The sequence below is a fragment of the Solihabitans fulvus genome (assembly GCF_008386585.1).
In the GTDB taxonomy this organism is placed as follows: domain Bacteria; phylum Actinomycetota; class Actinomycetes; order Mycobacteriales; family Pseudonocardiaceae; genus Solihabitans; species Solihabitans fulvus.
Window position 1 is genome coordinate 1 of sequence record NZ_VUOB01000055.1, and the last position, 48,161, is coordinate 48,161.

At 71.1% G+C, this 48,161-nt stretch carries 41 protein-coding genes and 1 tRNA gene; 28 read left to right on the forward strand and 14 right to left on the reverse strand.

Features of this window, described 5'->3' with window-relative positions; all coding sequences use genetic code 11:
• From F0L68_RS27925 to F0L68_RS27945, 5 genes are all read right to left on the reverse strand, one after another.
• A partial coding sequence (locus tag F0L68_RS27925) for a ribose-phosphate pyrophosphokinase-like domain-containing protein (protein ID WP_188316876.1) occupies positions 1 to 205 on the reverse strand: 205 nt, incomplete at its 3' end.
• Positions 206 to 208: 3 nt separating this feature from the next.
• Positions 209 to 1,750 carry a bifunctional UDP-N-acetylglucosamine diphosphorylase/glucosamine-1-phosphate N-acetyltransferase GlmU gene (gene glmU / locus F0L68_RS27930; RefSeq protein WP_149852811.1) on the reverse strand — a complete coding sequence of 514 codons (1,542 nt, stop codon included), beginning with the start codon at positions 1,748 to 1,750 and terminating at the stop codon, positions 209 to 211.
• A 167-nt stretch (positions 1,751 to 1,917) separates the two neighbouring features.
• Complete coding sequence (locus tag F0L68_RS27935) at positions 1,918 to 3,555, reverse strand: GGDEF domain-containing protein (RefSeq protein ID WP_149852841.1); 1,638 nt, start codon at positions 3,553 to 3,555, stop codon at positions 1,918 to 1,920.
• Between the two features lie 153 nt (positions 3,556 to 3,708).
• A tRNA-Gln gene (locus F0L68_RS27940) sits at positions 3,709 to 3,779 on the reverse strand.
• A gap of 139 nt (positions 3,780 to 3,918) precedes the next feature.
• Complete coding sequence (locus F0L68_RS27945; RefSeq protein ID WP_149852812.1) at positions 3,919 to 5,097, reverse strand: alpha/beta hydrolase family protein; 1,179 nt, start codon at positions 5,095 to 5,097, stop codon at positions 3,919 to 3,921.
• Positions 5,098 to 5,290: 193 nt separating this feature from the next.
• Here F0L68_RS27945 and F0L68_RS27950 point away from each other — a divergent pair, with 193 nt between their 5' ends.
• The 4 genes from F0L68_RS27950 to F0L68_RS27965 all read left to right on the forward strand — a co-directional run bounded on the left by F0L68_RS27950 (position 5,291) and on the right by F0L68_RS27965 (position 7,724).
• Positions 5,291 to 6,244, forward strand: a complete 954-nt coding sequence (locus F0L68_RS27950; protein ID WP_149852813.1) for an acyl-CoA desaturase — start codon at positions 5,291 to 5,293, stop codon at positions 6,242 to 6,244.
• A 173-nt stretch (positions 6,245 to 6,417) separates the two neighbouring features.
• Positions 6,418 to 7,014 (forward strand): TetR/AcrR family transcriptional regulator, encoded by a 597-nt coding sequence (locus F0L68_RS27955; protein ID WP_149852814.1) that lies wholly within the window; start codon positions 6,418 to 6,420, stop codon positions 7,012 to 7,014.
• 47 nt (positions 7,015 to 7,061) lie between these two features.
• On the forward strand, positions 7,062 to 7,205 hold the full coding sequence (locus F0L68_RS27960; protein WP_223199188.1) for a hypothetical protein: 144 nt from the start codon (positions 7,062 to 7,064) through the stop codon (positions 7,203 to 7,205).
• Positions 7,206 to 7,277: 72 nt separating this feature from the next.
• Positions 7,278 to 7,724: an ester cyclase gene (locus F0L68_RS27965; RefSeq protein WP_149852815.1), complete on the forward strand. Its 447-nt coding sequence runs from the start codon at positions 7,278 to 7,280 to the stop codon at positions 7,722 to 7,724.
• Between the two features lie 20 nt (positions 7,725 to 7,744).
• Here the strand turns inward: F0L68_RS27965 and F0L68_RS27970 are convergent, their stop codons facing one another.
• Together F0L68_RS27970 and F0L68_RS27975 are read right to left on the reverse strand one after the other, a co-directional pair.
• Positions 7,745 to 8,299 (reverse strand): PIN domain-containing protein, encoded by a 555-nt coding sequence (locus tag F0L68_RS27970; protein WP_149852816.1) that lies wholly within the window; start codon positions 8,297 to 8,299, stop codon positions 7,745 to 7,747.
• 8 nt (positions 8,300 to 8,307) lie between these two features.
• Positions 8,308 to 8,772, reverse strand: coding sequence for a helix-turn-helix domain-containing protein (locus F0L68_RS27975; protein ID WP_149852817.1), 465 nt, complete (start codon positions 8,770 to 8,772; stop codon positions 8,308 to 8,310).
• Between the two features lie 222 nt (positions 8,773 to 8,994).
• Between F0L68_RS27975 and mfd the strand changes: the two genes are divergently transcribed.
• The 5 genes from mfd (at position 8,995) to F0L68_RS28000 (ending at position 18,398) form a co-directional block, all read left to right on the forward strand.
• Positions 8,995 to 12,588, forward strand: a complete 3,594-nt coding sequence (mfd, locus tag F0L68_RS27980; protein WP_149852818.1) for a transcription-repair coupling factor — start codon at positions 8,995 to 8,997, stop codon at positions 12,586 to 12,588.
• A 14-nt stretch (positions 12,589 to 12,602) separates the two neighbouring features.
• Entirely contained in the window at positions 12,603 to 13,625 is a 1,023-nt protein-coding gene (locus tag F0L68_RS42710; RefSeq protein WP_188316877.1) for a hypothetical protein, read from the forward strand.
• Entirely contained in the window at positions 13,622 to 14,656 is a 1,035-nt protein-coding gene (locus tag F0L68_RS27990; protein ID WP_497857328.1) for a nucleoside triphosphate pyrophosphohydrolase, read from the forward strand. The genes F0L68_RS42710 and F0L68_RS27990 overlap by 4 nt, the downstream gene beginning before the upstream one ends.
• 96 nt (positions 14,657 to 14,752) lie before the next feature.
• Positions 14,753 to 18,001 carry a S41 family peptidase gene (locus tag F0L68_RS27995; protein ID WP_149852819.1) on the forward strand — a complete coding sequence of 1,083 codons (3,249 nt, stop codon included), beginning with the start codon at positions 14,753 to 14,755 and terminating at the stop codon, positions 17,999 to 18,001.
• 109 nt (positions 18,002 to 18,110) lie between these two features.
• The gene (locus tag F0L68_RS28000) at positions 18,111 to 18,398 is read left to right on the forward strand and encodes a hypothetical protein (protein WP_223199189.1); all 288 of its coding nucleotides are present in this window, start codon (positions 18,111 to 18,113) and stop codon (positions 18,396 to 18,398) included.
• A gap of 88 nt (positions 18,399 to 18,486) precedes the next feature.
• On the opposite strand, the gene efeB is transcribed toward F0L68_RS28000, so the two are convergent.
• The 3 genes from efeB to efeU are packed head-to-tail and all read right to left on the reverse strand — an operon-like array spanning position 18,487 to position 21,782.
• Positions 18,487 to 19,782, reverse strand: a complete 1,296-nt coding sequence (gene efeB / locus F0L68_RS28005) for an iron uptake transporter deferrochelatase/peroxidase subunit (protein ID WP_223199190.1) — start codon at positions 19,780 to 19,782, stop codon at positions 18,487 to 18,489.
• The gene (efeO, locus tag F0L68_RS28010; RefSeq protein WP_149852820.1) at positions 19,779 to 20,918 is read right to left on the reverse strand and encodes an iron uptake system protein EfeO; all 1,140 of its coding nucleotides are present in this window, start codon (positions 20,916 to 20,918) and stop codon (positions 19,779 to 19,781) included. The genes efeB and efeO overlap by 4 nt, the downstream gene beginning before the upstream one ends.
• A 27-nt stretch (positions 20,919 to 20,945) precedes the next feature.
• Positions 20,946 to 21,782: an iron uptake transporter permease EfeU gene (gene efeU / locus F0L68_RS28015; protein WP_149852821.1), complete on the reverse strand. Its 837-nt coding sequence runs from the start codon at positions 21,780 to 21,782 to the stop codon at positions 20,946 to 20,948.
• 247 nt (positions 21,783 to 22,029) lie between these two features.
• Between efeU and F0L68_RS28020 the strand changes: the two genes are divergently transcribed.
• The 8 genes from F0L68_RS28020 (at position 22,030) to F0L68_RS28055 (ending at position 32,004) form a co-directional block, all read left to right on the forward strand.
• Positions 22,030 to 22,944, forward strand: a complete 915-nt coding sequence (locus F0L68_RS28020) for a lytic transglycosylase domain-containing protein (RefSeq protein WP_223199191.1) — start codon at positions 22,030 to 22,032, stop codon at positions 22,942 to 22,944.
• A gap of 422 nt (positions 22,945 to 23,366) precedes the next feature.
• Positions 23,367 to 23,753, forward strand: a complete 387-nt coding sequence (locus F0L68_RS28025) for a YegP family protein (protein WP_149852822.1) — start codon at positions 23,367 to 23,369, stop codon at positions 23,751 to 23,753.
• 122 nt (positions 23,754 to 23,875) lie between these two features.
• Positions 23,876 to 24,913 (forward strand): phosphate ABC transporter permease subunit PstC, encoded by a 1,038-nt coding sequence (pstC, locus tag F0L68_RS28030; protein ID WP_149852823.1) that lies wholly within the window; start codon positions 23,876 to 23,878, stop codon positions 24,911 to 24,913.
• A gap of 12 nt (positions 24,914 to 24,925) precedes the next feature.
• Positions 24,926 to 26,014, forward strand: a complete 1,089-nt coding sequence (pstA, locus tag F0L68_RS28035; protein ID WP_223199192.1) for a phosphate ABC transporter permease PstA — start codon at positions 24,926 to 24,928, stop codon at positions 26,012 to 26,014.
• Positions 26,015 to 26,046: 32 nt separating this feature from the next.
• Positions 26,047 to 27,747, forward strand: a complete 1,701-nt coding sequence (locus F0L68_RS28040) for a phosphate ABC transporter substrate-binding protein PstS (RefSeq protein WP_223199193.1) — start codon at positions 26,047 to 26,049, stop codon at positions 27,745 to 27,747.
• A complete protein-coding gene (locus tag F0L68_RS28045) occupies positions 27,744 to 30,347 on the forward strand; it encodes a hypothetical protein (RefSeq protein WP_149852824.1) in 2,604 nt (867 codons plus the stop codon). The genes F0L68_RS28040 and F0L68_RS28045 overlap by 4 nt, the downstream gene beginning before the upstream one ends.
• Complete coding sequence (locus F0L68_RS28050) at positions 30,344 to 31,261, forward strand: sortase domain-containing protein (RefSeq protein ID WP_149852825.1); 918 nt, start codon at positions 30,344 to 30,346, stop codon at positions 31,259 to 31,261. Before F0L68_RS28045 ends, F0L68_RS28050 begins: the two co-directional genes overlap by 4 nt.
• An 86-nt stretch (positions 31,262 to 31,347) precedes the next feature.
• Positions 31,348 to 32,004: a hypothetical protein gene (locus F0L68_RS28055; protein ID WP_149852826.1), complete on the forward strand. Its 657-nt coding sequence runs from the start codon at positions 31,348 to 31,350 to the stop codon at positions 32,002 to 32,004.
• Here the strand turns inward: F0L68_RS28055 and F0L68_RS28060 are convergent.
• Together F0L68_RS28060 and F0L68_RS28065 are read right to left on the reverse strand one after the other, a co-directional pair.
• Positions 31,976 to 33,079, reverse strand: a complete 1,104-nt coding sequence (locus F0L68_RS28060) for an esterase-like activity of phytase family protein (protein WP_149852827.1) — start codon at positions 33,077 to 33,079, stop codon at positions 31,976 to 31,978. The genes F0L68_RS28055 and F0L68_RS28060 overlap by 29 nt on opposite strands.
• An 87-nt stretch (positions 33,080 to 33,166) precedes the next feature.
• Positions 33,167 to 34,138 carry a hypothetical protein gene (locus F0L68_RS28065; protein ID WP_149852828.1) on the reverse strand — a complete coding sequence of 324 codons (972 nt, stop codon included), beginning with the start codon at positions 34,136 to 34,138 and terminating at the stop codon, positions 33,167 to 33,169.
• A 299-nt stretch (positions 34,139 to 34,437) separates the two neighbouring features.
• On the opposite strand from F0L68_RS28065, the gene F0L68_RS28070 reads away from it, so the two are divergent.
• Positions 34,438 to 35,235 carry a phosphate ABC transporter ATP-binding protein gene (locus F0L68_RS28070; RefSeq protein WP_438672324.1) on the forward strand — a complete coding sequence of 266 codons (798 nt, stop codon included), beginning with the start codon at positions 34,438 to 34,440 and terminating at the stop codon, positions 35,233 to 35,235.
• Positions 35,236 to 35,313: 78 nt separating this feature from the next.
• Here F0L68_RS28070 and F0L68_RS28075 read toward each other — a convergent pair whose 3' ends face one another.
• Positions 35,314 to 36,462, reverse strand: a complete 1,149-nt coding sequence (locus tag F0L68_RS28075) for a phosphatidylinositol-specific phospholipase C1-like protein (RefSeq protein ID WP_149852830.1) — start codon at positions 36,460 to 36,462, stop codon at positions 35,314 to 35,316.
• A 159-nt stretch (positions 36,463 to 36,621) separates the two neighbouring features.
• Complete coding sequence (locus tag F0L68_RS28080; protein ID WP_149852831.1) at positions 36,622 to 37,002, reverse strand: tetratricopeptide repeat protein; 381 nt, start codon at positions 37,000 to 37,002, stop codon at positions 36,622 to 36,624.
• A 170-nt stretch (positions 37,003 to 37,172) separates the two neighbouring features.
• On the opposite strand from F0L68_RS28080, the gene eno reads away from it, so the two are divergent.
• From eno to F0L68_RS28130, 10 genes are all read left to right on the forward strand, one after another.
• Complete coding sequence (gene eno, locus F0L68_RS28085; protein ID WP_149852832.1) at positions 37,173 to 38,459, forward strand: phosphopyruvate hydratase; 1,287 nt, start codon at positions 37,173 to 37,175, stop codon at positions 38,457 to 38,459.
• Between the two features lie 5 nt (positions 38,460 to 38,464).
• Entirely contained in the window at positions 38,465 to 39,016 is a 552-nt protein-coding gene (locus tag F0L68_RS28090) for an FtsB family cell division protein (protein ID WP_149852833.1), read from the forward strand.
• Positions 39,013 to 39,498: a DUF501 domain-containing protein gene (locus F0L68_RS28095; RefSeq protein ID WP_149852834.1), complete on the forward strand. Its 486-nt coding sequence runs from the start codon at positions 39,013 to 39,015 to the stop codon at positions 39,496 to 39,498. Before F0L68_RS28090 ends, F0L68_RS28095 begins: the two co-directional genes overlap by 4 nt.
• A 403-nt stretch (positions 39,499 to 39,901) precedes the next feature.
• Positions 39,902 to 41,227: a lysozyme family protein gene (locus F0L68_RS28100; protein WP_149852835.1), complete on the forward strand. Its 1,326-nt coding sequence runs from the start codon at positions 39,902 to 39,904 to the stop codon at positions 41,225 to 41,227.
• Between the two features lie 118 nt (positions 41,228 to 41,345).
• Positions 41,346 to 42,299 (forward strand): Ppx/GppA phosphatase family protein, encoded by a 954-nt coding sequence (locus tag F0L68_RS28105; RefSeq protein ID WP_149852848.1) that lies wholly within the window; start codon positions 41,346 to 41,348, stop codon positions 42,297 to 42,299.
• Between the two features lie 205 nt (positions 42,300 to 42,504).
• The gene (locus F0L68_RS28110) at positions 42,505 to 44,118 is read left to right on the forward strand and encodes a peptide ABC transporter substrate-binding protein (protein WP_149852836.1); all 1,614 of its coding nucleotides are present in this window, start codon (positions 42,505 to 42,507) and stop codon (positions 44,116 to 44,118) included.
• Positions 44,119 to 44,210: 92 nt separating this feature from the next.
• Positions 44,211 to 45,137, forward strand: coding sequence for an ABC transporter permease (locus tag F0L68_RS28115; RefSeq protein WP_149852837.1), 927 nt, complete (start codon positions 44,211 to 44,213; stop codon positions 45,135 to 45,137).
• The gene (locus F0L68_RS28120) at positions 45,130 to 46,053 is read left to right on the forward strand and encodes an ABC transporter permease (RefSeq protein WP_149852838.1); all 924 of its coding nucleotides are present in this window, start codon (positions 45,130 to 45,132) and stop codon (positions 46,051 to 46,053) included. Before F0L68_RS28115 ends, F0L68_RS28120 begins: the two co-directional genes overlap by 8 nt.
• An 11-nt stretch (positions 46,054 to 46,064) precedes the next feature.
• The gene (locus F0L68_RS28125) at positions 46,065 to 47,117 is read left to right on the forward strand and encodes an ABC transporter ATP-binding protein (protein WP_149852839.1); all 1,053 of its coding nucleotides are present in this window, start codon (positions 46,065 to 46,067) and stop codon (positions 47,115 to 47,117) included.
• Positions 47,110 to 48,108 (forward strand): ABC transporter ATP-binding protein, encoded by a 999-nt coding sequence (locus tag F0L68_RS28130; RefSeq protein WP_149852840.1) that lies wholly within the window; start codon positions 47,110 to 47,112, stop codon positions 48,106 to 48,108. The genes F0L68_RS28125 and F0L68_RS28130 overlap by 8 nt, the downstream gene beginning before the upstream one ends.
• Positions 48,109 to 48,161 lie beyond the last annotated feature (53 nt).

The following is a 48,161-nucleotide window of genomic DNA, read 5'->3' on the forward strand; positions in this document are numbered from 1 at the left end:
CGCAGTGGCTCTGGATCACGAAGGCGTCGACGCCGCGCACCGACTCCTCGAACCTGACGAAGATCTCCCCGTTGGCGAAGTCGTACGCCGACTGGGGCGTGATCGTCACGTCGAGGTGCTTGGCCACCTGCTCAGCGAGCTCGGGATGAGCACGCCCGGAGAAGAGCATGAGGTTCTTCTGGGGAGTGCCGGATTTCGGGGCCACGATCTACTGGTCCTTCCCGTCGCTGTCGACCTCGCTGTCGACCTCGCTGTTCTCCTGGCCGTCTGTGGCGGCCAGTGCTCGTTGGGCGGCCTCTGCGGCCGCGGTGCCCGGTCGGCGGTTGAGCACCCAGCGCTCGAAGTTGCGCTGCGGCCCACCGGAGACGGCGAGCGCGCCGGGCGGCACGTCGCGGCGAACCACCGTGCCGGCCCCGGTGTAGGCGCCGTCCCCGACGGTCACCGGGGCAACGAACATGTTGTCCGACCCGGTCTTGGCGTGCGAACCGATCACGGTGCGGTTCTTCGTCACACCGTCGTAGTTGACGAACACGCTCGCCGCGCCGATGTTGCTCTGCTCGCCGATGGTGGCGTCGCCGACGTAGCTCAGGTGCGGAACCTTGGTCCCGTCGCCGATCTCGGAGTTCTTCACCTCGACGAAGGTGCCGATCTTGCTCTTCACGCCGAGGCGCGAGCCCGGCCGCAGGTAGGCGAACGGCCCGACGCTCGCGCCGATGCCGATCACCGAGTCGGTGCCGTGCGTGCGGATCACCTTCGCGCCGGCGCCGACCACGCAGCCCGTCAGCGTGGTGTCCGGGCCGAGCACCGCGCCCTCGTCGACGACCGTGCCGCCGCGCAGCTGCACGCCGGGCTCGATCAGCACGTCGGGGGCGAGCTTCACGTCGGCGTCCAGCCAGACCGACGCGGGGTCGACGACGGTGACGCCCTCGCGCATCCAGCGCTCGACCAGCCGCCGGTTCAGCTCGGCGCCGAGTCTGGCCAGCTGGACCCGGTCGTTGACGCCCTCGACCAGCCACGGGTCGCCGCAGATCAGCGCGCCGACGCGGCGGCCGTCCTCGCGGGCGATGCCGAGCACGTCGGTGAGGTACAGCTCACCCTGTGCGTTGTCGGTGGACAGCCGGGACAGGCCGTCGGCGAGCACCTGCGCGTCGAAGGCGTAGACCCCGGAGTTGATCTCGGTGATCTCACGCTGGGCCGCGGTCGCGTCCTTCTGCTCGACGATCGCCCGCACCGCGCCGTCGGCGTCGCGCAGCACCCGGCCGTATCCGGTCGGGTCGGCGACCACGGCGGTGAGGACCGTCACGGCGTTGCCGGCCGAGGTGTGCTCGGCGAGCAGCGCGGTCAGCGTGTCGGCGTCCAGCAGCGGCACGTCCCCGTAGCTGACCAGGACGGTGCCGGTGAGGCCCGCCGGCAGTTCGGCGAGGCCGCAGGACACGGCGTGCCCGGTGCCCTTCTGCTCCTCCTGGACGGCGACGGTGACCTTGCGTCCCAGCGTGCCGGCGAGGTCGTCGAGGTGCTTGGCGACCGTCTCCCTGCCGTGGCCGACGACCACCGCGAGGTGATCGGGTTCGGCCCCCGCAGCCGCCCGCACCGCGTGTTCCACCAGCGTGCGCCCGGCGACCCGGTGCAGCACCTTCGGCGTCCTCGAGCGCATGCGGGTGCCCTCACCCGCGGCGAGGACGACCGTGCTGACCGGTCCGGTGGTGGAAGCTGGGCTGGCGGAGCCTGGGGTGTGCCCACCCTGGAGCATCGGCGCTCTCCCTAGCTGAGTCGTGCTGGTCAGGTGTTGACCACGGCGGGAGGGCCTGGCTCCCGCCAGGACACGATCCTACGGGGCGGTCGCGCGCGCCACGGACGGGTGTTCACCCGCCGGTTACCAGCAGCGGAGCCGTTTCCCCTGCTCACGAGTGTGCGCGCTCACAGCACGTCACCGCCGGCCACCGCGGCGACCCGGCTGCCGCCCTCGCGCTTGGCGAGGTACATGGCGGAGTCGGCGCGGGACAGCGCCTGCCCCGCGGACTCCTGCGGGCGCAGCGAGACGACGCCGACCGAGAGGGTCACGCCCCTGGACAGGTCCTCCGGCAGCCGCGCGACCGCGTCGACCGCCCTGCCGAGCGCCGCCTCCGCGGCGGCCAGCGGCGCGCCGGGCAGCAGCACCACGAACTCGTCGCCGCCGTAGCGGGCGACCACGTCGTCGCCGCGCAGCGCCTGCCGCAGCGTGCTGGCGATCACCCGCAGCACGTTGTCGCCCTCGGCGTGCGAGCAGCGGTCGTTGACGCCCTTGAAGCCGTCCAGGTCGACCAGCGCGATCGACAGCGGCTCGGTGTTCGGCCCGCTGACCAGGGTGTCCATCTTCTCGTCGAGCGCGCGGCGGTTGGGCAGGCCGGTCAGCGGATCCTGGAGGGCCTGCTGCATGAACGCGCCGTGCGTCCTGGCCAGCCGCTCGTGCTCGCGCCGGGTGTTCAGGGTGGCCAGCCGCGACTCGCGCAGCGCCCACAGCTCGCACTCCAGCGCGGTGGCGTACTCCTCGAGGGCGCTCATGGTGCCCCGGCCGCCCTCCGGGCCGGACAGCCTGGCGTACTCGCGGACCAGGCAGAGCATCAGCGTCGGCTCGGAGGAGTCCTCCTCGACCTTGCTCCTGGCGTCGCCGAGCACGGTCAGCGCGTTCTCCCAGCGGTCCGCGCGTTCCAGGCAGCGGGCCAGCGCGATCGCCACGATGATCAGCTCGCGCGGGTAGACCGAGTAGTCGAGCAGCGTCCAGAGCCGGTCGAGGTGTTCGACACCAGGCCTGGCCAGCGCGTGCGCCGCGCCGATCACCGGTTCCTGGTCGGCGGCGGGCAGCCACTCGTCGCGGGGGAACAGCGACTCGCGGAAGGGGCCCTCGACGGCGTCGGCGATGGCGGAGGCGGTGGCGAAGCGCTCGACGGCCTCGTCGAGCCTGCCGACGCGTTCGAGCCGCAGCCCCCAGCCGACCAGCAGCCGCACCCGGTTGATCAGGTGCACGGAGATCAGGTGCGGGCCCGCGCTGTCCCGGATGGCGTTGTGCGCGCGGGTCATCACGTGGTCGGCCAGCTCGTAGACGCCGAGCTGGGTGAGCACGAGGCCGGTGTCCTGGAGGGCCGAGGCGAGCGTGCGGTCCCAGGTGCGCTGGTCGAGGACCGGGTCGGGGACCAGTTCGTCGTCGAGCATCGCGAGGCCACCCGCGATCTCGGTCAGCGCGACGTCCTCGGCGCCGCCGAGCAGCGCGCGCCTGCCCCGCAGGGCGCGGGCGTCGGCCTCCAGCACGAGCAGGCCGTGCCGGCGGGTGTGCGCGAGCATCTCGTCGAGGAAGGGGTCGGACTCCTCGGCCTGGCCGGGGGTGACGAGCCGCACGACGGCGGCGGCGCGGAGCAGCTGGGCGACGATCCTCGGTTCGCCCCTGCGCTGGCCCTCGTCGAGGATCGCGTCGATCTCGCTGGTGATGTCGAGCTGTTCGGTGAGGTGGCTGCCCTGCGCGGCGGCGATGAGCTCGCTCGCGCGAGCCGCCAGCCACACGTCAGTCATCTCGTGCAGCATCGGCGCCACGGGGGCTCGCTCGTCGACCGCGTCTTCGTGCAGCGACTCACACCCCCCGTCGTGGATGCCGGGCGCGGGGCCGGCGGTCGGGACCGCCGGCTCCACCTCCATGTCCGTCGGGCTCGCCGGTCCGTAGCCGGCCCTGCCCTCCCGCTCCGCCACCAGGATTCGAACCTGGACCATCAGAACCAAAATCTGAGGTGCTGCCTTTACACCATGGCGGATCGAGCGGCGACGGTGCCGCCCGCGCCAGGACATGGTGTCATGACCGGCCTTTCATGGTCAGCAGCACCACTCAACTGGCGGCCATCGGTTCGTGATCAAACCGTGACGTAGCGTGTTTCCGCAGGTCAGCGGGACTGGTTAGTGGGCGGTTGTCGGGGCGCCGATGGTGCTGGTGAGGAAATCACCGAGATTTCGGCGGTAGCCGTCCTGGTCGACGTTCCACGCCGCGGTGTGCGCCGCGCCGGGCACCTCCACATAGCGCAGCGGCCAGTGCAGCCGATCGGCCGCCGCCGCGAGGTCGCGGGAGGCCTGCACCGGGACCGTGCCGTCCGCGGTGCCGTGGAACAGCAGCGTCGGGGGCTTCGTCGCCGGCGGGTTCGCCACCAGGTCGAACCGGTCGAAGTCCAGGTCCGCGCGCCAGTCGGAGACCAGCTCGGCGACCGGCGTGAGCGCGCTGGGCAGGCCCCGGTTCGCCGCCTGGAGGTCAAGGGTCTTCGTCCAGCTGGTGACGGGCGCGTCCAGCACCACCGCCGACACCGAGCCGGCGAGCGGGGACCGCGCAAGGAACTGTCCGACGATCGCGCCGCCCATCGACCAGCCGTACAGCAGGACGTGGGTGGCGCCCTTGTCCTGGGCGTACCGGACCGCCGCCTCGAGGTCGTGCCACTCGGTGTCGCCGAGGTGGAACAGGCCGTCGGGGGAGGCGGGCGCGCCGAGGTCGTTGCGGTAGGTCACCGAGAGCACGGGCAGGCCGGCCTCGTGCAGCTGGGGGAGCGCCCGCAGCGTCTCGGTGCGGCTGCCGCCCCTGCCGTGCACGGCGATCGCCCAGGTGGTGTCCGTCCTGGTCGCCGGCACGAACCAGGCGGGCGCGTCGCCGAGTTCGGTGCGCACGGAGACCTCGTCGAAGCCGAGACCGAAGGCGACCTTCGGGTCGGTGGTCCACACGCTGGTCTCCAGCCGCACCTTGGTGTTCGGCGCTGGCGGCGTCCCGTCGAGCATCGCGCGCTCCACCCGGCCGCCGGACCGCGACACCACGTCGCCGACGCGCGCGGCGCCGCCGCCCCACACCAGGCCCCAGGTGCCCGGCATCTTCGTGTTGTCGGACTCGGCGAGCAGCACCGTCGGCTTGTCCGGCGTGCCTGCCGCGCCGAGCGCTGTGTCGGGCAGGCCGGGATGGGCGTTGGCCGGGTCGAGCAGCTGGCCGCTGTAGTACCAGCCGACGCCGAACGCGCCGCCGACGGCGAGCACGAGCAGTGACACCACGGTGATCAGAACGAACCGCCTGCCGCGCCGCCGCCGAACCCCAGGTGTCCCCATGGCGTAATGATGCATGTCACTCATTCGGCGGCCACCCGGCCGGGTCCGGACACGCCGTATTCCTGAGAACACGCCGTGATTTTCGGTTGACATCTGTACGGATTGGCCAACCCCAACCTACGCTGCCGTAAGTTACGGTTCCGTAGCCGTAGCTTGCAGGCAAAACACCCCCGGAGCAGAGGGACACGCACGTATGACCGCAACGCTGGAAAGGCCCTCGACGCCGGGCCCGCAGAATGGCCCCAAGCCGATCACCGACGGCCAGCGCGGCCTTGCCTCGCAGATCGCCGTGTACGTCTTCGTCATCGTGCCGTTCCTGGCGTTGATCGCCTCGATTCCGTTTGCCTGGGGGTGGGGACTGAGCTGGCTCGACGTCGGGCTGGCGGTGGTCTTCTACGGAATCAGCGGCCTCGGCGTCACGGTGGGCTACCACCGGTACTTCACGCACGGCTCGTTCAAGGCCAAGCGCTGGCTGCGGGTGCTGCTCGCGATCTGCGGCAGCATCGCGTTGCAGGGCCCGGTGATCACCTGGGTCGCCGACCACCGGCGGCACCACGCGTTCTCCGACAAGGAGGGCGACCCGCACTCGCCGTGGGCCTTCGGCTCCTCGCCGTACGCGCTGGCCAAGGGCTTCTGGCACGCGCACATGGGCTGGCTGTTCGAGCGGGACAAGACCAACAAGGAGCGCTTCGCCCCGGACATGGTCGCGGACAAGGACCTCCGCATGGTGGAGAACAGCTTCATCCTGTGGACCGTCGTCAGCCTGCTGCTGCCGGCCGCGATCGGTGGCCTGGTCACGATGTCCTGGGCCGGCGCGCTGTCCGCGCTCGTCTGGGCGGGCTTCGTCAGGGTCGCCGTCCTGCACCACGTGACGTGGTCGGTGAACTCGATCTGCCACATGATCGGCGACCGGCCGTTCGCGGCGCGGGACAAGTCGGCGAACTTCTGGCCGCTGGCGCTCCTGTCCTTCGGCGAGTCGTGGCACAACCTGCACCACGCCGACCCGACCTGCGCGCGGCACGGCGTCCAGCGCGGGCAGCTGGACATCTCGGCGCGGTTGATCTGGATCTTCGAGAAGTTCGGCTGGGTCGACAACGTGCGGTGGCCGACGCAGGCGCGACTGGCCAGGATCAGCGCGTCCGCGTGAGCGGTGTCATGACCACGACGTATCCCTCGGCGCGTTCCGCGCGCCGAGGGTGCCGTCTTTGGGCTGGTCGCGAGGGGCATAGGGTTCGGTAGGTGGCGGTGCGACGGCGGGGACGGACAGCCCGAGGCGATGAGGTTGACGGGCCGGCGCCCTCGGTCCGGGTCCGGGTTCGGATGACGGGCAAGGAGCGGCGGGAACAGCTGCTCGACGTGGCGAGGGCGCTGTTCGCGGAGAAGGGCTTCGACGCCACCTCGATCGAGGAGATCGCGCACCGGGCCGGCGTGAGCAAGCCGGTGGTCTACGAGCACTTCGGTGGCAAGGAAGGCATCTACGCGGTCGTGGTCGACCGGGAGATGCAGTACCTGATGAACCACATCGTGTCGGCGCTGTCCGGCGGGCACCCGCGCGAGCTGCTCGAACAGGCCGCGTGCGCGCTGCTCGACTACATCGAGGGCTCCGCGGACGGGTTCCGGATCCTCGTGCGCGACTCGCCGGTGGCGAGCGCGACGGGCACGTTCTCCAGTCTCCTCAACGACATCGCCAGCCAGGTCGAGCACATCCTCGGGCTGCACTTCGCCAGGCAGGGCTACGACCGCAAGCTCGCGGCGCTGTACAGCCAGGCCCTGGTCGGCATGGTGGCGCTGACCGGCCAGTGGTGGCTGGAGGTGCGCAAGCCCAAGAAGGACGAGGTGGCCGCGCACCTGGTGAACCTGGCGTGGCTCGGGCTGTCGCACATGGAGCACAAGCCCCGGCTGCGTTCCCGCAGCTAGCTCTCCGTCGCGATGGCTGCGGCATCCGCCGGGATATGAGTCGGCCGATGTCGGAGTGGGACGGCCCTGGCGACAGTCCGGGTTTCCTGCTGTGGAAGGTCGCGCTGGCCTGGCAGTGTGCCATGCGCGCCGCGCTCGCCCCGCACAGCCCCGGCTTCCTCGGCGGCCTCGCCCGCCTCGCCGACCTCTGAGCTCTTGCCTTTCTTACGCCGTAAGTCTAATACTGAGCACGTCCGGACTTACGGCGTAAGAAAGGTGTGGAGATGACCGTCGCGACGCAGTCCACGATCGAGGTCAACAAGGCCGTCATCACCGGGTTCATTCGGGTGATCAACGACCGCGAGCCCGACCGCCTCGGCGAGTTCATGGCCGCCGATGTGGTTGACCACAACAAGATCGTGTACGGCGAAGCGGACGAGCCCGGCGCGGCCTTCGACGGCATCCGTCAGCAGCTGGCGGCGCTGAACCCGTGGGGGATGATCGTCGAGGAGCTGATCGCCGAGAACGACCGCGTGGTCGCGCGGGTGCGGCAACGGGGCGTCCTGTCCGGGGCGCACCCCCGGATGCCGCAGCCGACCGGTCGGAGCTTCGACACCGAGCTGATCATGGTGTTCACGCTGGCGGACGGCATGATCACCGAGATCCGGGCGGTGAGCGACCGCCTCGGCTGGATGATCCAGACTGGCGTCCTGACCGGGCTGGAGGACTGAGCCGGTCGGAGCTGACGTGGTCACAGTGCCATGCGGCGGACCTCGTCGGTGAATTCGGGAACGCCGCAGCGTTCGAGGCGGGCCAGTAGCCCGCTGAGGTCCATGGCTGGGTTTCGAAACCGTCGTGCCTGCTTGGCGAGTGCGCCGAGCACTCTGGCCGGCGCGAGGTCCAGTTGGTCAAGCAGGAACGCGTCGGGATGAACCGCGTCGATGTGGTGCGGCTCGAGCAGTCCGGTGGGAAAATCGACCAGATTGAAGGTCACGATCGTCTGGGAACCGCCTGCGATTGCTGCGGCGAGCACATGTCGGTCATCGGGATCTGGAAGCTTCAGTCCGTCGACGAGGTGCTTCCAGTTCTCCACCACGGCACCGTCGAACGAGTTGTTCATCAGGGCCAGAGTCCGGTCGAACGCGATGGGATCGACGTTCCGTTTCGCGATCACGCTGCGGCGGACCTCGTCGAGAATCTGCTCGGACCACTGAGGGTGGAACAGCTCCTGTTCCGCAATGCTGAGCAGCGTGTCTCGAAGGACGCTGGGGAACAGGACGCAGGCGTCCAACACGACCTTGTACATGAGTGCCGCTACCCGTCTCCGGGCGTCTCGTCGTCGTACAGGTCGAGTGTTTCGGTCTGGCGGACGAGTTCGTCGAGTGCGTTTCCGCGTTCCTGGCGGCGCCGATCGCGGTAGGCGAGGAGGTCGTCGAGTCGGATTCGACGGTGCCGGCCTGGTTGCTCGAACGGGATCTTGCCGTCCTCGAGCAGCTTGACCAGCGTGGGGCGGCTGACGCCGAGTAGATCGGCGGCCTCCTGGGTAGTCAGGCGCTGCGCCAACGGCGCGACCGTTATCGCCCGTCCGGCCCGCATCGCGGTGATCACCTGTGTGAGCACTTCGTGTACGGCCGGCGGCAGATGGACCGATGTCCCATCGGGCGCGACCAGCGCCGCGCCGCCAGGGGAGGCGGTGAGCAGCGTTGCAAGTTCGTCCAGTTCGACACGCTCGGCCGGATCGCTGGGCGGGAGAACTGGTCTGTCGACCATCGTGGTCATCGCTCTACCCCCGTTGATCGGTGTCACGCTGGTAGCACTGATGGTTGCGTGAAATCGAAAAAATCGCAAGTTGGGCTGAGGTGTCGGTCCGGCGCACCCGGCACTGATTAAGTCGGTCGGTGTCGGCCGCACCCGGCACGTAGGCTGGTCGCGAGAACCCCTCCCCGGACGGCTCGTCCCGGGCAGGGGTCTGCCCGTGTTTGCCGCGAAGGGGATTCATTCGTGACCCAGCCCGGCCCGCTCTCCGGCCTGCTCACCGCCGTCCTGCCCGACCCGGTCCTCCGCGAGATCACCGCAGCGGCCGACTCGCCCACCCTCGAGATCGAGGGGCCGCCCGCCGGCCGCGCGCTGGTTGTCGCCGCCCTCGCCGCGCCGGGCGGCGCCGACCGTCCCGTCCTCGTCGTCACGGCCACCGGCCGCGAGGCCGACGAGCTGACCTCCGACCTCGCCGACCTGCTCGGCAAGGACACCGTCGCGAACTTCCCCTCCTGGGAGACCCTGCCGCACGAGCGGCTCTCGCCCCGCGCGGACACCGTGGGCACCCGGCTCTCCGTGCTGCGCAGGCTCGCGCACTCCGAGGAAGGTCGGCCGCTCAAGGTCGTCGTCGCCACGGTGCGCAGCCTCATCCAGCCGATGGCCCCCGGGCTCGGGGAACTCACGCCGGTGCGGCTCGCGGTCGGCGTCGAGCACGACTTCGTGGAACTCGTCGAACGGCTCGCGGAGCTGGCCTACCTGCGCGTCGACATGGTCGAGAAGCGCGGCGAGTTCGCGGTTCGCGGCGGCATCCTGGACATCTTCCCGCCGACCGAGGAACACGCGCTCCGCGTCGAGTTCTGGGGCGACGAGGTCAGCGAGATCCGCGCCTTCGCCGTCGCCGACCAACGATCGCTGCCCGGCGAGGTTGGCGAGTTCGTCGCGACCCCGTGCCGCGAGCTGCTGCTCACCGACGCCGTCCGGGCTCGTGCCGCCGCGCTCGGCCCGCAGCATCAGGCCGACGCGCAGCTCGCCGAGATGCTGGACAAGCTCGCCGGCGGCATCCCGGTCGAGGGCATGGAAGCCCTGATTCCCGCGCTGTGCCACGGAGAACTGCAACTCCTCACCGACGTCGTCCCCGCCGGCACGCACGTGCTGCTCGCCGACCCCGAGAAGATCCGCGCCCGCGCTGGCGACCTGGTGCGCACCGGGCAGGAGTTCCTGGAGGCCTCCTGGATGGCCGCGGCCGGCGGCGGCAAGGCCCCGATCGACCTCGGTGCCTCGGCCTACCGCGGCCTCGCCGAGGTCGCCGAGCACGCGCAGGCCACCGGCCGTCCATGGTGGACGCTCAGCCAGCTCACCACCGAGGGCGGCGCCGCGCTGCGCCTGGACCTCACGCCCGTGGAGGCATACCGGGGCGACATCGACCGCGCGTTCGCCGACCTGCGCGCGCACACCTCGACCGGCGGCTCCGCCGTGCTCGTCGTGCCCGGCGCCGGCACCGCGCAGCGCGCCGCCGAACAGCTCCGCGACGCCGAGGTGCCCTCGACGCTCGCCGAGCACGGGCTGACCGAGCCGCCGGCCGCCGGCACCGTGACCGTGGCGCGCGGCTCGCTTGAGGACGGCTTCGCCATCCCAGGGCTGGCCCTGGTGGTGCTGACCGAGACCGACCTCACCGGCGGCCGGCACGGAACGTCCACAAAGGACATGCGGCGGATGCCGTCCAAGCGGCGCAACGCGGTCGACCCGCTCGCGCTGCGCGCTGGCGACTACGTCGTGCACGAGCAGCACGGCATCGGCCGGTACGTGGAGATGGTGCAGCGCACCACCAAGGACACCGCGGGCGCGCAGGCCACCCGCGAGTACCTGGTGCTCGAGTACGGGTCGAGCAAGCGGGGCCAGCCCGGCGACCGACTGTTCGTGCCGACCGACCAGCTCGACGAGGTCTCCCGCTACGTCGGCGGCGAACTGCCGACGCTGAACAAGCTCGGCGGCTCGGACTGGAAGAACACCAAGGCCAAGGCGCGCAAGGCGGTCAAGCAGATCGCCGCCGAACTCGTGCAGCTCTACGCCGCGCGGCAGGCCGCCCCTGGGCACGCCTTCGCGACCGACACCCCGTGGCAGCGCGAGCTGGAGGACGCCTTCCCGTTCACCGAGACCAACGACCAGCTCGCCGCCATCGACGACGTCAAGGGCGACATGGAGCGCTCGGTGCCGATGGACCGGGTGATCTGCGGCGACGTCGGCTACGGCAAGACCGAGATCGCGGTGCGCGCCGCGTTCAAGGCCGTGCAGGACGGCAAGCAGGTGGTGGTGCTGGTGCCGACCACGCTGCTCGCCCAGCAGCACCTGAACACCTTCACCGAGCGGATGCGGGCCTTCCCGGTCAACGTCCGCGGCCTGTCCCGGTTCACCGACCCCGGCGAGTCCGAGCAGGTCCTCGCTGGCCTCGTCGACGGCGACGTGGACATCGTGATCGGCACGCACCGCCTGCTCCAGACCGGCATCCGGTACAAGGACCTCGGCCTGGTCATCGTCGACGAGGAGCAGCGGTTCGGCGTCGAGCACAAGGAGCACATCAAGGCGCTGCGCACGCACGTCGACGTGCTGACCATGTCGGCGACGCCGATCCCGAGGACCCTGGAGATGAGCCTGGCCGGCATCAGGGAGATGTCGACCATCCTCACCCCGCCCGAGGAGCGGCACCCGATCCTGACCTACGTCGGCGGCTACGACGAGAAGCAGGTCGGCGCGGCCATCCGCCGCGAGCTGCTGCGCGACGGCCAGGTCTTCTTCGTGCACAACAGGGTCTCCACGATCGAGAAGGCGGCCCGCCGGATCCGCGAGCTGGTGCCGGAGGCGCGGGTGGTGACCGCGCACGGCCAGATGAACGAGGACCGGCTGGAGAAGGTCATCCAGGGCTACTGGGAGCGCGAGCACGACGTGCTGGTCTGCACGACGATCGTGGAGACCGGCCTGGACATCTCCAACGCCAACACCCTCATCGTCGAGCGCGGCGACCTGCTCGGCCTCGCCCAGCTGCACCAGCTGCGCGGCCGGGTCGGCCGGGGCAGGGAACGCGGCTACGCCTACTTCCTGTACCCGCCGGAGAGCCCGCTCACCGAGCACGCGCACGACCGGCTCGCCACCATCGCGCAGAACACCGAGCTCGGCGCCGGCATGGCCGTGGCCATGAAGGACCTGGAGATCCGCGGCGCGGGCAACATCCTCGGCGCGGAGCAGTCCGGGCACATCGCCGGCGTCGGCTTCGACCTCTACGTGCGGCTGGTCGGCGAGGCCGTCGAGGCGTTCCGCAAGCTCGGCAGCGACTCCGATGACGAGGAGGACGTGGCCGAGGTCCGGGTCGAGCTGCCGGTCGACGCGCACATCCCGCACGACTACGTGCCGGGCGAGCGGCTGCGGCTGGAGGCCTACCGCAAGATCGCGGCCGCCACCGACGCCGACGCGCTGACCGCCGTCCGCGACGAGCTGACCGACCGCTACGGCGCCCCGCCGAGGCCGGTCGAGCACCTGCTCGCGGTGGCCGCGTTCCGGCAGGCCTGCCGCCGGCACGGCGTGACCGAGGTGGCCACCCAGGGCAGCACGATCCGGTTCGCGCCGCTGGACCTGCGGGACTCCCAGCTGGTCAGGATGCGGCGGCTGTTCCCGAAGGCGGTGCACAAGGCGGCCACGAACACCGTGTCGGTGCCCCGGCCCACCGAGGGCGCCGCCGGCGGCCGAATGGGCGCACCGCAGCTGCGCGATGTGGATCTGCTGGACTGGTGCGCGAAGTTCCTTGATTCACTTGCCGGGACACCCGTGACCGCCGTCACCACTTCGTGAGAGGGTAGGCAGCCGTGAGCACTGAGCTGCACTCCAAGGTTCCTGTGTCCGCCCGCCGACGCCGCCGGGTCACGCTGCTCGGCGCGGTCGTCGCGACGACCGGGGTGCTGCTCGCCGGCTGCGGGTCGGGCCCGAGCCAGATCGGCGCCGCCGCGATCGTCGGCGACACGGTGATCCCGGTCGACGTCATCCAGCAGCAGATCGACTCCTATGTGGCCAAGGAGCCGCAGGGACAGCAGGAGCTGCAACAGCACAAGCTGGACCAGCAGTCCCGCACCATCGTGGCGCAGCGGGTGCTGCACGAGCTGACGCAGATCGCCGCGAAGCGCGAGGGAATCAACGTCAACGACGCCGACGTCACCAAGCTGATCGACGACAACGGCGGCGCGGACGCCATCGCGAAGGGACGGACCTTCGACGCGGCCGCCGTGCCCGGCGTGGTCCGCGACCAGCTGGTGCGGGAGGCGCTCGGCCTCAAGTACCTCACGAAGCTGTCGGTCGTCGTCGACTACACCTCCGCAGCCTCGCCGGGCGAGGCGCAGGACAAGGCGAAGAAGATCGCGGCGGATCCGGCCAAGATGGCCGAGATCGTCAAGGCCGACGCGAGTTCCGCCGCGACCCAGCAGGGCTTCGGCGCCAGGCTCGGCACGAGCGTCACCGCGGCCCAGATCGCCCAGATCGCGCAGAACTCGCAGACGGGGCAGGACGGCCAGGACATGAGCCCGCTGCTGGGCGTCCGGCCGGGCACCGTCGTCGCCTTCGCGCCGTCGCAGCAGAACGCGGGCTGGATCGTGGCGTACGTGCGCAAGCGCGACACGAACTCCACGGTCGACATGTCCACCGTCAGCAAGCAGCTCGACCCCGAGCGGGCCGGCCTGATCATCGGCACCAGGGTGCTCCAGTCGCTCGCCGACGACATCGGCGTCAGGATCAACCCGCGCTACGGCGTGTGGGACAGCGGCGCGCTGGCGTTGGCGCACAGCGACGAGGAGAAGACCGTCGTCGTGCTGCCGCCGGTTCGTACGATGGCTCCGTGACCTCTTCAGAACCACTGGTGCCCGGCTGTGCCGTGGTGCTGCTCAGCTCGCGGCTCGACGGCGTGCTGCCGGCCGTCGCGATGCCGTTCCTGATCGGCGCGTCCGGGGTGTTCGCCAGCGCCGAGCTGCCACGGGACGTGTGGACGGTGCTCGGCGCGAAGGACTGGCTGCCGCCGCCGGACATCCTGGTGAAGATGGGCACCGGCATCCCGGTGGTGCTGGTGACCAGCGACCTCGCCGAGCCGACCTCGGTCGCGCTCGTTGCGGCGGGCGCGCCGGTGCTGGAGACCCCGGAGCCCGCCGGGTCGCGGCTGCTCGACGCGGTCGCCGTGATGGACCGGCTGCGGTCGCCCGGCGGCTGCCCGTGGGACGCGGAGCAGACGCACGACTCGCTGCGCCAGTACCTGGTCGAGGAGACCTTCGAGCTGCTGGAGGCAATCGAGGACGGCGACCGCGCGGCGATCCGGGAGGAGCTCGGCGACGTGCTGCTCCAGGTGCTGTTCCACGCGCGGGTGGCCGCAGAGGACGGCGGGGACCCGTTCACCGTGGACGACGTCGCCGCCGAGCTGGTGGCCAAGCTCGTCGGCCGGCACCCGCATGTGTTCCAGGGCAACGATGCCGGACTGAACGCCGCCTCGACCGAGCAGCGTGCTTCGTCGGGCGTCCGGGACGCGGCTTCCCAGGCACACCGCTGGGAGGAGCTCAAGCAGATCGAGAAGCGCCGCGAGTCGAGCGTGGACGGCGTCGCGCTCGGTCAGCCCGCCGTGGCGCTGGCGGCCAAGCTGACCCAGCGCGTCGGGCGGGCCGGCTTCCCGGTCGACCTGCTGCCGGACGGCACGGACACCGGCAGCACGCTGTTCGCGGTCGCCGCGCTGGCCAAGCTGGCCGGCGAGGACCCCGAGGCGGAGCTGCGGGCCGTGTCGCGGCGGTTCGCCGACGCGGTCCGCGCCGCCGAGCGCGCCGCGCGCGATGCGGCGCTCGATCCGGCGAAGCTCACCGCGCAGGAGTGGCGGCAGTTCTACGAGTCCTGACGCGGTAGAGGGTTCGCCGGGGTGGCCGCTACGCCGGTCGCGATCTTGGCGGTTATCTCCGCGATTGCGTCGGGCCCGGCGGCTAACGTCGGTGTGGTGACCGACTCCGCGTACTTCCGCTTCCCGCACCTGCACGGCGACCTCGTCACCTTCGTCGCCGAGGACGACGTGTGGCTCGCCCCGATCGAGGGCGGCAGGGCCTGGCGGGTGTCCGCCGACCAGGTGCCGCCCATGTTCCCCAGGATCTCGCCGGACGGTACGCAACTCGCCTGGACCAGCACCAGGGACGGCACCTCCGAGGTGCACGTCGCCGGCATCGACGGCGGCCCGAGCCGCAGGCTCACCAACTGGGGCTCGCCGACGAACTGGGGCAGCCGCGCCACCAAGGTCGGCGGCTGGACCCCGGGCGGCGACGTGCTGGCGCTCACCTCGGCGGGCGCGTCCTCGACCAGGCACCGCTTCGCCTACGCCGTGCCGACCGACGGCGGCCCCAGCACGCGGCTGCCCTACGGGCTGGTCGGTGACATCGGCTTCGGACCCGACGGCCAGGTGGTGACCGCGACCGCGTACGGCATCGACCCGGCGTGGTGGAAGCGCTACCGGGGCGGCACCGCAGGCAAGCTGTGGGTGGACACCGAGGGCGCCGGCGAGTTCCGCCGGATCCTGCCGGAGCTGACCGCCTCGCTGACCGCGCCGATGTGGGTCGGCGGCCGGATCGCGTTCCTGTCCGACCACGACGGCGTCGGCAGCGTCTACTCCGTGCTGCCCGACGGCACCGACCTGCGGCGGCACACCGACCAGCCGTTCTACGCGCGCGTCGCCAGCACCGACGGCAGCCGCGTGGTCTACCAGCACGCCGGGGACCTGTGGCTGCTCGACGGCCTGGACACCGCAGACGCCGCACCCCGCAGGCTGGACCTCCGGCTCGGCGGCCCGCGCGCCACCCGCCAGCCGCATCCGGTGTCCGCGTCCGCCAACCTCGACGACGTCGCGCCCGACCACACCGGGCGGGCCAGCGCGGTCTGCGTGCGCGGCACCGTGCACTGGCTGACCCACCGGGACGGCCCGGCGCGGGCGCTGGCCGCGCGGCCGGGCGTGCGGGCCAGGCTGCCGTTGGTGCTCCGCGAGTCAGGGCAGGTCGGCTGGGTGACCGACGCCGACGGCGAGGACGCGCTGGAGTTCGCGCCGGTCAACGGGATCGAGCTCGGCGGCGTGCCGCGCAGGCTCGCGGTCGGGCAGCTCGGCAGGGTGCTCGAGGTGCGCGCGTCGCCGGACGGCAGGCGCGTCGCCGTGGCCAGCCACGACGGCAGGCTGCTGCTGGTCGAGGTCGAGTCCGGCGAGGTCCGCGAGGTGACGAGGTCGGCGAACGGGGAGGTCGCTGGCCTGGCGTTCTCGCCGGACTCCGCGTGGCTGGCCTGGGCGCACCCCGGCCCGCACCCGTTGCGGCACATCAGGATGGCCAACACCACCGATCTATCCATTGTGGACGTCACGCCGGTGCGGTTCGCCGACTTCGACCCGGTGTTCACCGTCGACGGCAAGCACCTGGCGTTCCTGTCGGTGCGCAGCTTCGACCCGGTCTACGACGCGCACGTGTTCGACCTGTCCTTCCCGACCGGCTGCCGGCCCTGCCTGGTGCCGCTGGCCGCCCTCACCCCGTCCCCGTTCGACCCGCTCCGGCAGGGTCGCCCGGTCGGGGACGAGGACGAGGAGCCGAAGTCGACTGGCGACGCCGGCAAGGGCAAGGACGAGGACGCGGGCCCGCCGGCCACCGTAGTCGACCTGGACGGCCTCGCCGACCGCGTCGTGGTGTTCCCGGTGCCGGCCGCCAGGTACTCCGCGCTGCTCGCGGCCAAGGGCGGCGTGCTGTGGCTGCGCGAACCGCTGACCGGCACGCTCGGCGACGGGCTCGCCAAGCCGGGCGACGAGCCGCCGCGCGCGGTGCTCGAACGCTTCGACCTGACCAAGCGCCGCACCGAGGAACTGGTGGACGGCGTCGACGAGGTGTGGGTCTCCGGCGACGGCAAGCGGATCGTCGTCCGCGACGGCGGCGCGCTGCGGGTGCTGCCGGCCGACAGCAAGGTGTCCGGCGACGACGACCCGGCGGACACCACCAAGATCGACCTGACCAGGATCCGCGTCACCGTCGACCCGCCTGCCGAGTGGCGGCAGTCCTACGCGGAGACCGGCAGGCTGATGCGGGACCACTACTGGCGGGCCGACATGGGCGGGCTGGACTGGGCTGGCGTGCTCGACCGCTACCGCCCGCTGCTCGACCGGCTCGGCAGCCACGACGACCTGGTCGACCTGCTCTGGGAGGTGCAGGGCGAGCTCGGCACCTCGCACGCCTACGTCGTTCCGCCCGGCCGGTGGACCGACCCGGCGCGCCGGCACGGGCTGCTCGGTGCCGACTTGGTCCGCGACGACGCCGGCGTGTGGCGGATCGCGACCGTGATCCCCGGCGAGACCTCCGACCCGAACGCCCGCTCGCCGCTGGCCGCGCCGGGCGTCGCGGTCCGGGCCGGGGACGCGCTGCTCGCGGTGAACGGCCGACCGGTCGACACCACGACCGGCCCCGCCGCGCTGCTGGCCGGCACCGCGGGCAAGCCGGTCGAGCTGACCGTGCTGCCGGCGGCGGGCGGCGAGCCGAGGCACGTCGTGGTGGTGCCGCTGGCCGACGAGGAACAGCTGCGCTACCACGCCTGGGTCGCCGGCAGGCGGGCGCACGTGCACGAGCGGTCCGACGGGAAGGTCGGCTACCTGCACGTGCCGGACATGACCGCCGTCGGCTGGGCGCAGCTGCACCGGGACCTGCGGCTGGAGTTGCAGCGCGAGGCACTGGTGGTGGACGTCCGGGACAACCGGGGCGGGCACACCTCGCAGCTGGTGATCGAGAAGCTGGCGCGGCGGATCGTCGGCTGGGATCGGATCAGGGGGCACCGGGACGCGGCCAGCTACCCGCAGGACGCGCCGCGCGGGCCGATCGTCGCGGTCGCCGACGAGTACTCGGCCTCCGACGGCGACGTGGTGACCGCCGCGATCAAGGCGATGGGCATCGGCCCGGTGGTCGGCACCCGCACCTGGGGCGGCGTGGTCGGCATCGACAGCCGCTACTCGTTGGTGGACGGCACGGAGGTCACCCAGCCCAGGTACGCGCTGTGGCTGGAGGGACAGGGCTGGGGCGTGGAGAACCACGGCGTCGACCCGGACGTGGAGGTCGTCGTCTCGCCCCGGGACTGGGCGGCCGGGGCCGATCCGCAGTTGGACACGGCGGTGCGGATGGCGCTGGAGGCGCTGGCCGAGCGGCCCGCGGCGTCGGCGCCCGAGGTCCCGTCCGTGAGCTGACTGCTTATGGGCTGGTGACTAGTGGGCGGCCCGCCTTGACCTCGATCGAGGCAAGGCGGGCCGCTTGATCGGGTGAGAACGGATGATTCGCCCTGCGTCAGCCGTTAGATTGCTGCTCGTGTTCAAACCATCACGCATCGCGACCGCCGTCTTCGCTGCCACGGGCGTAGCGCTGATCACCACCACGCCTGCTCTGGCCGACGACAACGTCCAGACATTCGACGAGGGTGGCATCCAGGCTGCCAACAACCACAACCACGCCACGTGCCTCTGTCCCGTCCCGTTGACGCACGGCCAGCAGATCGCGGTTGTTCCGGCTCTCGGCAACTGGCGGGGCAACCATCGGGACAACGTGTCGGTCGACGGCGGCGCGGTCGACCGCCTCGTTCAAGGCTGAACTCCGCCCACGGTCCAGGGCGGCGTCGATCAGCTCGAACCGATCAGCCGCCCGTGCCCTCGCAGGATTCCGTCGGAAAGCACGGCCTTCACGAGAACAGAGTCTCGCCCCAGTAGCCGCCGTCGCGGACGCCCGGCGGGCAGGCGAACAGCGCGGAACCGTTGTGCTGCACGTACTCCATCATCGAGTCCTTGCTGGACAGCGCCTGCTGCATCGGCACGAACTGCGTGCGCGGGTCGCGGTTGAAGCAGACGAAGAACAGGCCGGCGTCGAGGTGGCCGAGCCCGTCGGAGCCGTCGGTGAAGTTGTAGCCGCGCCGCAGGATCCGCACGCCGCCGAGCGCCTCGGCGGAGGCGAGCCGGATGTGCGCGTCGTCCTTGATCAGCGCCTCGCCGCCCGCGCCACGCACGTGCAGGTCGACCTGGTCGAACTCCTCGACCTGGCCGAGCGGCGCGCCGTTGCCCTTCTTCCTGCCGATGATCGCCTCCTGGCCGGCCAGCGTCTCCCGGTCCCAGGTCTCGATGTGCATCCTGATCCGCCTGGCGACCAGGTAGCTGCCGCCCGCCATCCAGTCGGGGCCGTCGCCGCGCCGCACCCACACGTGCTCGCGCAGCGCGTCGGTGTCCTCGGCCTTGAGGTTGTTGGTGCCGTCCTTGAAGCCGAACATGTTGCGCGGCGTGACCTGGCTGCGCGAGGTCGAGGACGTCCGCCCGAAGCCGAGCTGGGACCAGCGGACCGCGACCGTGCCGAACCCGATCCTGGCGAGGTTGCGCACCGCGTGCACGGCGACCTGCGGGTCGTTCGCGCACGCCTGGACGCAGAGGTCGCCGCCGCTGCGGGCCGGGTCGAGGGCGTCCTTGGGGAACTTGGGCAGGTCGGCCAGCGCGGGCGGGCGGCGGTCGGCGAGGCCGAAGCGCCCGTCGAACAGTCCTGGCCCGAAGCCGATGGTGAGGGTGAGCCCGGCGGCGGACAGGTCGAGCGCCTCGCCGGTGTCGGCCGGGGGAGCCTCGGCGGCCCCGCCGACCGCGCCGTTCTCCTCGGCCTCCCTGCCCTGAGTCATCCGCTCGGCCGCTGCGGTCCACTTGCGCAGCAACGCGATGACGTCCTCGCGGCGGTCCGTGGTGATGTCGAACGCCACGAAGTGCATCCGGTCCTGCGCCGGGGTGGTGATGCCGGCCTGGTGCTCGCCGCGGAAGGGCACCGGCGCGGGCGCGGCGGGCGCGGCCTGGGTCGGCGCGGCCAACGCGCGGTCGGCGGCGACCCCGGCGACCGCGCCGGCCCCTGCCAGCGCGGCGCCCGCCCCGGCAAGGCCGAACAGCCTGCGCCGGGAAACCCTGGCGCCGTTGGTGTCGGTCACCTGGCCGTCGATACCGGTCTCGGTCACTTGGTGGCCACCACTCCGGCGACCTTGCTCAGCGGCTCGCCGAGCGCGTCGACCGAGGCGGCCAACTCCTTGACCTGGTCGGCGGACAGCTCGGTGTAGAGCGTGTAGCCGTCGCCGCTGCGGTACTTCTCCAGCAGCCTGTCGACGGCGGCGAACTTGTCGTCCAAAGTGGACACCAGGGCCTTGTCCCGCTGCTCGACCACCGGGCGCAGCGCGGCGATGGCGGCCTTGGAGCCGTCCAGGTTGGCGCGGAAGTCCCACAGGTCGGTGTGCGAGAAGGTCTCCTCCTCGCCGGTGACCTTCTTGGTCGCGACCTCGTCGAGCAGGCTCTTGGCGCCGTTGGCCAGGTCGAGCGCGGTCAGGTCGATGCCCTTGACCTTGCCGATCAGCTCCTTGGTGTCGGCGAGCAGCTTGTCGGCGATGGCGGCGCTGTCGGCCTGGAGGCCGGTGACCCAGAGGTCCTTCTCCAGGCGGTGGAAGCCGGTGAACTTCTCGCCGGGCTGCACGTCGGCCTCGCGGGCGTCCACGGCGGGGTCGAGGTCGCCGAACTTCTCCGCGACCGGCTCGACGCGCTCGTAGAACACGCGGGTCGGCGCGTACAGCTTCTTCGCGTCCTCGACCTTGCCGGCCTTGACGGCGTCGACGAACGCCGCCGTCTGCTGTTCGAGGGCGTCGGTCTGGTTCGCGACGAACTGCTGGTAGCTCTTGGTCGCGCCGGCGAGCTCGGCGTTGGTGTCGGTCGACTTGCCTGCGCCGCCGGTCACGGTGAACTCGCCCCGGATGCCGTTGCCGACCATGCCCGGCTTGCAGGCGGTCTGGAACTTGCCGGCCTGCGGCAGTTCCACGATCAGCCGCCGGTTGAGGCCGGGGCCGACGTTCTCCACCTCGCCGAGGATGCGGTCGCCCTCGCCGTAGACGTAGAACTCCGTGATCTTGCTGCCCTTGTTGGCGACCTCGAACGTCACGTTGCCGGCCTCGGCGGTGGTGCGCGAGACCTTGCACGTGTCGTCGCCCGCCTCGACCGCGATGGAACCGGCGGCGGCGGGCGTCTCCTTGCCGCCGCACGCGGTGAGCGCGGTCAGCGCGCCGAGACCGAGCGCGGCGAGCAGGACGGCGCGGGGCGTGGCTGTGGTCACGAGATCTCTCCTGGGTGGTTCGAGGGGTCAGGCCGCGGCGGCGACGGGCGTCGGCTGGCTGCGCCGGGGGCGGATCAGGAACAGCGGCAGCACGATCGCGACGTAGCCGAGCCAGGCGACGGCCTGGAGGACGGTGGTCCGCGCCGAGTAGTTGAAGATCCCCTTCAGCAGCGCGCCGTACCAGGAGTCCTCCGGCACGGAACCGCTGAGGTCGAAGGCGAGCGTGGTCAGGCCGGGCAGCACGCCGCCCTCCTGGAGGTCGTGCAGGCCGTAGGCGAGCACGCCGGCAGCGACGAACACCAGCAGCGCGCCGGTGATGGTGAAGAACTTGCCGAGGTCGAAGCGGACCGCGCCGCGGTAGAGCAGGTAGGCCAGCGCGACGGCGATGGCGATGCCGATCAGGAAGCCGATCAGCGGCTCGGTGGTGCCGCCGCCAGCGGACTGCACGCTGGAGTAGAAGAACACGGCGGTCTCCAGGCCCTCGCGGCCGACGGAGACCAGCGCGAGCAGGACCACCGCGAACGGGCCGACCTTGAGCGCCTCGGTCATCCTGCCGCGCAGGTCGGCGGAGATCGTGCGGGCCGTGCTGCGCATCCAGAAGATCATCGCGGTGACGAACGCGACGGCGAGGATCGACATCCCGCCGCCGAACGCCTCCTGCTGTTGGAAGCTCATGCTCGCGGTGGTGAAGGTGATCAGCGCGCCGAAGCCGATCGACAGTGCCACGGCGAGGCCGACGCCGACCCACACGAACGGCAGCGCCGCCCTGCGGTCGGTCTTGACCAGGAACGCCACCAGGATGCTCACCACGAGGGCGGCCTCGAGGCCCTCGCGGAGCCCGATGAGCCCGTTGTTGACGAGCACGCGTCCTCCTGGAGTGTGACGAACGTTTGACGACATGTCGGCATTACGGCACCATCGGTGAGAGAATTTAGGTAAGCCTCACCTGAATGTCCAGCTGCGAATGTGCCGGTTACGTCACGTTTGACCGATGTGAACGGGGTGAACAGAACAAAACGGGCGCGATATCGCGCGTGCGCCGCCGTGGCCTGATGCGGCCAGCCAGCCGGAGGTCCTGACCGCGGTGGTGGAAAGCACGTAGCCTGTCGACGTGGCAACGCCCCCGTCTTCGCAGTCAGAGGCCGACTCGCCGACGTTGCCCTTCGAGCCGTCGGCGGACGAGTCGAGCCTCGACGACCCGCGTCGACGCGGCGGGGCCGGCAGGCTGTTGGGCCGGCTGCTGCTGGTCCTCGTGCTGCTCGCGGTCGGGGCCGGCGGCGCGTGGGTGCTCAGCGTGGCCATGCGCCCGGCCTCGCACCCCGCGTCCGGGCCGCCGGCGTTCCTGATCGACCCGCAGAAGCCGGAACCCGGCTCGGCCATCCCCGGCGCGGCGGGCCAGGTGCCGGCCGCGCAGCCGCAGGGCACGCCGGCCGCCCAGCCCGACAGCGCAGGCCGCGACCCGCTGCGGGTCTGGGCCGACAAGATCGCGCAGATCACCCAGGTCCCGTCCCGCGCGCTGCGCGCCTACGGCAACGCCGACCTGGTCATGCGGACGAAGGTGCCCGGCTGCCAGATCTCCTGGGCCACGCTCGCCGGCATCGGCCGGATCGAGTCGCACCACGGCCGCTACGGCGGCGCCACGCTCGGCGAGGACGGCCTGCCGTCGAAGCCGATCATCGGCCCAGCGCTGGACGGCACCAACGGTTTCCGGGCGATCCCGGCCACCGACGGCGGCAAGCTGCACGGCGACCCGGTGTGGGACCACGCCGTCGGCCCGATGCAGTTTCTGCCGTCGACGTGGAAGCAGTACGGCCTGCGGGCCAGCGGCGACGGCGTCGCGCCCGACCCGCAGAACATCGACGACGCGGCGCTGACCGCGGCCAACTACCTGTGCTCCGGCGGCCGCAACCTCGCCACCGGCGAGGGCTGGTGGGCCGCCGTGATGACCTACAACAACTCCGTCGAGTACGGCCAGCAGGTCTTCAGCGGCGCGGACGCCTACGCGAAGGCCAGCGTCGGGAAGTGAGCGGCCAGGTGCCGGGAAGTGCCCCTTCCTGGCGTCCAGTGTCCTGAAGAGAGCCTCTTCTCGGCGTCCGGTGTCCTGACGGGTCTGCTTCGGACACTGCTCGTTTTCGCCTGCGTAGTTCCTGCCATGTACCGCGCGCGTTGGGCCGGATGGCTGGACAGCGCTTACATCCGATGCCACCGCGTCCCGCGTCGTTCACCGAAGGGTCGTGTGGCGCTCACCGCACGGTCCACTGCGAGTGTCGTTACGGCAGGACTGTCTGGTTTGGCGGCGCGTACGGCGCTCGCCACTGGGGAAGGCTGCGTCAGGGGTGGCCGTCCCCCGGGCTGGTCCGGTTCCTCGCGGAGTCGGCTGGACGGGAGGACAGGGTGGCTCGGTTTCAGTGTTTTCGCACCGAGGACAGCGACGTCCGATGGCGTCTGTTGGGAGGCAACAACCGCGTGCTTGGCATGAGCCTGCGCGCGCACCGCGACCTGCCGACCGCGCTGGCCGAGATCGACGTGGTCCGGGATCTCGCGGTCAGGGCGAGGTTCGGCATCGAGCACGCCGAGACCGGGCAGTGGTGGTGGCGGATGTACGGCGAGCGGGGCGAACTCGCCCGCTCGGCACAGGGGTTCTCGCGCAGGGTGGACGCCGAGCTCGCCGCCGGCCGGTTCCGCGGCCGGGCCGCCGACGCGGGTGTTGAGCCCGCGTTGGCGATCTTCCAGAGCGGCAGGCGGGGGCGCACCTCGGCGGAATCCCGGCCGGGTTCGGCCGGACGGACCAGTCGGGACGGCGCGGACGTGTGGCCGAAGCGCCCCGTTGGTTGACCGTTCACTCGACGACGGAAAGCCCGTCACACACAGGGTTTTCGCTGTGCCCACACAGGATCTTGGTCGGTGCTGTTCCGCACTGGCGCCGAGCGCAGGTCGCACAACGACAGGAGTGGGTGATGAGCCCCGGCACGGAGACGATCGCGGACCCGGTCGCGGATCCGGTCGTCGAGCACGTCGACGAGGACCGCCCGAGGACCGTCGCCTCGGCGGCCCCCGCCGCCGACCGCGTGTTCCGAGCAGTGGTCAGGGCCAGCGGCCTGCTCGTCCTGCTCGTCATGGGTGGCATCGGCGCTTTCCTTGCCTACCAAGCGATTCCGACGCTACGCGTGCTCGGCTGGAGCTTCTTCACCGAGGTGCAGTGGCGGCCGGAGGGCGGCAGGCTCGGCATCGCGTCGGTCGGGCTCGGCACCATCCAGGTCGCCGTCGTGGCCATCCTGATCGCGGTGCCGCTCGCGCTCTCGGTGGCCCTGTACATCTCCGAGTACGCCCCGCGCAGGCTGCGCAGGACGCTGATCGCGCTGCTCGACCTGATGGCCGCGGTGCCCAGCGTCGTCTATGGCCTGTGGGGCTTCTACTTCCTGCAACCGCAGATCATCTACCTGGCCAGGTGGCTGTCGACCTATCTCGGCTTCCTGCCGTTCTTCCATGTGGACACCGACGTGCACGCGGCCACCTGGGAGCAGTCGAAGTACACCTCGTCGGTGTTCATCTGCGGGGTCGTGGTGGCCATGATGGTGCTGCCCATCGTCGGCTCGGTGATGCGCGAGGTGTTCTCGCACGCCCCGCAGGGCGAGCGGGAAGCCGCGCTGGCACTGGGTTCCACGCGCTGGGGCATGGTGCGCTCGGTGGTGCTGCCCTTCGGTCGCGGCGGCATCATCGGCGGCACCATGCTCGGCCTCGGCCGCGCGCTCGGCGAGACCATCGCCGTGGTGCTGATCATCTCGCCGGCCTTCGACCTCAAGTTCCGGGTGCTGGAGCGCGGCGGCAACACCATCTCCGAGCTGATCGCCCTGCGGTTCGGCGAGTCCAGCCCGTTCCAGCTGTCCGCGCTGCTCGCGGCCGGCCTGGTGTTGTTCCTGTTCACCCTGGTCATCAACATGCTCGCGGCGGTCGTGGTGGCGCGCAGCCGCAGCGGCGCGGCAACGGAAATCTAGGGGCGGGCGGTCGTGACGCAGTCATCGGTCGACGAAATGTCCATAGTGGACGTGCCGCGCAGGGTGGGCGGGCGAACGCTGGACGACGTGCTCGCCGTGGTCGGCGCGCTGCTCGGCTCGCTCGCCCTGGTCTGGACCGCGTACCAGAACCTGCTGCCCACCTCGGGCCTGCTCGGCTTCCTCTGCTGCTGGTACGCGGTGTTCCTGCTGATGTACGCGGGCGTCACCGCGCTGCGGCACCCCAGGACCGTGGTCGCCGACCGGGTCGCCGCCGCGGTGGTGCACGCGCTGGCCGGGCTCGTCGGCGTCGCGCTGCTGCTGGTCATCGGCTACACCTTCTGGCGCGGCTCGGACGCGTTGGGGCACGGCAACTTCTTCGTCAGCGACCTCAGCGGCGCCGGTCCGCTCGACCCGCTGAACAAGGGCGGCGTGCTGCACGCGGTGGTCGGTACGCTCGTGGAGATGGCCATGGCCGTCGCCATCACGCTGCCGCTCGGCGTGGCCTGCGCGGTGTTCCTCAACGAGGTCAGGGGACCGCTCACCAGGCCGGTCCGCACGGTCGTCGAGGCCATGACCGCGCTGCCGTCGATCGTGGCCGGGCTGTTCATCTACGTCACTGTGCTGGTGTTCGCCGGGTTCGAGCGCAGCGGCCTCGCCGCGTCGCTCGCGGTCGGCGTGATGATGCTGCCGATCATCGCCAGGGCGTCGGAAGTGGTGCTGCGGGTCGTGCCGGGCGGGCTGCGGGAGGCCAGCCTCGCGCTCGGCGCCTCGCAGTGGCAGACCGTGTGGCGGGTCGTGCTGCCCACGGCACGGCCGTCGCTGGCCACCGCGCTGATCCTCGGCGTCGCGCGCGGTGTCGGCGAGACCTCGCCGGTGCTGCTCACCGCCGGCTACACCACCTACCTCAACGCGGACCCGACGCACGGACCGATGGCGTCGCTGCCGCTGGTCACCTTCAACCTGGCCAAGTCCTCGGAGGCGGTCGACCAGTCGCGCGCGTTCGGCGCGGCCTCCGTGCTGCTCGCCCTGGTGCTCGCGCTGTTCGTGATCGCCAGGGTCGTCGCGGCGCGGTCGGGCAACTCGAAGGGCGGCCGTTCGTGAACCCGGTGCTAGCAAACGGAAAGAGGATCCTGATGGCACGCCCAAGGCGCAGGTTCGCCAGCGCGGCGCTGGCGCTGCTGCTCGCGGCCGCGGTCGGGATGTTCGGCGCGGTGTCGCCGGCGAGCGCGGACGCCTACTACCCGATCGCTGGCTCGGGCTCCACCTGGAGCGCCAACGCCATCTCGCAGTGGATCAGCGACGCGAAGACCTTCGGCCTTCCGGTGAGCTACACGTCCAACGGGTCCAGCGCCGGCCGGCTCGACTTCGCCAACAAGCTCAACGACTTCGGCGTCTCGGAGATCCCCTACCAGGGCACCGACCCGCTGACCGGCAACGCCGACAACTCGCACGGCAGGCCGTTCGCCTACATGCCGATCGTGGCAGGCGGCACGTCGTTCATGTACCACCTGACCGTCGGCGGCCAGCTGCTGCGCGACCTGCGGCTGTCCGGCCAGACCATCACGAAGATCTTCACCGGCCAGATCACCGACTGGTCCGACGACGCGATCACCGCAGACAACAACGGCAGGAAGCTGCCGAAGAAGAAGATCGTGCCGGTGGTCCGCTCGGACGGCTCCGGCACCTCGGCGCAGTTCTCGCTGTGGATGTCCAAGCAGTACAAGGACATCTGGTGCCCGTTCTTCGACGCGAAGGTCGCCCCGGGCAAGCCGTGCGGGCTGACCTCGAACTACCCGACCTTCAGCGGCGACACCGTCGCGCAGGGCAGCTCAGTGCAGATGGCCGGCTACATCTCGGCCGAGTACGCCGAGGGCGCCATCGGCTACGTCGAGTACTCCTACGCGCGCAGCAAGAACTTCCCGGTGGCCAAGATGCTCAACGCGAGCGGCTACTTCGTCGAGCCGACCGACTACAACGTCGCCGTCGCGCTCACCCAGGCGCAGATCAACCAGCAGAAGGACTCCGACCTGTACCTCACCCAGGTGCTCGACGGCGTCTACAGCAACCAGGACCCGCGCACCTACCCGCTGTCCTCCTACTCCTACATGATCCTGCCGACCTCGCTTGACCAGCGGATCACTGCGGACAAGGGCCGCTCGCTCGGCGCGTTCGCGCACTACTTCCTCTGCCAGGGACAGCGCAAGGCCGGCCCGCTCGGCTACTCGCCGCTGCCGCTGAACCTGGTGCAGGCGGGCTTCGACCAGGTGGCCAAGGTGCCTGGCGCGGAACAACAACAGCTCAACCCGAGCGGGTGCGACAATCCGACGTTCGACCCGGCCGACCCAGGCAGCAACCGGCTCGCGAAGACCGCGCCGATGCCGCCGGCCTGCGACCACACCGGCCAGGGGCCGTGCGCGGGCGGCGGGACCGGCGACGGCTCGGCCGGCAACACCGGCACCGGCACCGGGCAGGGCACCGGTCAGGGCGGCAACGCGGGCCAGGGCACGGGTTCGGACGGGAACTCGGGACAACAGGGCCAGAACGGCACCGGGACGGGCGCGGTCGACCCGGTCACCGGCCAGACGGTCGACCCGGCGACCGGGGAGGCCGTCGACCCGGCCACCGGTCAGGTGATCGGGTCGACCAGGAAGGGCGGCTCCGGCGCGGTCGGCAGCGCGACCGAGCTGGCGGCCCTGCGCTCCGAGTCGACCGACACCACCCTCGGCGTGCTCGCCGCCGTCGAGTTGGTGCTGGTGCTCGTGGTGCCCGCGTTCGTGGCACGGCAGATCGGTCGGCGACGGGGGCGGCGTGCCGCCGAGGGAAACGGGGAATGACGATGTCCTGGAACCGCAGGCGAACGGGTAGCCGCGTCGCGCTGGTCGGCTTCGTGTTGGCGATCCTCGGCGGCTGGGCGATGCTGCCGGCCGCGCTGGCGCCAGCAGGGGCGGCCACGGTCGGCCCGGCGGACGGCTCGGCGCAGGCCATGACGCTGACCCAGACCTTCGACCAGACCTACGCGCCCGACCAGGCAGGCGCGGCCTACAAGGGCTCGGTGACGGTGTCCCGGACCGGCGACCTGGTGCGCCAGCGCGTCCGGGTGTCCTGGTCCGGCCTCCGGCCGACCGTCGGCACCGGCCAGTACCCCGTGGTGATCATGCAGTGCTGGGGCGCGCCGCAGGAGGTCACCCAGCAACACTGTTGGGGCGGCAAGAGGTTGATCGACCGGGCGACCGCGGTCGACGCGAGCCCGGTCGACCCCGCCGTCTACGGCCTGCGGAACACCCCGCAGAACAACCTGCTCAAGCGGCTGCTGACCTTCCAGGCGCGGGACGGCCGCAAGTACGCCTGGGACACCACCGATGTCGACGCGAGCGGCAACCCCGGCGGGTTCCCGGACGGTTCGGTGCGCAACGGGCCGCCGCCGGACCGTTCCCCCGACACCTTCAACGAGATCCTGCCGCCGATCGCCCCCGCCGTGACCAAGGCCGACGGCACCGGCCAGCAGACCATCGAGGTGCTGTCGGCGACGCAGCTGCCCAGCCTCGGCTGCACGGCAAGCGCCGCCTGCTCGCTCGTGGTCGTGCCCGTCGGCGAGCCGAACTGCCTGCCGACCGCGCAGATCCCGTTCCCGTCCGTGTTCGGGCCCGCCTGCAAGGTGACCGCCAACCACGTCGACACCACGATGCGCAGCTTCGACTCGTGGAAGTCGCCGACCAACTGGTCGCACCGGTTCGTCTTCCCGCTGTCGTTCCGGCCCACCCCGCAGGTGTGCGCCGCGGACAGCCGCCCGGAGACCTCGCTGACCGGCTCGCCCTACCTCGGCCAGGTGATGGAGAGCTGGCGACCCAAGTTCTGCGGCGACCCGAGCCTGTTCAAGCTCGGCTACGCCAACCTCGGCGAGTCGGACGCCAGGGCGCAGTTCACCGCCAGCGTCAGCGGGGGCCGCACCGACGGCGTCAATGCCGTGCTCACCTCGCAGCCGGCCACCGATCTCGGCAAACCGGTGGTGTACGCGCCGGTCGCGGTCACGGGCTTCGCGGTCTCGTTCGTGCTGGACGACCAGAACGGCAACGAGGTCACCTCGCTGCGGCTCAACGCGCGGATGCTCGCGAAGCTGATCACCCAGTCCTACAACGCGGCCGGGGTCGGCGCCAGCCACCCCACCATCGGGACGAATCCGACCTGGTGGGGCGCGGACAAGGAGTTCCTCGCGCTGAATCCCGGGCTCGCCGTCGGCGGCGTGTACGGGCCCGGCGCGGCCTCGCCGGTGATCGCCCTCGGCGGCCTGGACATGATGCACGCGCTGACCGGTTACATCGCGGCGGATCCGGCCGCCGTCGCGTGGCTCGCCGGCACGCCGGACGAGTTCGGCACGGTGGTCAACCCGGTGTTCCGCAACTACCCGCTGCCGGTGGACCAGGCCGAGCAGCGCGACGCGTGGAAGGTCCCGAGCGGGGTGTTCCAGGGCAGGGTGTGGCTCGACCAGACCGCGAACCGGGTCGACACCGTGCTGAACGCGGCGATCGCGGTGCTCCAGGCCCAACAACCCTCGCAGACCGACCAGTCCTGCGCGGACCCGAGCAAGCCCGAGACCTGCGTGTTCAGCAAGCCGGGCCGGCAGCCGTACGGCACGAGGTCGCTGCTCGCGCTGACCGACCTCGGCGACTCGCACGTGCTCGGGCTGTCCGAGGCGGCCCTCCAGACCTCCTCCGGCGCGTTCCTCCCGCCGACGCAGACGAGCCTCGCCTACGGCCTGCGCGCCACCACGCTCGACCAGAAGACCGGCATCCTTGCGCCGAACTACGCGGCCATGGACGCGCGCGCCTACCCCGGCACCACGGTGGTCTACGCCGGCGTGCCAACCTCGGGGCTGCCGAAGGACTCCGCGGGCAACTTCGCGACGTTCCTCGAGTACGCGGCCGGCGCCGGCCAGGAGTACGGGACGACGGTCGGCAAGCTGCCGGACGGGTACCTCGCGCTGCCCGACCCGCTGCGGGAGCAGACGCGCAACGCGGCGAAAGCCGTTCGGGCGCAACAGGGTGACGTGCCGCCGCCGCCTCCGTCGGTGGCGACCGACCCGGCCGCCGGCACCCTCCCGCCGATCTCCGCGCCTGGGCAGGCCGGGGGCGTCACGGGACCCTCGGACCAGCAGGGCGGCCAGAACGGGACCGGCCCCGTCGCGCAGAACCGGACCCCCGCCCCGGCGGCGGCGCCGGCCACGGCGAAACCGTCGAGCGCGGTGACCAGTTCGGTGAAGCCGCAGGCCAGCGCGGAGACCAGGACCGACTCGTCGTCGTTCGCCCGCTGGGCGCTGCCGGTGCTGCTCGGGCTCGGCGTGCTCGCCGGGGCGCTGGCCCCGCTCACCCCCGTGCTCGCCCAGCCGGGCCACCCGGTGCGCCGGTGGCTCGCGCGGCAGCTGAGGAGATCACGGTGATCGCGATCCTGACCACGCCGGAGGTCGACGCCGAGCCGGCGACCGAGGTCCCGCCGGTCGGGCCGCCGCGCCGCCCGCTGCCGTTCGAGGTCGCGCTGATCGTGCGGGTGCTCGCGGTGTTGTCCTTGCTGTGCCTCGGTTTCGTCGGCTACCTGCTGCTGCTGTCACCGATCCAGCAGGACCGCGCGCAGGGCGTGCTGTACGCCAAGGCGCGCGAGTCGCTCGCGGACGTCACCATGCCGATCGGCGGGACGATCGAGCCGGGCAGTCCCGTTGCGGTGCTTGACATCCCGGGGTTGCGGCTGACCCAGGTGGTGGTCGAGGGCACCACGGGCACGCAGCTCCAGCTTGGTCCGGGCCACCGACGGACCAGCCCGCTGCCCGGCCAGCCGGGCGTCTCGGTGCTGATGGGCAGGGCCGCGACGTTCGGCGCGCCGTTCCGGGAGATCACCAAGCTGCACGAGGGCGACGAGATCACGGTCACCACCGGCCAGGGCCGGTTCAGCTTCCGGGTCGACGGCGTGCGCAGGGAGGGCGACCGCACGGTGCCGTTGCCGGCGGGCGGGAGCCGGATCGTGCTGGTCAGCGTCGAGGGCGGCGGCGCGCTCGACCTCGGCATCGGGCCGGACCGCACGGTGTTCGTGGACGCCACGCTGACCGGCCAGGCCGCCTCGGCCGGAGTCGTGCCGACGGCCGCCCTGCCGGAGGAGGCGCCGCTGCGCGCCGACCCGGCCGGCCTGCTGCCGCTGGTGTTGTGGCTCCAGGCCGCGCTGCTCGCGGTGATCGGCTTCGTCTGGGCCCGGCTGCGGTGGGGCCGCTGGGAGACGTGGCTGGTCGGCATGCCGGTGCTGCTGGCCGTCGCCTGGCAGGTCTACACCGCGGTCGCCGCGGCGGCCCTGCCGAACCTGCTGTAGCCGCGCCCACCCCTGAGGTGGATCAGGGGTCGCACTCGGGGGCCTGCCGGATGTCGGGCCGCCGGCGCGGCGGACAAGATCGAGTCATGACAAGCCGATCGCTGCTGGACCCCCGCACCGCCGTCGCACGGACGGCCTTCGTCGCCGCGCCGCTGTGCATGGTGACCTACGGGGTCATCCGGCTCACCGACCCGAGCCACGGTCCCGGCATCGCCTGGACGGCAGGGCATCTCGCCCTGGTGGTGGGGGCGGCGCTGTTCGGCGTGGTGTTCCTCGGCCTGCACCGGTTGGCGGCCCCGACCAGCACGGCAGGGCGGCTCAGCTTCGGCGCGGCGACGGCCGTCAGCCTGGTCGGCGCGCTGGCGGTCGCGGCGCAGGGCACGATCGACCTGGTCGTCGGCCTCCGCTCGGTCGACCGCCCGGCCATGAACCAGCTGTTCCACGAGATCCAGGGCCACCCCGGCGTGACACCCGCCGTCTACACCGTCGGCCCGATGCTCTTCTACGTTGGGCTGGTGTGGCTGATGGTCCAGCTCGCGGCGCGGCGCCGGATCAGCCCGTGGCGCGCGGGCGCGGTGCTGCTCGGCACCGTCGTGATGGCGCTCGGTCTCAACCTGATCCCGCTCGGCGCGGCGCTCATCCTGGTGGCGCTCGCGCCGTCGAAGAACTGGCGTTGTGAACCCGAGACCGTCATCGGGTCCACAACGCCTGGTGTCAGCTCAGGTGCACACGCACTGCGATGAACTGACTGCACTTGCGCGACTGGAGCTGGTTGTCCGACACCAGCACCAGCGAACGGTCACCGCCGTCCAGCGCGGGGCCCCAGGTCATGCCCTGGAGGTTGTCCACGGAGGACAGTCCGAGCTTCGACACGTCGAGCACCAGGCGCTTGCTCACCGGACGGTAGGTGGCACCGGCCAGCGAGGGCACGGCGAGCACGTTGCTCGCGCCGCTGGCGAAGTTGACCTCGTACAGCTTCGCCGAGTTCTGCCCGGCCTGCTCCAGCACGAGGAAACGGTTGGCGGACACCGAAAGGATCTCCGCGACGCCGTTGCCGGCCACCGCCTCCGGCTGGTAGGCGTACTGCACCAACGGATTGCCGGTGCCGCGGTCGTGCAGGGTCAGCCGGACCGGGCCGCCGACCTCGGGGCCGTCCTGCGCCAGCGAGGTGCGCATCGCGGTGAGCACGCGCTTCCCGTCGGCGGTCATGGCGAGGCCGTGCAGGCCGCCGCCGTCGCGCAGCCCGCTGCCGTCGGCGGCCGGCTTGAGGACGTCCGGGACGCGGTACTGCGACACGAAGGAGCCGTCCGTCTTCGCGACCCGGACCGAGGGATCGGCCGGCGCGGGCTGGGTGCGCGTGCCGGCGCTGGCCCACACCACGTTGCCTGAGGCGGCGTCGAACCGGATCGCCTGCGGGTCGACGAGATCCGCGCCGGCCTGGTCGGACGGCGGGAACGGCGTTCCGTCCTGGCGCAGCAGGGTGCTGACGTCGAACGGGCCGGCCGAGTCCGGGTTCAGCGAGGACAGGTCGAACCTGGCCGAGTAGAAGCGGGCCGACTGGTGGTCGGACCGGTCGCTGCTCAGGGCGTACCAGGTGCCGCTGGCCGCGTCGTAGTCGATGCCGGAGAAGCCGCCGACCCTGGTGCCCTGGTAGTTGACCCAGCCGGGCAGGTTGGCCGAGCCGAGCAGCGTGAAGTCGTAGCCGGGCGCCGAGACGACGGGGTGCGCGGCGGGGGAGGCCTCGGCAGCGGCGGTGCCGATGGTGAGGGTGGTGGCGGCCAGCGCGATGGTCGCGGCGGCCATGGATCTTCTGAACATGCCGATCTCCTTGGTGTGCCGGTGGTGTCGAGAGTCAGCGGGGCCCGCCGACCGAGGTCGACGGGCCCCGAGGTACCGCTGTGCTGACTAGTTCTTGTCGATGCCGCAGTCGGCGGACAGGCGGAAGTTGTTCGCCTGCACGTCGGCGAGCGCGGTCGGGTCGGTGCAGACCCAGCCGAGGCTGCCGAAGACGTTGCTGTACTTGTCGAGGGCCGCGTCGCTCTTGCGGAGGACGTTGAACAGGCCGCGGTCGTAGGCGGTGACGCCGCCGGTGGTCACGGTCTGCGCGGTGGCCGGGTCGACCCTGGCGATGACGTTGGCGGTGCCGGCCGGGTGGGCCGAGTCATCAACGTTGTTGACCTTGATGCCGGTCTTGCCGACGGCGCGGCCGACCGAGAACGGCGCGATGGCGTTGGCGTTGCCGATCAGCGGCGTGGCGTCGTGCTCCTGCGAGACGGTCGCGCAGGTGCCAAGGGTGCCCTCGGTCAGGCCGATGCTGGCCAGGAAGAACGAGCGCGTGCCGGAGCCGGCCTGCGGGATGAACGCCGTGTAGGAGCAGGCGGTGGTGCCGGTGTTGGACGCGTACAGGTCGTGCAGCGCCTGCGTGGTCAGCGTCGTGGGCACGGTGCTGGTGGTGGCGGTGGCGTAGCTGATGGTGTCGCGAGCGAACTCGATGAACGCGAGGGTGGACTCGCTGCCGTCGCTCTTCGGGCCGCGCGAGGAGCGGGCGAAGTCGATGGAGTGCGTCGAGTCGGCCTTCAGCGCGGCGATGCCGGACGAGGAGCCGTTCGGGCGGGTGATCGCGCTGGCACCGGACTTGGTGGTGATCGGCGAGGTGCCGGTGGCGTCCCACGAGGCCAGCTTGTCGGCCGGCGCGGTGGCGTTGTAGTCGGTGGCGAGCTTGTTCACCACGAACTCGGTGGTGTCGGAGCCGACGCCGACGATGTCGTTGCTCGCCGGGGTGAAGCTCGGGTCGGCGGCGGCGGTGCCACCGAGGATCGCGACGAGCGTCGCGGCGCCCGCGACCAGCACCGCGGTCTTCTTGAACGTGGAGCGCATCAAGAATCTCCTTGTCCCTCAACGATATTCCGCCCCTGGTGGGGTGATCAAAACGGTGCCTGACGGCTCGGGCGACCTACCACCACCGCCCGGGGAAGCTTGGGCTTTCGCCGCACGCCGGACTGATGAACGCGCAACCAACAGGTCGACCGTCCACAGTGGACCGCGTTCGACATGTGCAGTGAACCCGCCGTTCACCTCGCGGAGCCGCCCGCCGCCTACGGTCGTGTGTCCGAGCAGAAGGTCAACATCCGCAGGGAGCAACCGTGTCGACGCAAGCGACCGAGGAGTTCGCGCCGATCGGCCCCGATGCCGACGTGCACGGCGCGAACCTGCACGCGCGGGACGTGTCGGCCTGGTTCGGCCGCCGCAAGGTCCTCGACCGGGTGTCGCTGGACATGAACGCGGGCACGGTCACCGCGCTGATCGGGCCGTCCGGCTGCGGCAAGTCCACGTTCCTGCGGATCCTCAACCGGATGCACGAACTGGTGCCGTCGGCCGCGCTGGCCGGCGAGGTCCGCCTCGACGGCGAGGACATCTACGAGCCGGGCAGGCGGATCACCGAGACCAGGCGGCGGGTCGGCATGGTGTTCCAGAAGCCGAACCCGTTCCCGGCCATGTCGATCGCGGACAACGTCACCGCGGGCCTGAAGCTCACCGGGACCAGGGTGTCCCGCTCCGGCCGCGACGAGCTGATCGAGGCCTGCCTGACCCGCGCCGGGCTGTGGAAAGAGGTCCGCGACCGGCTGCGGCAGCCCGGCGGCGCGCTCTCTGGCGGCCAGCAGCAGCGGCTGTGCATCGCCAGGTCGCTGGCCGTCGAGCCGGACGTGCTGCTGATGGACGAGCCCTGCTCGGCGCTGGACCCGACCTCGACAAGGCGGATCGAGGAGACCATCGCGGAGCTGCGCACCCAGGTCACCGTCGTGATCGTCACGCACAACATGCAGCAGGCGGCGCGGGTGTCCCAGCGCTGCGCGTTCTTCCTCGCCGAGGACGGTGCCCCCGGCCACATCGTGGAGGCCGGCCCGACCGACGTGATCTTCAACGAGCCAACCGACCCGCGCACCGCCGACTACGTGCACGGCCGCTTCGGCTGAACCTCGGCCCGGTGTCATGAAAGAGCCCGTCAAGACGTCCGGTGTCTTGACGGGACCCTTCATGACCTGGCGTGTGCGTCAGCTGCCGACGCGGTCCAGGCGGTCCGAGCGGCAGGAGCGCCGCGCGTTGACCGGGTTGCAGCGGACCGCGTCGTCGCCGGGCAGCTGCGCCACGTAGTCGGTGCCGTAGCGGGCCGCGAGACCGACCACCGGGAAGTCGGTGCTGATCATCTGCGCGCCGCTGGCGAGCGCCGCGTCGAGCCTGCTGGTGTCGCCGGACCTGGCCTGGGTGAACGGCTCGTCCGAGCGGGTCCGCACGAAGTAGCCCCTGCGCACCAGGTCCTGGATGGCCGAGGTGTTCGCGCCGGTCGGGTCGTTCTGCTCGATGAACGCGGCGTCGGCCCTGCCCGGCCGGGAGTTGGTGAACACCACGCGGCCCTCAAGGCTGGGCCGGCCCGCGCGGTAGGCCTGCTGCATCGGGCCGTCCTGGTTGTCCATCAGGAACAGCACCTTGCCGGCGCTGGCGGCGACGGTCGGCCAGCCGGACTGGAGCACCGACTGCTCAAGCGTTCTGCCCGGCCTGCGGATGTCGTCCGGGGTGATCATCTCGTGCGGCGCGAACACCGAGCGGAGCTCCGCGTCGAGGCGGTCGAGGTTGGCCGCGTCCCACGGCGGGCTCTTGGGGCCGCCCAGCTTCTCCATCGCCGGGTCGGTCTGCTTGAACTCCAGCAGGATCGGGATCGGCGCGTGGCCTCGGTTGGCGTTCGACCACTCGCGCACCTGGCGCAGGCAGACGACCAGCGAGGCGCAGGAGGTGCCGTAGTCGTGGTCGGCCCAGTGCATCACCTTGATGCCCGGCCTGCGCATCTCCGGATCGGTGATCGGGCCGAGGCCCGCGTCGCGGCGGACCAGCGGAGCGGCGTAGAGGCCGCCGTCGGGGTCGGGGAAGATGTCCAGCTCGATGCCGCGCACCCGCTGTCCGCCGAACTGCTTGGGTAGCGACGCGTGCGAGTAGGCCAGGTTCCACGCGCCGGAGTCGGTGAGCTTCTGGACGGCCTTCTCCTCGTCGGTCAGCTCCCGGTGGTAGCTGTTGTGCGTGGCGATGGCCTGGATCTGGTTGAGCCGCACCGGGTCGCCCCACGGATTGGCCACGGACGCCGGCGCGGTCGCCAGCCCGATGGTCACGGCGAGGGATGCGGTGATGACGGCGAGACGACTTCGGCGCACGGCGACTCCTTCTGGAGATCCTCGGACACGATCTGATGATCATCCGGAGCGCCCATGGCGTCGAGATGTCCGTTATTCACCGACCCGGTGAAAGTCAGTGAACAGTTCACGGACGAACGGGACGGAACAATTCCGGGCCGAACAATGCCGGGAGAGCGGTCAGTTGTCGCGTTCCAGGGCCATTCGGGCCCGCAGCTCGCCGAGCGCCTCCTGGTACTCCGGCGACGGATTCATCGCCGTGGCCATCCGCAGCTGCGCCTGCGCCTCGGTGAACAGCCCCTGCCGTTGCAGCGTGCGGCCGAGGGCAAAGCGGGCGTAGTGGTCGCTCGGGTCCAGCTCGATGACCTTGCGGAACGCCTCCTCGGCCCGCAGCAGCTGCGCCGAGCCGAGGTACGCGCGCCCGGCCAGCAGCTGCACGCTCGGCTTGTCGGCGGCCACCTCGAGCACCTCACGCAACTCGCGCAGCGCGTCGAGCGGGCGGCGGCCGGCGAGTAGCGCCTCGGCCCGTCGAAACGCCTCGAAGGTGCTGTCGGTGGTCATGGTCCGACCAACGCTACGCACGCCGACGCTGTTCCTCGACCGCCGTCCGGATGGCTGGCGGACCCGGGTCACGATGACCTATCTCTCGTGCGCGCGTGCCTGCGCGGGTCGGCGGGCGCGCCCAAGTAGGCTTGGGCCGAGACTGTTCTCCAGTGGGATAGGGAGCGCACGTGGCGGTCATCGAACAGGTCGGCGCACGCGAGATCTTGGACTCGCGAGGCAACCCCACCATCGAGGTAGAGGTGGCGCTGGACGACGGCACGCTGGGTAGGGCCGCGGTCCCGTCCGGCGCGTCGACCGGCGAGCACGAGGCGGTCGAGCTGCGCGACGGCGACGCCGGTCGCTACGGCGGCAAGGGCGTCGAGCGTGCGGTGAACGCCGTGCTGGACGAGATCGGCCCCGAGCTGGCCGGCATCGAGGCGGTCGAGCAGCGCGTCGTCGACCAGAAGCTGGTCGACCTCGACGGCACCCCGGACAAGTCCCGGCTCGGCGCGAACGCGATCCTCGGCGTGTCGCTCGCGGTGGCGAAGGCGGCCGCGGAGTCCAGCGGCCTCGAGCTGTTCCGCTACGTCGGCGGCCCGAACGCGCACGTGCTTCCCGTGCCAATGCTCAACATCCTCAACGGTGGCGCGCACGCCGACACCGACGTGGACATCCAGGAGTTCATGATCGCGCCGATCGGCGCCGAGTCCTTCCGCGAGGCGCTGCGCTGGGGCACCGAGGTCTACCACGCGCTCAAGTCCGTGCTGAAGGCCAAGGGCCTCGGCACCGGGCTCGGCGACGAGGGCGGCTTCGCGCCGAACCTGTCCAGCAACCGCGCCGCGCTCGACCTGATCGTCAGCGCCATCGAGAAGGCCGGCTACACGCCGGGCCGCGACGTGGCGCTCGCGCTCGACGTCGCCGCCACCGAGTTCTACTCCGACGGCGCCTACACCTTCGAGAAGACCAAGCGCAGCGCCGAGCAGCTCACCGGCTACTACACCGAGCTGGTCGACGCCTACCCGCTGGTGTCCATCGAGGACCCGCTGGCCGAGGACGACTGGGACGGCTGGGTTCGGATGACCGCCGAGCTCGGCGAGCGCGTGCAGATCGTCGGCGACGACCTGTTCGTCACCAACCCGGAGCGGCTGGAGGAGGGCATCTCCCGCCGCGCGGCCAACGCGCTGCTGGTGAAGGTCAACCAGATCGGCACGCTGTCGGAGACGCTGGACGCGGTCGCGCTGGCCACCTCCTGCGGCTACAAGAGCATGATGAGCCACCGCTCCGGCGAGACCGAGGACACCACCATCGCCGACCTCGCGGTGGCCGTCGGCGCCGGGCAGATCAAGACCGGTGCGCCCGCCCGTGGCGAGCGCACCGCCAAGTACAACCAGCTGCTGCGGATCGAGGAGGCGCTCGGCGACGCCGCGAGGTATGCCGGCGACCTGGCCTTCCCCCGGTACCTGCCGGAGAGCTGAGCCCGGTGCCTCCACGCGAGCACGATCGGGAGCGGCGGCGTCGACGGACGGACGGTTCGTCGGCCCGTCGACCCGAGCGTGCTCGGCGCGCGCCGAAACCGGAGCGCGCGGCGACACCAGCCGCCACGGGCACCCGGCTGCGGGCGCGGCAGCGCGGCAACCAGGGCACCGGCGGCGCGTTCGGCATGTCCAGCACGCGGCGGGCCGCGCTGCTGGCGCTGGTGGTTTGCGCGCTGGCGCTGAGCATCGCGGTGCCGCTGCGCACCTATCTCGCCCAGCGGGCCGAGATGCGGGACGTGAACCACCAGCAGGAGCAGCTGCGCGCGGACGTGCAGCGGCTCCAGGACCGGCAGCAGCAGCTCGGCGACCCCGCCCAGCTGGAGGCGGAGGCCAGGCGCAGGCTCGGCTATGTCCGGCCCGGCGAGACGCCCTACATCGTGCACCTGCCCGGCGACGCGGCGGCGCAGCAGCAACAGCAGAAACCGGCGACGAAGCCGGCCGAACAGAAGGCGTGGTACGAGAAGCTGTGGGACTCGATCGCGGGAAACGGCTCATGACCGACGGGCCGATCACCGAGGAGGACCGCGCCGCCATCCAGGCCCAGCTCGGCCGGTCGCCGAGGGGGTTGCGCGCCGTCGCGGCCCGCTGCCCCAGCGGCCATCCCGCCGTGGTGCGCACCAGCCCGAGGCTGGAGGACGGCACGCCGTTTCCCACGCTGTACTACCTGACCTGCTCCCGGCTGTGCTCGTTGGTGAGCACGCTGGAGGGCAGTGGCCTGATGCGGGAGATGACCGACCGCCTCGCCGAGGACGAGGAGTTGGCCGCCGCGTACCTGCTGGCGCACCAGGCGTATTTGGCCGAGCGGGACGCCATCGAACCGCTCGGCACCGAGGTCAGCGCGGGCGGCATGCCGACCAGGGTGAAGTGCCTGCACGTGCACGTCGCGCATTCTTTGGCGGCCGGCAAAGGCGTCAACCCATTCGGCGACGAGGCGCTCGAACGGCTCGTCGGGCAGTGGCCGTCCGGAGATTGCGCTTAGTCGACCAGCGCACGTTCGTCGAATCCGGAAATTGGTCTGGTCGGCTTCGCCGCTGGGGCGGTATTCGGCGGCCGAGGAGACAAAAGGGCAGGTGGCGGTGCCTTCGGTGCCGGGGACGCGTGCCGTGCGGGAGCGTCCACGGCCGCGCGATGGGGCAGCGTTGTCGGGCCGCAGGCCGGGTCAAGTGTGAATATCTGCTGTACACGAGCTTCACTGCCGGTTGGCTAAACACGAGTTCTTCGCTCCCGCCGTCCTGCGGAGTGACACTGCCGCGCCGATAAGGCATGGTGAATGGCGGCAGAGCGAGGGGTGCCCACCGGCGCACGCCGGTGTGGTCCGTCGGGACGAGGGCTCAGGGAGTGGGTTTTCCGTGGCAGCGCCGAACCGCAGGACAGGGAGCAGGGTGCGGAAGAGCGTCAGGAGTGGACGCGCCGCATCCCCGAGACAGATCGGGCTGGCCGCGACCGCTGCGGCGACCCTGCTCGCTCCCGCCCTGCTCACCGGCAGCGGCGTGATGTCCTGGGTGAACCTGGCCAACGGCACGCGGATCGTCGCGGACCCGGCCGCCCCCGGCGACCTGCACCGCAAGGTCCGCACGCCGTTCGACCTGAGCAAGGTCAACGTCAACGGCAGGCTCCCGCAGACCGACGAGCTGTCCGCGCAGCTGCTCAAGTCCGCCGACAACCCCAGTGAGCTGGCCGGCGAGACCAACCCGCTGATCAACCGGCTGCCGCAGGGCCCGCTCGGCATCCCCGGCGTCGTGCTGGACGCCTACCTCAAGGCGCAGGACCGGCTGGCCGCGACGATGCCCGGCTGCCACCTGAGCTGGTCGCTGCTCGCCGGCATCGGCCGGATCGAGTCGGGGCACGCGCGCGGCGGCCTGGTCGACGTCAACGGCACGACGCTCTCGCCGATCCTGGGCCCGGTGCTCAACGGCGGTCCCGGCATGGCGGCGATCCCGGACACCGACGGCGGCCGGTACGACGGCGACAGCACGTGGGACCGGGCGGTCGGCCCGATGCAGTTCATCCCGTCGACGTGGGCCGGCTACACCGACCGGATCCAGGCGCACAACGGCGGCGTGCCCAACCCGCACAACGTCTACGACGCGGCGCAGGCCGCGGCCTACTACCTGTGCTCGGCCGGCGGCGACCTGAGCAACCCGGTCGAGCGGGCCAAGGCGGTGTTCCGCTACAACCACTCCGACGAGTACGTGAGCACCGTGCTGATCTGGGCCGACGCGTACGCGGTCGGGGTGACCCCGCTGCCAAGCTCGACCGCGCCGATCGACATCACCGGGCCGGCGCAGCAGATCGGCCAGACCCAGCCGGGCACGACGCCGGGCCAGTCGACCGGCACGCCGAACCAGCCCGCCGGCACCCCGACCGCGCCGACCACGACGAACCCGTCGCCCGGCTCGGCGACGACGACCGCACCGCCGTCGAGCACCTCGGGCACGCTCGTGCCGACCGCGCCGAGCACCAGCACGCCGCCGTCGAGCACCACGACGACGCCGAGCTGCCCGACGACGCCGGCACCGACCAGCACGACGACCAGCACGCCGCCGACCAGCACGACGACGCCGAGCAGCCCGCCGCCGGGGTGCCCGACGCCGACCACGACCACCACCACGCCGTCCGGACCCTCGTCGGCGGCCAGGTCCGACGCCACCAGCCCGACGCTCACGCCGTCCGCCACCGCGCCGTCCGCCACCGGGTCGTCGCGGTAGCGGCGGCGTCGCGGCCCGCGGCCACCGCGTCCTGGCGGGCGCCGACCCCTCGGCTACCGTGGTCCCAGTAGGGGTGGTCCCGGTAGGGACTGTGCTGCGGTTCGGCGAGGAGGACGTGATGGCGCGGGTGGCCGCGATCGACTGCGGGACGAACTCGATCCGCCTGCTCGTCGCGGACGTCACCGTCCGCGAGGACGGGAGCCGCTGGCTGCGGGACGTGCACCGCGAGATGCGGATCGTCCGGCTCGGCCAGGGCGTGGACGCCACCGGCCTGCTCGCGCCGGAGGCGCTGGCCAGGACCAGGGCCGCGCTCGTCGACTACACGGCCGTGCTGCGCCGCAAGGGCGCGGAGCGGGTGCGCATGGTGGCCACCTCGGCGACCAGGGACGCGGGCAACCGCGCCGAGTTCTTCGCGATGACCGGTGAGGTCCTCGGCGTCGAGGCCGAGGTGATCAGCGGCGACGAGGAGGCGAGGCTCTCCTTCACCGGCGCGGTCGCCGACTGCGAGCCGGACGACGGCCCGTTCCTCGTCGCCGACATCGGCGGCGGCTCGACCGAGCTGGTGCTCGGCGGCTGGAACGGCGTCCTCGGCGACGTCGAGGCGGCCCGTTCGGTCGACATCGGCTGCGTCCGGCTGACCGAGCGCTGCCTGCACTCGGACCCGCCGACGCAGGGTGAGATCGCCACGGCGGTGTCGGTGGCCACCGAGGTGCTCGGCGAGGCGTTCGCCGCGGTGCCGGTGGCCAAGGCGCGCACCTGGATCGGCGTCGCCGGCACGGTCACCACGCTGGCGGCCGTGGCCAGGGAGCTGCCCGCCTACGACGCGGAGCGGACCCACCTGACCAGGCTGAGCCTGGACGAGGTCCGCGAGACCACCGAGCGGCTGCTGGCCATGACGCACGAGCAGCGGGCCGCGATCCCGGTCATCCACCCCGGCCGGGTCGACGTCATCGCCGGCGGGGCCGTCGTGCTGCGGGTGCTCGCCGAGCAGTTGGCCGAAAAGGCCGATATCACGGAATTGCTCGTCAGCGAGCACGATATTCTCGATGGCATCGCATTCGCCCTAGCCTGAGTACCGCTGAATGGCAGTGTGAACTGCGCCACATGGCTTAATACTTTATGATCGTAATGGCTTTGTGATCGGGCCTCCTCCCGGATTCGATGATCCATCCGGTTAACGTCCTCTCACGGTTCGGGGAGGGCATCCCCTCCCTGGCGGCAGCGCGGTCGGCACCCCCGTTCGGCCTGCGCCTGACGGAGAACTGGGGAGAGTTCTGATGCGAAGAGCGCGTTCGATCACCTGGTTGGCACTGCCCGTGGCGCTGGTCCTGGCGGCCGCTGGCTGCGGCAGCGGCGGCGACACCAACTCGGCCGGCAGCGGCGGGGAGAGCGGCACCGTCTCGATCTACGGCACCGAGCCCAAAGCCACCCTGCTCCCGGCCAACACCACCGAGCTTGGCGGCAACAAGGCCGTCAGCGCGCTGTACGTCGGGCTGCTCGCCTACCGGCCGGAGGACGCCAAGCCCTACAACCTGATGGCCGATTCGATCAAGACCAGCGACGCCAAGGTCTTCGACATCACCATCAAGAAGGGCTGGAAGTTCCACGACGGGTCCGAGGTCAAGGCCAAGAACTACGTCGACGCCTGGAACTACGGCGCCTACGCGCCCAACGCGCAGCAGGCCGCGAGCTTCTTCGAGAACATCCAGGGTTACGCCGACGTCAACCCGCCGAAGGAGGGCGACAAGCCCACGGCGCAGACGATGTCCGGCCTGAAGGTGCTAGGCGACTACGAGTTCCAGGTCACGCTGAACGCGCCGTTCTCGGTCTTCCAGACCAAGCTCGGCTTCTCGGCGTTCTACCCGCTGCCCGACGCGTTCTTCAAGGACCCCAAGGGCTTCGCGGACAAGCCGATCGGCAACGGGCCGATGAAGTTCGTGTCCCGCACGCCGAATGCCGACATCAAGCTGACCAGGTTCGACGACTACCAGGGCGAGAACAAGGTCCACTTCAAGGACCTCGACATCAAGATCTACTCCTCGCAGGAGGCCGCCTACAGCGACCTGCTCGCCGGCAACCTGGACTTCATGGAGGCGTTGCCGCCCAACGCCAAGGTCGCCGACAAGTACAAGGCGGACCTCGGCGACCACGTGCTGACGACGCACCTGCTCGGCATCAGCACGATCGCGATCCCCTACTACGTGCCCGGGTATAACAACCTGGACCTGCGCAAGGCGATCTCGCTGGCGATCGACCGGGACAAGATCACCAAGACGGTGCTCAACGGCAGCTACGTGCCGGCCGACGGCTGGATCTCCTCGGGCATCGAGGGCTACCAGCCCGACGTGTGCGGTGAGTGGTGCAAGTTCGACCCGGCCAAGGCCAAGGACTACTTCCAGAAGTCCGGCTTCACCGGCAAGCTGACCATCGCCTCGAACGCCGACGGCGGCCGCAAGGAGCCGCTTGAGGCGGCCTGCGCCAGCATCGCGCAGACGCTTGGCGTGTCCTGCGAGTTCGTGCCGTCGACCAACTTCGGCGCGTTCCGCCAGCTGGCCGACTCGCACCAGTTCACCGGCATGAGCCGGATGGACTGGTCGGCCGACTACCCGTCGATCGAGGACTTCCTCACGCCGATCTACCGCACCGGCGGCTCCTCGAACGACTCGCTGTACTCCAACCCCGAGTTCGACAAGCTGTTGGCCCAGGCGGACGCCACGGCCGACAAGGACGCGGCGATCAAGATCTACCAGCAGGCGCACGCCCTCCTGGCGAAGGACCTTCCTTCGGTCCCGGTGTGGGACGAGAAGGGCATCGGCGGCTTCTCCAAGAACCTGAAGGCCGCGAAGCTCAACTTCCAGCGCCAGGCGGAGATCTCCGAGTTCCGGCTCTGACCCACTGACGGCGTGACGGACCCGGCCCCGGTGCCACCGCATCGGGCCGGGTCCGGCGCCGACCACTTCCCACCACGCCAAGGAGTGGACGCATGGGTCGCTACATCCTGCGGCGCTTCCTCCAACTCATCCCGGTCTTCTTCGGCACCACCTTCATCATCTACACGCTGGTGTGGGCGATTCCGACCGATCCGTTCGCCGGCAAGTGCGGGCAGCGCCCGTGCCCGGCGTCCTACATCGAGGTGATGCGGGCGAAGTTCAACCTCGGCGACCCGCTGATCGTCCAGTACTTCAAGTATCTAGGCCGGCTGCTCACCGGCGACTTCGGCGAGACCTTCGCCGGCCTGTCCGTCGGCAAGCTGATCTCCACCGCCTACCCGGTCACCGTGCGGCTCGCGCTCATCGCCGTGCTGATCGAGGCGGTCATCGGCATCGGCGCCGGCGTGCTCACCGGCCTGCGCAACAAGGGTTTCCTGGACAACCTCGTGCTGGTGTCCACGCTGTTCCTCATCTCGCTTCCGGTGTTCGTCACCGGCTTCGTGCTCCAGATCGTGCTCGGCGTGCAGTGGCACCTGATCAGCCCGACGGTGTCGCGGGCCGCGACCTTCGGCGAGCTGATCGTGCCCGGCTTCGTGCTCGGCAGCCTGTCCATGGCCTACGTCGCGAGGCTCACCAGGACGAGCATCGCGGAGAACCGGCACGCCGACTTCGTCCGCACCGCCATCGCCAAGGGGCAGCCGACCAAGCGGGTGGTCGGCATCCACCTGCTGCGCAACTCCGTCATCCCGGTGCTCACGCTGCTCGGCACCGACCTCGGCGCCCTGATGGGCGGCGCGATCGTCACCGAGGGCGTGTTCAACATCAACGGCATCGGCGGCCAGATCTTCCGAGGCATCCAGGACAAGGAGGGCGTGCTGGTGACCGGCATCGTCACCCTCCTGGTGCTCGTCTACCTGCTGGCGAGCCTGCTCGTCGACCTGCTCTACGCCGTACTCGACCCGAGGATTCGCTATGACTGAACCGAGCGAACTCCAGCTATCCGAGGCGCCGCCAGGCGGGCTGACCAGACAGGGCAGCCTGTGGGGCGACGCGTGGCGGGAACTGCGCCGCAAGCCGAGGTTCGTGATCTCCGCGGCGATCATCCTGGTGGTGCTGCTGATGGCGGTCGTCCCCAGCCTGTTCACCTCGGTCGACCCCAACTTCGCCGACCTGGACCACTCGCGGGCGCTGCCCTCAGGCGACGCCTGGTTCGGCTACGACCTCCAGGGCAGGAACCTCTTCGCGCGAACGGTCTACGGCACCAGGGCGTCGCTGATCGTCGGCGTGACCTCGGCGCTGCTGACCGTGCTGATCGGCTCGGTCATCGGCATCGTCGCCGGCTACTACGGGAAGTGGCTGGACAGCCTGCTGTCCAGGTTCGGCGACATCTTCGCCGGCATGCCGTTCGTGCTCGGCGCGATCGTCATCCTCACCACGCTGAACGCGCCGACCAGCAACCCGAGCCAGACCAGGATCATCGTGCAGGTCGTGCTGTCCATCGCGGTGCTGTCCTGGCCGGTGGCGATGCGGATCATGCGCTCCGCGACGCTGGTGGCCAAGCAGTTGGACTACGTCAAGGCCGCGCGCGGGCTGGGCGCCAGCCCGTTCCGGATCATCTTCCGGCACCTGCTGCCCAACACGCTCGCGCCGGTCATGGTGTACGCGACGATCGCGGTCGGCGCGTTCATCGGCGCCGAGGCGACGCTGGCGTTCCTCGGCATCGGGCTGCGCCCTCCCGTGGTGTCCTGGGGCGTGATGATCAGCGACTCCAGCAACTACGTCCGGACGGTGCCGCACATGCTGTTGTTCCCCGCGGCCTTCGTGACGATCACGGTGCTGGCCTTCGTGATGCTCGGCGACGCGGTGCGCGACGCCCTCGATCCCAAGTCGCGCTAGGGGAGGCTCCGATGTCCGAGTCCGTCTACGACGGCGCCACCGGAACGTTCGTGTCGCCGCAGGCGCGCGAGGCGGCCGAGGCCGAGCCGCTGCTCGAGATCGCTGACCTGCGGGTGGAGTTCCGCACCCGCGACGGCGTCGCCAACGTGCTCAACGGCGTCTCCTACCGGGTCTCTGTCGGGGAAACCCTTGCGGTACTTGGTGAATCTGGCTCAGGTAAGAGCGTGACCGCGCAGGCGGTGATGGGCATCCTGGACACGCCGCCCGCCTTCGTCACCGGCGGCGAGGTGCGGTTCCACGGCGAGAACCTGCTCGCCGCCGACGCCGACCGCCGGATGGCGGTGCGCGGCGACGGCATCGCGATGATTTTCCAGGACGCCCTGTCTGCGCTGAACCCGGTGTTCACCGTCGGCTTCCAGATCGAGGAGCAGCTGCGGGTGCGGCGCGGCATGACCCGCGCCGACGCGCGCAAGCGGGCGGTGGAACTCCTCGACCTGGTCAGGATTCCCGGCGCGGCACGGCGGATTCGCGAGTACCCGCACCAGTTCTCCGGCGGGATGCGGCAGCGCGCCATGATCGCGATGTCGCTCGCGCTCGATCCCGAGGTGCTGATCGCGGACGAGCCGACCACCGCGCTGGACGTCACCGTGCAGGCCCAGATCATGGACCTGCTCGCGGAGATCCAGCGCGAGCGCGACATGGGGCTGATCCTGATCACGCACGACCTCGGCGTGGTCGCCGACGTCGCCGACCGGATCGCCGTCATGTACGCGGGCCGGATCGTGGAGGAGGCCGACGTCTACTCGCTGTTCCGCTCGCCGGGTCACCCCTACACGGCGGCGCTGCTGGAGTCGTTGCCCCGACTGGACCTCAAGGGCCAGGAGCTGCGCACGATCAAGGGCCTGCCGCCGAGCCTCACCGACATACCGCCGGGCTGCCCGTTCCATCCACGGTGCGCGATGGCCGCCGACGTCTGCGCGACGACGGTGCCGGAGTTCCGCCACCTCGGCGACGGTCGGGCCAGCGCGTGCCACTTCGCGGGGGAGATGCAGAGCCGTGGCTGAGGCGATTCTCGAGGTCACCGACCTGGTGAAGCACTTCCCGGTGCGGGTCGGCGTGCTGGTGAAGCGGACCGTCGGGCACGTCAAGGCGGTCGACGGTGTCTCCTTCGCGCTGCGGCAGGGCGAAACCCTTGGCGTGGTTGGCGAGTCCGGCTGCGGCAAGTCCACCCTCGCCCAGGTGTTGATGCGCCTGGAACCGCCGACGAGCGGGAGCGTGCGGTTCAACGGGGAGGACGTGTTCGCCAAGCGCGGCGCGGCGTTGCGCAGGCTGCGCCGCGACATCCAGATCGTCCTCCAGGATCCCTACACCTCGCTCAACCCGAGGATGACCGTCGGCGACATCGTCGGCGAGCCCTTCGAGATCCACCGGGACGTCGCGCCCAAGGGCGATCGCCGCAGGCGCGTCCAGGACCTGCTCGACGTCGTCGGCCTGAACCCCGAGCACATCAACCGGTATCCGCACCAGTTCTCCGGCGGGCAGCGGCAGCGCATCGGCATCGCCCGCGCGTTGGCGTTGCGCCCCAAGGTGATCATCTGCGACGAGCCAGTGTCCGCGCTGGACGTGTCCATCCAGGCGCAGGTGATGAACCTGCTCGGCGAGCTACAGACCGAGTTCGGACTGTCCTATGTGTTCATCGCGCACGACCTGTCGGTGGTGCGGCACCTGTCCGACCGAGTCGCGGTGATGTACCTCGGCAAGATCGTGGAGATCGGCACCGACGAGCAGATCTACGAACACCCCAGCCACCCCTACACGCAGGCGCTGCTGTCCGCGGTGCCGGTGCCCGACCCGCAGCTGCGCGGGCAGCGCGACATCATCCGGCTGACCGGGGACGTGCCGAGCCCGATCGACCCGCCGTCGGGCTGCCGGTTCCGCACCCGCTGCTGGAAGGCCCAGGACGTCTGCGCCGAACAGGAACCGCCCCTGGCGGTCAGCGTCGGCGAGCACCCCAGCGCCTGCCACTTCGCCGAGGAACGCTCCGTCGTCCCCTGACCCCGCGTTCCCCCATGTCCCCATGTCCCCGCGTCATGAAGGGTCCCGTCAGG

Bases quoted from the DNA above. Each gene is read 5' to 3' on its own strand.
- F0L68_RS27965 (WP_149852815.1), top strand. From the start codon at position 7,278: ATGACCGTCGCGACGCAGTCCACGATCGAGGTCAACAAGGCCGTCATC.
- F0L68_RS28060 (WP_149852827.1), bottom strand. From the start codon at position 33,079: ATGTTCAGAAGATCCATGGCCGCCGCGACCATCGCGCTGGCCGCCACC.
- F0L68_RS28055 (WP_149852826.1), top strand. From the start codon at position 31,348: ATGACAAGCCGATCGCTGCTGGACCCCCGCACCGCCGTCGCACGGACG.
- F0L68_RS27970 (WP_149852816.1), bottom strand. From the start codon at position 8,299: ATGTACAAGGTCGTGTTGGACGCCTGCGTCCTGTTCCCCAGCGTCCTT.
- glmU (WP_149852811.1), bottom strand. From the start codon at position 1,750: ATGCTCCAGGGTGGGCACACCCCAGGCTCCGCCAGCCCAGCTTCCACC.
- F0L68_RS28095 (WP_149852834.1), top strand. From the start codon at position 39,013: ATGACCGACGGGCCGATCACCGAGGAGGACCGCGCCGCCATCCAGGCC.
- F0L68_RS28120 (WP_149852838.1), top strand. From the start codon at position 45,130: ATGACTGAACCGAGCGAACTCCAGCTATCCGAGGCGCCGCCAGGCGGG.
- pstC (WP_149852823.1), top strand. From the start codon at position 23,876: ATGAGCCCCGGCACGGAGACGATCGCGGACCCGGTCGCGGATCCGGTC.
- F0L68_RS28080 (WP_149852831.1), bottom strand. From the start codon at position 37,002: ATGACCACCGACAGCACCTTCGAGGCGTTTCGACGGGCCGAGGCGCTA.
- F0L68_RS27945 (WP_149852812.1), bottom strand. From the start codon at position 5,097: ATGGGGACACCTGGGGTTCGGCGGCGGCGCGGCAGGCGGTTCGTTCTG.
- F0L68_RS28045 (WP_149852824.1), top strand. From the start codon at position 27,744: ATGACGATGTCCTGGAACCGCAGGCGAACGGGTAGCCGCGTCGCGCTG.
- F0L68_RS27935 (WP_149852841.1), bottom strand. From the start codon at position 3,555: ATGCTGCACGAGATGACTGACGTGTGGCTGGCGGCTCGCGCGAGCGAG.
- F0L68_RS28065 (WP_149852828.1), bottom strand. From the start codon at position 34,138: ATGCGCTCCACGTTCAAGAAGACCGCGGTGCTGGTCGCGGGCGCCGCG.
- F0L68_RS28040 (WP_223199193.1), top strand. From the start codon at position 26,047: ATGGCACGCCCAAGGCGCAGGTTCGCCAGCGCGGCGCTGGCGCTGCTG.
- F0L68_RS28115 (WP_149852837.1), top strand. From the start codon at position 44,211: ATGGGTCGCTACATCCTGCGGCGCTTCCTCCAACTCATCCCGGTCTTC.
- F0L68_RS27975 (WP_149852817.1), bottom strand. From the start codon at position 8,772: ATGACCACGATGGTCGACAGACCAGTTCTCCCGCCCAGCGATCCGGCC.
- F0L68_RS28125 (WP_149852839.1), top strand. From the start codon at position 46,065: ATGTCCGAGTCCGTCTACGACGGCGCCACCGGAACGTTCGTGTCGCCG.
- F0L68_RS27960 (WP_223199188.1), top strand. From the start codon at position 7,062: ATGTCGGAGTGGGACGGCCCTGGCGACAGTCCGGGTTTCCTGCTGTGG.
- F0L68_RS27950 (WP_149852813.1), top strand. From the start codon at position 5,291: ATGACCGCAACGCTGGAAAGGCCCTCGACGCCGGGCCCGCAGAATGGC.
- F0L68_RS27955 (WP_149852814.1), top strand. From the start codon at position 6,418: ATGACGGGCAAGGAGCGGCGGGAACAGCTGCTCGACGTGGCGAGGGCG.
- F0L68_RS28110 (WP_149852836.1), top strand. From the start codon at position 42,505: ATGCGAAGAGCGCGTTCGATCACCTGGTTGGCACTGCCCGTGGCGCTG.
- F0L68_RS28105 (WP_149852848.1), top strand. From the start codon at position 41,346: ATGGCGCGGGTGGCCGCGATCGACTGCGGGACGAACTCGATCCGCCTG.